This is a genomic window from Lysobacter tyrosinilyticus, from assembly GCF_054779815.1.
Genome location: NZ_BAAGXN010000003.1, coordinates 1 through 57,671, shown reverse-complemented (window position 1 = coordinate 57,671; position 57,671 = coordinate 1). Strand labels below are relative to the sequence as shown.

The window sequence follows — 57,671 nt, the reverse complement described above, 5'->3', positions numbered from 1 at the left end:
AACGTCGTGGTGCCCTTCCTGTCCGCCAGCGACTTCGAAGTGGAAGAGGCGCTCGAGACCGCATGCGTCGATGGCGTTTTCGAGTTTTCGAATGACGGCAGCAGCCGGTACGCGCACTGCGGCTATGGCCGGAGTCACCCGCTGCTCGATCGCCTGCGCGGCGAACCCAAGGAAGCCGGGCTGATCCTGTTCACTTCCGGGTCGTCCGGCAAGAGCAAGGCCTCGGTGCATCGTTTCTCACGGCTGATCGCTCATGTTCTGCAGAAGCCCGGAGCCGCCTACCGCACCCTGATTTTCCTGATGTTCGACCATATCGGCGGCGTCAACACGTTGCTGCATGTGCTGTTCAACGGCGGCACCGCAGTTTTTGTCGCGGATCGCTCAGTCGCCACGGTGTGCCATGCGATCGAGTCGCAACGCGTTCAGCTGCTGCCGACGACGCCGACCTTCCTCAACATGCTCCTCATTTCGGATCAGCGTCAGACCTACGATCTGTCATCGCTGGAGTTGATCACCTACGGCACCGAGCCGATGTCGCTGGCGACGCTCAAGGCATTGAACCAGGCCTTGCCCGGCGTGCGCTGCAAACAGACTTATGGACTCACCGAAGTCGGCATCCTGCCGACTCGATCAGAGGACGCGAGCTCGACCTGGATGAAGGTCGGTGGCCAGCACCATGAGACCCGCATCGTCGACGGCATCCTCTGGATCCGGACTGACGCAGCGATGATCGGCTATCTCAATGCGCCATCTCCCTTTGATCAGGACGGGTGGCTCAACACCGGCGACAAGGTCGAGGAGCGCGATGGCTACCTGCGCATACTCGGACGCGAGTCGGAGATCATCAACGTCGGTGGTGAGAAGGTCTACCCGAGCGAGATCGAGAACCTGATCCTGCAGGTGGAGAACATCAGCGATGTCGTCGTCAGTGGCAAGGCAAGCGCGCTTACCGGACATCTGGTTTTCGCGACGGTACAACTGATCGTACCCGAGCCGACGGCACAGGTTGAGCGACGCGTGCGCGCACATTGCCGGGAGCATCTGCCGGCGTTCAAGGTGCCAGTCGGGGTAGCGGTCAGCGAAGACCCCATGTTTGGCGCACGCTTCAAGAAGATTCGTCGCCCGACGCGCACAGCACAGGACGATGTCGTTAATGCCAAAAGGGAGCAAGTAAGTGCCGACTGACAAACGAGTGGTCATCATCAGCGGCGGCAGCCGCGGACTGGGGCAGGCATTGGTGCAAGAACGGCTCGACGCGGGCGACATCGTTGCCACGTTCAGCCGTTCCAGCAACAGCTTCATCGATCAGCTGCGTGGCGCCGATCCGGACGGCGCGCGCTTCCATTGGGAAGCGATCGACGGTACCGACCTCGACGGAGTCAGGGCCTTCGGTATGAACGTTTTGCGCCGCTACAAGCGCATCGATGCGTTGATCAACAATGCCGGCGTCGGCCTCGAGGGCCTGCTGACGATGACGTCGGAGCACGACATTAATCGGGCACTGACCTTGAATCTGGAGTCGGTGATCGTGCTGACGCGGGCTTGCCTCAAGGGCATGCTCGCGGAGCGGCGCGGAAGCATCATCAATATCTCCTCGGTCAATGCCCTGCGCGGTCATAAGGGCTTGGCGGTCTACAGCGCTACCAAGGCAGCGTTGCTGGGGCTCACACGCAGCCTCGCGAGCGAAGTCGGACCACAGGGGATCACCGTCAATGCGATCGCCCCCGGGTTTTTCGAAAGCGAGATGGTCGGGCACCTGACCGATGCTCAGCGTGCTCGCATCATTCGCCGGACACCGATGCGCGCCATGTGCACCACCCAGGATATCGTCGACACCGCCCGTTTCCTGCTGTCGACGCGCGCCATCACCGGTCAGACCCTGTCGGTCGATGGCGGATTCTCCTGCTAACGCCCAGCCCCGTCGCTGGTCCTTCTGTTCAACCCCATTTGAGGAACACCATGAGCGAACACAAGCAGGTCATCTACGACACCCTCCGTCGCGTTGCTGAGGAGGAGGGCGTGCAACTCGGCACGATCAGTGACTCCAGCGCGCTCATCGATTATCTCGGATTCCGCTCGCTGCATATCGCCCGAATTCTCGCGATACTGGAAATCGCGTTTTCCTATGATCCATTCGCGAGTGGCGATGTGCCGATAACCAGCCTGCGCACGGTTGGTGATCTCTGTTCTGCCTACGAGCGCTGATCAAGTAGTTTTCTCGAAAGCGATCAATTCGCGTGCCGGCCACGTTGCGTGGCGGGCTCGATGTTGTCCATTGCAGCAGGATGCGGAATGGAAAAGCAGCACAGCGACATTGCAATCATTGGAATGGCCGGGAGGTTTCCCGGCTCGTCCTCGACGCATGAATTCTGGACCAATCTGTGCGCCGGCCGCTCCGGCATCACCACACTTTCTGCCGAAGAACTGCTAGCCCATGGGGTATCGGCAAAAGCACTGGCCGATCCGAACTATGTGAAAGTAGCGCCACTGCTCGCGGACCACGACTGCTTCGATGCGGAGTTTTTCTGGGTTCCGCCGCGCGATGCGGAAATCATGGATCCACAGCATCGGTTGTTGCTCGAATGCGCGTGGTCGGCCATGGAGGATGCTGGCTATCCACCCGACACCCAACCCGGCCGGGTCGGCGTATTTGCCGGATCCGGCGGCGTCGTCTCCAGCCATCTGCTGTCGTGCACCGAACACTATGCAGATATCGTCGGCAAGACCGGGGGCAGTTGGCATCTCGGCAACGACAAGGACTTCGTTCCGACGCGCTTGTCCTACAAACTGAATTTGCGCGGCCCGAGCGTCGCGGTGCAGACCGCATGCTCGACCTCGCTGGTCGCGGTGCACATGGCATGCCAGAGCATCCGCTCGGGCGAGTGCGAAATGGCCCTGGCCGGTGCGGTCAGCGTGCGCACGCCGCACGTGGCGGGTTATCTGTACGAGGGCGGCAACATCCTGTCCGCCGACGGGCAGGTCCGCGCCTTCGATGCGGACGCGCGAGGCGTCGTGTTCGGCAGCGGCGTCGGCATGGTCTTGCTCAAGTCCCTGCAACAGGCGCTGGCCGACGGCGATTGCATTCATGCCGTGATCAAGGGATCGGCCATCAACAACGACGGTGGCCAGAAGATGAGTTTCATGGCTACCAAGGTCGACGGTCAGCTCGACTGCATGCGTGCTGCGCTGGACAGCGCCGGCGTATCCGCCGACAGCCTCGGCTATATCGAGGCGCATGGCACAGGTACGGCGATGGGCGATCCGATCGAGATCCTCGCGCTGAGCCGGTTGTTTCGCAGCGAGACCGAGCGTCGCCAGTTCTGCGCGATCGGATCGGTCAAGAACAACATCGGCCATCTGGATATCGCGGCCGGCATGGCGAGCCTGATAAAAGTCGCGATGTCTCTGAAATCCCAGCGCATTCCGCCTTGCGTTAATTTCGCCGCGCCGAATCCCAAGATAGATTTCGAGAGCAGTCCATTCCACGTCAACACCGATTCGATCGAATGGCCGCAAGCCGATACGCCGCGACGTGCCGCGATCAACTGCCTCGGCATAGGCGGCACCAATGCCTTCATGGTTCTGGAAGAACCGCCGCAGCGGCCGCTGCCACCGCGCGTGGCGGAAATGCCGCGGATCGTGGTGTTGTCGGCAAAGACCGAGGCCGCGCTTTGGCGCAAGGTCGCTGATCTCGCCACCTGGCTCGATGCCGGCAAGCGCGAACATCTCGACGATATTGCCTTTACGCTCGCCACGGGTCGTAGTGTGTTTGCGCATCGCTGCGTGCTGGTGGTGAGCGATGTCTGTGATCTGGTTGCCAAGCTCGAACGCTTGAACCGGCATCGGCGCGCGCCGGACTGCTTTGTCGGGAGCGACGTCGAGCATTCCGGCAATGCGACGCCGGGCCTCGACGAGTTCGCGCACTTTCTGGTGCAGCAGGTTCTCGGCGGTCTGACGACTGAAGAAGTGCGCAGCAAGCTGGTCGCGCTCGCAGATCTGTACTGCCGCGGGGCCACGCTGTCGCTTGATGCCTTGTTTGCAGGATCGGGAGCGCGGCGCATTGCCCTGCCCACTTATCCCTTCGAGAAAAGACGCTTCGCGATACCGGAGCGGCCCGAGGACGGCCGACGAGAACCAATCGCAGCGGCGGCACCGTCGATCTTGCATCCCTTGCTGCATGCCAACGTGTCCGATGTATCGGGTCTGATCTTCTCGTCCAAGTTCGACGGTGAGGAATTCTTCCTGCGCGACCATGTGGTGCTCGAACGCCGCGTGCTGCCCGGCGTGGCCTATGTCGAAATGGTGCGCGCCGCCGCGGCGCTTGCGCTGCCGGGCGACCGGACGCGAACGCTTGAATTCAAGGATCACGCCTGGATCCAGCCTGTGGTGGTCGACGATGCGTTCGCGCTGACGGTGGTGCTGCACGACAACGGCGAAGACGAGGACGGCGGACGCTGGCTCGAATATGAGATCCGCTCCGAAGGCGGGGGCGAAACGCCCCATGCCCGCGGAACGGTCCGCTGCAGTGCGGAGGCCATCGACTGCGAGCCGATGGATATCGCCGCGGTCGACGAGGCCATCGAGGGCGCGAATCGCGATCGCGATGCGCTGTACGCGCGTTTCGAGGCGCTGGGTTTGCGCTATGGGTCGACGATGCAGGGCATCACTGACCTGCGCAGCGACGGCGACGAAGTGATCGCGCGCCTGCGCCTGCCGGGCGCGGCGGATCCGCGCTTCGGCCTGCACCCCGCGATGATGGATTCGGCGATGCAGTGCACGATCGGCCTGCTCGCGGGCTTGGACGGCGAAGGCGGTGCTGCGGTGATGCCGTTCGCCTTCGACGACATGATCGTCCACGGCGGCACCACCGACGAAATGTGGGTCTGGGTCCGCCGCGCACCGGGCACGCCCATCGCGGGCTTGCCGTCGCTGGATATCGATCTGATTGACGACCAGGGCCTGCCGCGGGTGAGCATCCGCGGCCTGGTCTCGCGCACGGTCGCATCCGCGCCCGTCGTTGCGTCGTCGCGCGCCGTCGGGGCTGCGCCGGCGCCCGCGAAGCCGGCCGCGACCCCGGCGTCCAGACCCGCTCTGCACGCTCTGGTCCCGATCTGGAATCCGGTCCGCTTCGGAGGCGACGCGGTGACGCCGGCGCCGGCGCCGGGCGAACGCTGCCTGCTGCTCGGCGGAGACGAGGCGCTATTCGCCTGGCTGCGTGCGGCTCCGATCGAACTGCGACATCAGCCGATCGTTGCCGGCGATTCGGTCGAACAGATCGAGCGCCTGCTGTCCGATCGCGAATTCGAGCATCTGCTGTGGTTCGCCCCCGAGGCGGACGCCGGCGACGACGACGACGCGATCGTACCCAGCCAGGAGGCGGGGGTGCTCTCGTTGTTCCGCATCCTCAAGTCCCTGAGTCGGCTCGACTGGTTCGAGCGAGAACTTAAGTTCACGGTCGTCACGCGCCGCGCGATGCAGGTCTTCGACCACGAACGGGTGTCGCCGCATCATGCCAGCGTGCACGGAATGGTCGGCAGCGTCGCCAAGGAGCTGCCGCTGTGGCGCTTCCGGCTGCTCGACATCGAATCGACCGCCGATCTCGACCCGCGCGAAATCCTCGCCTTGCCCTGGGACGAGCAGGGCAGGGGGCTGGCGTTCCGCCGCGACGAATGGTTCCGCCAGGAATTCGCCGATGTCGGCCGCATTCCGTCCTCGCGCACGGGCTACCGCCAGAAGGGCGTGTATGTCGTGATCGGCGGCGCCGGCGGGCTAGGCGAAGTGTGGACGCGGCACATGGTCACGCACTACGACGCCGAGGTGATCTGGGTCGGCCGCCGGCCGCAGGATGCCGACATCGAAGCGAAGCTCGATGCGATCGCGGGCCTGGGTCGACGACCGCACTATTTCTCCGCAGACGCCACCGACGCGGCGGCGCTGGCGACAGCGGTCGCCGCCATCCGCGAACGCTTCCCACGGATCGATGGCGTGGTCCATTCCGCGCTGGTCCTGCAGGATCAGACAGTGCGCGCGATGGGCGAGGCCGCTTTTCGCCAGAGTCTCGCGGCCAAGGTCGACGTCAGCGTGAACATCGAGCGCGCCTTCGCCGGCCAGGATCTCGATTTCGTGCTGTTCTTCTCGTCGGTGGCATCGTTCCACCGCGACGCCGGCCAGTCGAACTACTGCGCCGGCTGCACTTTCAAGGACAGCTTTGCGCAGGCCATGCGCGCACGTCATTCGTACCCGGTCAAGATCGTCAACTGGGCCTATTGGGGCAGCGTCGGCGTCGTCACCGACGCGTTCTATCGCAAGCGCATGGAAAGCCTCGGGATCGGCTCGATCGAGCCGGAGGAGGCCATGCGGGACCTGGACGCCTTCGTCGCCTCGGACATGGATCAGCTGGCGCTGATCAAGGTGATCTCTCAACGCGCGCTCGACGACCTGTGGGTGTCGGAGGAGGTCCGCTATTACCAGGATCACGACGCATCGAGCGGGTACGGCGGCGAGGCGGTGATCGCACGATGAAGTCGGTGGCGATTTCCCTGCTGGCCCTCGGGGTAGCCTTCGGTGCCTGTGCGCAGACGCCGAAGACCGAGCCTGCGCCCGATCCGGACAGCGATTTCCTCAAAGGCGTCGTTATCGATCCGCCCGCCGAGACGCAGGCGGGCGCACCGGACGCGAGCGGCGACAAGGTCACCACTGCATCGCCGCCGGAGCAAGGCACCGACACGACCGTCAACCTTGACGACCTCGAAATCGACGTCGACTCGAACACGGACGACGATAAGGACAATATCCAGGGCACACCGGCGCCGAGCGCCGATGGCGAGCCTTCGCCCGATGGTCCGGATCTTATTGGTCAGGAGCCAAACGGACCGGTATCGACGACCGAGGACGGCGGGGACCTGACCGGGCTCACGGCGGCGGACGGCAGCAGGCTCGCGGCATGGCTGGATCCACTACGCATCAGCCTGAAGCACGAAATCTCGTACAAGTTCGCCTCGCCGAAGCGGCTGGTGAACAACCGGTCGTCTGTCCGGCTGGAATACTCGAAGCCCTTGACCAGCAATCTGTATCTCCGCCTGGATACGAAGCTCAATCTGCACTGGAGCAACGATCACCGCGCCAAGGCAAAGGACGAGGATCTTTTTCGCGAACTGGTCACGCGCGAAGCCTATCTGCAGAGCAGCTTCGGCAACACCAGTTTCCGGCTCGGCTACCAGATCCTGCCGTGGGGCGTTTCGGAGGGCGGCGCGATCACCGACGAAGTGAGTCCCCGCAACAGCGCCGAGTTCTTCTTCATCTCGCTGGAGGAGTCTCGCGTCGGCCAGCCGATGCTCGTCATGGACCACTTCGTCGACTCCGGCCAGTGGACCGCATTCTTCGTGCCACGGCCCGGTTACAACAAGTATCCGGACCGCGGGTCCGAGTACGACATCCCCGGCGCCTTCGACAAAAAGGCCCCGAACGACGACTGGGACAACGCCGGCACCTACGAATTCGGGGCGCGGTGGAAGCGCACGTTCGGCAAGAGCGACATCAGCCTGATGGCGGCGCGGCTGATAGACAACGATTACCTGGTGCGCCAGCAACGATTCCGCATGTACGGGCTGACCGCGAATGTCGCGATCGACAACCTGCTGCTGCGCGCGGAAGTCGCGCTGAAACAGCCGCGCGCGTTTTTCGCGCGTCCGGCCGGCAGCAGCGACCTGTCTATCGTCGAGAGCGACCAGTTCGACTCGAGCTTCGGCTTCGACTATTCGCCGGGTGGCCGGGCGCTTACCTATAGCGCCGAAGTCGTCTGGAGCCGTTTGCTCGACTGGCGCAGCGACATCGTGGGACGCGAGCGGGACGAACACTCGTTGGTGGGCTCGGTGAGCAACCGCTTCTTCAACGACGACCTGACCCTGAGTTGGCTCACCATCTATACCAAGCCGTACACCAGCTTCCAGCACAAGTTCCTCAGTTCCTACCTGATCGACGACAACTCCACGGTCTATTTCGAATTGTTCTTTCCTGACGAACGGGACGAACGTAGTGGGACCTGGCCGTATCGCGACCAGAAGCAGTTCGTCATCCGATATCAATATCAGTTCTAGCGACCGCGAGATGGATCACGCCATGCAGATACCCGTTGAAGACGTATCGAAGAAAATCCTGTCGAAGCAGATCGACAAGCAGGACGCCATGCGCCTGTTCCAGTCGCTGGACAAGGAGTCGCAGTTGCAGGTGCTGGCGATCGTCCGCCGTGCGGACGGCATCACGCTGGCGCACGACGGCAAGGGCGCTGCGCGGGCCCTGAAGACGATCGACCAGCGCGACCTCACCGACGAACACCGCGCCTGGATCGCCGCTCTCGTCGAGAAGTACGACCGCTTCGTGCCGAAGTCCAAGGCCAATGTTCTCGAACATCAGCTCCACTTCGTCGACCAGCGTCGCGCCTTCCACCTGATCAAGGATCTGAAGAAGCTCCACTTCCAGATCACCTACACCAAGGCCGAAGGCGCCTACGTCCACGACGCCGACGGCAACAGATACATCGACATTTCTGGCGACATGGGCGTGAACCTGTTCGGGCACCGCGCCCCCTTCTTGATCGACGCGGTCAAGCACAGCCTGGACCAGGGCATCCCGCTGGTCGGCTATTCCGACATGATCTTTCGGGCCTGCAAGTTGTTCTGCGAGATCACCGGCCACGAACGCGCGCTGTTCACGCAATCAGGAACCGAGGCGGTGATGTTCGCGGTACGCATCGCGCGCGCAGCGACCGGCCGCAAGAAGATCGTTCTTTTCGACGGCGCCTATCACGGCCTTTCGGATGCGGTGGCGGCCACGAGGGACCTCGCCGGCAACAGCTTCCCGATGGCGCCGGGCATCCTGCAGGACTTCGCCGACGAGGTCATCGTGCTGGACTACGGCGACATGGCGTCGCTTGACATGATCGAGCAGCGCGCCGGCGAGATCGCCACCGTGCTGGTCGAGCCGGTGCAATCGCGCCATCCGTACAAGAAGCCGGTCGAATTCCTCAAGGCGCTTCGCCAACTGACGATCGAGAAGGACATCCCGCTGATCTTCGACGAGATGATCACCGGTTTCCGCGTCTGCCCGCAGGGCGCGCAGGGCCGTTTCGGCATCCAAGCCGACATGGCCACCTACGGCAAGATTCCCGGCGGCGGCCTGCCCACGGGCGTCATCGCAGGTGCGGCGAAGTACATGGACCTGATCGATGGCGGCACTTGGCGATTCGACGACGACAGCATGCCGAGCTCCAAGCGCACAGGCATGGCCGGTACCCATTCGCAGAACCCGCTAAAGATCGCCGCCGCTCTGGCCGTCCTGGGAGAAATCAAAAAGCGCTGTGGCGATGGCGTGCAGTCGTGCGACGACTGCACCTGCTTCCAGCGCACCCTCAACGAAAAGACCACGCGGCTGGCCAACACGCTGAATGCGTTCTTCCGCGAAGAGCGCCTGCCGGTGCTCATCGACACCTTCGGTTCGTTGTTCCGCTTCCGCTTCGTCGACAGCTACTGGGGCGTGACCGAAGCGCTGTTTTTCATCCTGCTGCGCATGGAAGGCGTGGAGACCAACATCCAAGGCAACTGCTTCCTGACCACGGCCCACACCGACGACGACATCGAGGCAGTGACCGCCGGCGTGAAGGCGAGCATGTTGAACCTGAAGCGCAGCGGATTCTTCCGCGAACCCGATGAGGAACCGATGCAGGACACCGCACTGCTGGCCGAAACGACAGCATTCGCGCCTTCGCAGTCCGGCAACGCGCCGCCCCGCAACGAAATGGAGCGCCTGAGGGCGCTGCTCGCCGCCGACCTCGCGTTGGCAGAAGATCAGGGAGCTTGAAATGAGCGCTGTCGCGGAACTGCCATTGTTGGACACGATCGCGAGAACGGTCGCGTCCACGCTGAAAATCCCTGTCGATCGGCTGGACGTCGACGCTGACTTCGATTCGTTCGGCATGGACTCGATCATCGCGATCGAGCTGATGACGAATCTGAGCAAACAGCTCAAGGTGTCGATCACGCCGGCGCAGCTGACCTCGGTCAACTCGATCAGAGAGTTGGCCGGCTTCATCGGCGGTTCGATGAACGAGGCCCCGGCCGCGCCGGTGCCGAAGGCGCAGCCGGCCGCCGCCGCACAGCCTGCGCCCCCCGTCGCAGCCAAGGCATCGGCGGGACCGGCTGGTGGGGGCGCTGCCCCGCGTCGCCGTGCGGAGGTACGGCGGCAACCGCGCACCGACGGGGCAGGGGGCCTCGGACGCATGCTGGCCTTCGTCCGCGACGAATACGGCCTGGACCTGCACGGCGAGCGCTTCACATCCAAGCAAGCGTTGATCGACCATCTGCTGGAGTACCACGCCGACGTACTTTTGGATTACTACGGTCTGTCCGTCGACGAGCACAGCGCCGAGCCCGTCGAAGTGCAGGCGGTCGCGCTGCCGACCGGCAATCCCGGGATAGCAGTCGTCGGCATGGCCTGTACGTTCGCGGATGCCAAGACACCGGAAGCGCTGTGGCACAACCTGATCGAACAGCGCTCGTTGATCGCGCCGCTGAAGCGAAACCGTTGGGGCGCTACCGACGCCGACGCCGCGCCGCGCTGGGGCGCGCTGATCGAGGAGGTCGATCGGTTCGACCCCGCCTTCTTCGGCCTCAGCGAAGACGAAGCCCGCTTGTGCGACCCGCAGGAACGCCTGGTGACGCAGGCGCTTTACCACGCGCTGCAGAACGCAGGCTTGCGCGCGGACAAGTTGCGCGGTACGCGCACGGGACTTTTCCTCGGTTATGAGTACGCCGAATACGAGCATCACCTGCGTCGCAATCTGCACCGCATTCCGAGCGCTCCGGCGCTCAGCTCGTCCAGCCCGATCTACTACCTCGCCAACCGCATCTCGTTCCTGTACGACTTCAAGGGCCCGAGCGAAGTGGTCAACGCCAGTTGCGCCTCGTCCGGGCTTGCGATCCACCGCGCCTGTCAATCGTTGGCACAGGGCGAGTGCGACGTGGCCATCTGTGGCGGCGTGTCGCTCAATCTCTTCGAAGGCGACTACGCAGCGATCGCACGCTACGGCCTGCTGTCACCCGACGGCAGCTGCGGCGTGTTCGACGACGCTGCCAACGGCTTCACCCGCGGCGAAGGCGTCGGCCTGCTGGTGCTCACGCGGCTGGATGATGCCGAGCGCGACAATCGCCGTATCTTCGCCAAGGTCGTCGCGACCCACCAGAACAACCGCGGCCGTGCCAGCTTCATCTCCGAGATCAAGCACGAAGCCATCACTCAGGTGATCGCCGAATGCTACGAGAAGCACGGCATCGCGCCGAACTCGGTCCGCTACATCGAAGTCGACGGCTACGCCACAAAGTGGGGCGATTCGTTCGAGTTCGAAGGCATCAAGAATGCATTCGATGCGACCACGGGCGAGAAACACTGCGCGCTCGGCAGCATCAAGGGCAACATCGGCCATGTCGAGCCGGCCAGCGGCGTGGCCAGCGCGATCAAGGTCGCGCTGTCGCTGCACCACAAGCAGTTCCCCGCCACGATCACGAAGAAGACGCTCAACAGCTTCATCGACATCGAATCCAGGGCGCATCCGCTGTATATCGCCGACCACGCGCTGCCGTTCGACACGCTGCGCCGCGGCGACGAACCGATCCGCGCGGGCGTCAACTCCTTCTCCGACAGCGGCGTGAACGTGCACCTGCTGTTCGAGGAATACCGCACCGACCACGGCGTCACGCGCGCGCAGCAGGGCGGCCGCCAGTTGTTCGTCTTCTCGGCACGTACGCGCGAATCCCTGCAGGAATCGTTGGCCCTTACGCGCGAATCTCTGCAGGAATCGCTGACCCTCTACGCCAGCCGTCTGCCGCTGGAGGACTTGGCCTACACCATGCAGCTGGCGACCGTACCGATGGAGCATCGGCTCGCCATCGTCGCCGCCAGCCACAAGGAACTGCTCGAAGCTTTGGCGCGTGCAGCCAAACTTCTGGATAGCAACAAGCCGGTGGACAGCAATGGTCCGATCTTCATCGGCGGCCCGCAGGAGCGAGACAATGCACGCGTCTTCGACGTGATCAAGTCGCAGATCGGCGAGGACAAGCTGCTCGAGAACCTGCGCGAAGGCATGCTCAAGGATATCGCGCTGCTGTGGGTCGGCGGCATCGACATGCCCTGGGAGCGCCATTGGCGCGAAGTGGTCATGACTCGCCGCCGCAACGCGCAGGCGCTGCCGCAGTTGGTCGACATTCCGTCGTACCCGTTCGCCAAGAACCGCTACTGGCTGGATTTCGACGACGCCGATACTCCGTCGCGTGTGGAAATCCCCACCGTAGCAAGGCCGCAGAAAGCAAAGAGCGGGCCCGACGACGGTGGTGCGCCGGAAGTCGCGCGCGAATGGCGCTTCGTCGAGACGCTCGCCGACGGCGAACAGGCGAAAGTGCTCGATGCGGAGGACAAGATCGTGCTTTTCCTCGCACAGGAAACCGCGCGACTGCTGCAGATTCCGTACGCGGACGTCGATGTCGGCCAGAGCTTCCTTCAGATCGGCTTCGATTCGGTCGGAATGGCCTCGTTGATCCAGAAACTCATCGGGTTGCTCGGCGAGAACATCTCCCCGAGCGTCGTGTTCAATTACCCTGACATCCAGCAGCTCGGTCGTCATCTGACCGAAAACTACCGGACCAAGATTGATCGTATCCACGTCCTCGGCACGGCCGACGTGTCCGCCGCGGCCCCGCGCGCGCGCGCCGCGGCGGCCTCCGGTTCGAAGCTGCTGCGGGCGGCGGCCGCGGCGAAAACCGATCTCGAAACGTGGTTCGTGAGCCGGGACGCGGTCGCCGACGACCTTGTGCCGATGCAGACCAATGCGTCGGGAACGCCAGTCTTCGCCGTCCCGGGTGCCGACGGCAGCATCCTGTCGCTGCGGACTTTGAGCCGTGCGATGGACGGCGTGCGCCCGATGTTCGGGCTCCAGGCGGTTGGCCTGGATGGCAAGCGTGAACCTCTCGATTCCATACGCGCGATGGCCGAAGCCAACATCGCCACGCTTGCGGCATTGCGGGACTGCAGCAAGCTGAGCCTGATCGGCTATTCCAATGGCGCGGTCGTCGCTTTCGAGATGGCGCATCAACTGATGAAGAAGAACGTCGAAGTCGAACGTCTGGTGCTGGTGGATTGCCGCTGCCCGGGGCCGTCCGTCCGCAGTCTCCCGGATGAGATTTTCGAATCCTTCGTCAACCTGATCAATTCGCTCGGTGGCAAGTTCCAGATGGATGCCGATGAATTCCGCGAAGTCCCTGAGGACCGGTGGGCCGACTATCTCTTCGAACTCGTCCAGCGCAACGGCTTCTGGATGCCCAGAGAGAATTTCATGCTTGCTTATCGGCTTTCGCTCGCCAACGAGAAGGCTTGCCGCAGCTATCGTCCGAAAAAGCTGCCGAAAGCCTGCAAGACGGTGGTCGTCCGCGCGACGCGGGGCAACGGCGACCAGCCGCCGGAATTGGGGTGGAACAAGTTCCTGGCCAAGCCTGCCGCATGCATCGATGTCGACGCGGACCATCTGTCCGTCGTCGGCGCGGATGGCAGTGGAGTGATCGCGAGGATCTTCAAATAAGCCGCCGGCCTGGCGCGACCGATGACACGGGGTGGACCCGGAACGCATCGCCGCATTGAACCCCCAATCAGTCTGTCCCTGCAGGGGCGTCGAGCCTCCGCAGGGCAATCACCATGACCAACAGGAAGTGCATTCATGTCCGTTAGAGAGCGAATCGTAGGCCGATTGTCTGAGCACTTCGAAAACATTCCGGATGCGTTGCGCAAGAGGCGCCTGCTGGTCGGCATTGTTTTCCTTGCCTTGCTTGCCGCGAGCATCTTCGGCCTCGGCAAGCTGCGCACGGACATGACCATCGAGGGGTGGTTCGCCAAGGAAGACCCGACGCTGGTCGCGTTCAACCGCTACCACGCGCAGTTCGGCAGCGAGGACGGCGTCTACATCGTCTACAAGCCAAAGGACGGGAACGTGTTTTCGCCGGCTTCGCTGGAAGCCGCGCGCGGTATCCAGGACGAGCTGATCAACTTCCGCACCAGGCTCAAGGAGGGCGAGGAATCCGCGCTCGAACACATCGTCAAGGTCGACACCCTGGTGAATGCTCCGGTGCTGACGGTCGATGGGGACGTGCTGGCTTCCAGGCCGCTTGTGGGCGACACGGTGCCCACCTCGCCCGAAGCGATCGCCGAGATCAAGGCGATCGCGGAAGCCGAGAAGCAGCTGCCGCTCCAGTTCTTCTCGCGCGATCACAAGTACGGCGGAATCTATATCGAAACCGATTTCGGCACCGTCCCGGTCGACGCGGAGAAGGTCACCGACGAAACGATTCTGTCGCTTGATCAGACCGCCTCGCCAGATGAGGAAAAGCCGGTCGAGTTCAAGCCCACCGACCAGGCCGACTACCTGAAGCTGTTCGAGGAGCTCAAGAAGATCCTCAACAAGCCCGAGTACGCCAAGCAGTTCGACTTTTACGCGGTCGGCAACACTGCGGCCGCCGAGCACGACGTGAAGATGTCCGAAGAGATGGGCATTCTCTACCTGGCCGCGTTCGCGATCATCATGGTACTGCTGTGGTTCCTGTTCCGCTCCGCGTCGGCCGTAGTGTGGTCGATGCTGATCGTCATCCTGAGCACGGTTTTCACGCTTGGCGTCACCGGGTTGCTCGGACTCACCGTCACCGGTTTCCTGATCCTCACCATCCTGTTGATTCTGACCGTCGGTGTCGCTGATTCGGTACATACGCTGACCGGCTACACCCGCCTGCGCACATCCGGCATCGGCCATCAGGAAGCGCTGCGCCACACCTACAAGTTCGCCGGCGTGGCACTGCTCCTGACCGGCTTGACCAACGTGGCCGGCACGATGGCGCTGAACATCACGCCGGTCGTTCCGATCCAGACCTTCGCGTTCATGTCGACCCTCGGCATCCTGTTCGCTTTGCTGCTGACCTTCTACTTGCTGCCGGTGTTGATCGACCTTTGGCCGACGGTGTCGAAAAAGAAGGTGATCGTCGCTACGCCGGAGAAAAAGCAGTTTCTGGATGTGCTGCCGCGTCTCAAGTCGGCCTTGGACAAGGTCGTTCCGCTCGTGGAGAGGCGTCCGGTCGCGTTCATCATTCCCTTCATGCTGGTGCTCGTGGTCTCCATCTACGGCGCGACCCAGGTGAAGATCGACTCGCAGATCCTGGACCAGTACCCCAAGGACTCGACCTTCACGCAGAGCGTGAAGGTTGCCGACGAGCACATGATGGGCTCCTCCGCCATGGTGCTGTACCTCGATTTCGAGGAGGACTTCGCCCTGCAGGATCCGGCTGTACTGAAGGCGATGGACGAGCTGCAGAAGAAGTTCGAGACCAAGTACAAGAAGTACGTGGTGACGACCAACTCCATCGCCTATGTCGCGAAGGACGCCAACCGGAAACTCAACGGCAACGCTCCGGAGTACGAGCGGATCCCCGACACGCGCGAAACGCTGTCGCAGACGCTGTTCCTGTTCAACAACGCGAACCCGAGCGAGCGCCAGCGCCTGGTCGACGACAGCTACCGCAAGGCCAACATCAAGATCTCGCTGCACAACTACGGGTCGTACGAGTATTACGAGGTCTTTAAGCAGATGCGCGCCGACATCGACGAGACGATGTCGCAGCTGAAGACGAAGTACCCCAAGGCCGAAGTGTCCATCACCGGCATCTTCGCGCTGGCGATGCAGGCGGCACAGTACCTCACGGAAAACGAAGTCATCACTTTCGGGATCGCTCTCGTAGTGGTGAGCGTGATCCTGCTGCTGGTGTTCGGCTCGTTCAAGGTCGGAATGATCGCGTTGATTCCCAACCTGATCCCTGCGTTGCTCGCCCTGGGACTGCTCGGGATCACCGGAGTTCCCCTTGATTTCTTCACGATGATGCTCGCGCCGATCATCATCGGCATCTCGATCGACGACACCGTGCACTTCATTTCGAACTACCAGCTGCAACTCGCCGAGGACGGTGACGTCAACGCCGCGCTGCAGCGGACCATGGCCGACACCGGCCCGGGCGTGGTGTTCACCGCGCTAATCCTGGGCCTGGGCTTCGGCATCATGGCCATCGCCTCCGCGGCGGGCACGTCCAACATGGGCAAGTTCGGTGCGCTTGCGATCTTCATGGGTCTGCTCAACGACTTGTTCCTGCTGCCGGCGCTGCTGCTGAAGTTCAAACCGAAGTTCAAGAAGGAGCATGTTCCTGCTACCAGCCATGCTGTTGATATTCAAACCGAAGTTGAAGAAGGAGCCGTTGGATGAAAACCGCTTACCGTATTTTTCTCGCAGCCCTGTTCCTGGCCGCCCCGACGGCATGCCTTGCGCAGGACGCCCGCGAGATCATGATCAAGGTGGACGATGCGACGAATCATAGCTTTTCGTCTTCGGCCCGCCAGTTGAAGTATTCGACCTGCCGCTACAACGTAAGCGGCGGAAAGCTGTCCTGCGCCGAGAAGCCACGCATCGTGGTCGTCGAGTCGTTTAGCAAGACCCATAGCACCCCGGGCCTCCCGGGACAGCGCGACCTCGAATTCAAGGCGCTCGACGTCATCGTCCAACCGATCAGCGACAAGAACACGGCGATGCTTTCCTGGGGATACGCCGAAGACAAGGCTTCTGACTTCTGGGTCTATCTGCCTGTGTTGAGCAAGGTCAAACGCATCGTTTCCGTCGCCGACAGCGGCGAGAGCGGAGCCGTGTTCGGTTCGGAATTGTCAGCCGAAGACGCGGACGTCAGGAAGGTGAGGGATTACACGTACAAAATGCTTGGCGAGGACACCTATCGTGGCCGCCCGGTCTGGAAGATCGAGTTAACCCCGACGGCCAGCCGCCGCAAGCATTCCTTCTACGGTCGCATCGTCTCCTATGTCGACAAGGAGCGCTTCATCGTGCTGAAGGAGGATCTCTACGATCGTAGCGGCAGGAATTACAAGCAGTACACGGTGCTGGAGGTGAAGCAGTTCGGCAAGGTCTGGCTGGTCACGAACGCCGCGATGAACAACCTCACCAAGCGCCGGATCACCACCTGGGAGCATCCCCTCGTCGTGCTCAACGTCGACATCGACGAAGAGTTTCTGAGCGAGCGCTCGTTGACCGACTTCGCCTATCGCGAGCGTCATATGCAGCTCTACCGCAAGTACCTGACCCAGGGGACGGAAACCACACAACAGGGATCGACCAAGTCATGACCATGTCCAGAGACGCTGAAATCTACGATTGCATTGTGGTCGGCTCAGGCACCGCCGGTGCGGTGATCGCGCGCGAACTCAGTCGTAGCGGGCAAAAGGTGCTGATCCTGGAGCGGGGGCCGTATATCCCGCTCAAGGAGACGATCTGGACGCTCGGGTCGATGTTCAACGAGGTCCCTGTGGCCGACAAGCTCAAGGACGCCAGGGTGTACGCCGCGGGCGGCTCGAGCGCGATGTTCATGGCGGTCATGGACGAACCGCCGATCGATGCCTATCGCGCGCTCGGGATCGATCTGCAGCCCGCCTACGACACGATGCGTCTACAGGTCCCGCTCGCCGAGATGGCCGACGCGCTCATGAGCCCGCAGGCGCACAGAGTGCGCGAAGCGGCCCTCGCGCTCGGTTACGACTGGAAGAAGAAGCTGATGCTGATCGACCAGTCGAAATGTAGCGGCGTCTACTCGTACGAGGCCAAGTGGAAGGCGCTGACCTTCGTCGACGAAGCCGTGCGCCAGGGCGCGGTGCTCAAGTGCGGGGCCCTCACGGAACGCGTACTGATCGAGAACGGGCGCGCGGTCGGCGTGGAATGCAAGACCAAGGAAGGAGTGGTCCAGTTTCGGGCGGAGCGGGTGGTTGTCTGCGCGGGTTCGCTGGCGACGCCGCAGCTGCTGCGCGGCAGCGGGCTGCAGCATGTCGCAGCCGGCGGCTATTACATCGATCCCGCCTTTACCATGTTCGGCCGCGTCCCGGGCCTTCGCGGCGTCGACAGTTTCTGCGGCACCATGGAAACCACGCTCGAAGAGGGCATCGTCCTCAAGGACGCGAACGTGCACAAGCTGCCGTTCCGCATGTTCATGCTGCAGTACATGCAAATTTCGCGGATGTTCGCGTATCCCGAGAGCATCGGAGTCACGGTGATGGCCCACGACGAAGTCGGCGGCGGGCTCTCCGCCGATGGTCGCTACCACAAGACGCTCGATGCCGCGGTTTTCGACAAGCTCGCGCGCGGCGAGCAGGCGGCGCGGGCGATCCTCGAACGCGCCGGCGCCCGTGACATATTCAAGGCACCAATGTTTTCCGGCGGCGCCCTCGGTACGTTGCGCGTAGGCAGCGATGTCGACGCGAGACTCGAAACCAGCGTGCGCGATCTCTACGTCTGCGACGGTTCGCTCATCCCGGAGAACGGACGGGTCGCGCCGACACTAACCCTGCTTTGCCTGGCGAAGTATCTCGCCGACATCTTGACCAAAACCCGGAACGTGAACATGCCCGCCGAAGCGGAGGTCGTGTCGGCCTGACCGCCGCCACCCCGCGAGCGGCGCTCGTGTTCCATCACCCAACCCATTGCAAGACAAGGAAGACGACATGACCGAAGTATCGAATACCGCGACCACGGACAAGGCCGCCAAGAAGATCAAAGATCCACTCTGGAAGAGACTCTATTTCGCTTTCAGCTTGTTTGTGATGGCCGTACTCGTCGCGCATTTCGCGTGGGTGGCCTGCGGTTCGGCTCAATGGAAGCTCGCCAAGGACGAGGATGGCATCAAGGTCTACACGATGAAGGCCCCGGGCGACGCGATGCTGAAGATGCGAACGGTGATGGAGGGCGACTACACGCTGACCCAGTTGACCTCGCAGCATATCGGCGTCGGCGACACTCTGCAGGTTTGCATAGAGTGGATACCCGGATGCAAGAAAATGACCCGTATCAAGAACTTCGACCTGACGCCAGGAGACAACGACAGGTTCGACAGGGATATGTGGCAAGTGGAGCTCCCCGGACCGTTCGCCGATCGAGAGCTACTGATCTCGACAATCTTCCATCAGGACAAGAAGACCAAGCAGGTCACGCTCGATGTGGTGGGCATGCCCAACAGCTTGCCGCCCACGCCCGGCGTAGTACGGCTGGAGCGGATTCACAACCAATGGAAGTACACGCCGAAAGCCAACGGCAAGGTGGAAGTGGCACTGATCCAGGACGTTGGTTTCTCTGACGTCGGCTTTTTTCCGTACTTCCTCCTGAACCTGTTCAACGTCGACGATAGCCACAAGTTCTTCGCGACCACGTTGCGGACGAGCTTGAAGGAACCCAAGTACGTCAACGCCAAGCTGGATTTCATTGACGACATCGGCGACCGGATGCCCGTAGCTACTTCGGCACACGGCCCCTAACCGCCGAATTCGAACAGTCGGGTAGGGCGCCTGTTGGACTCTCGAACCTCCGGCGCCCTATGGGCTCGCACATCTGCCAGCACGAACGGCCGAAACAAATTGCAGCCAGTCTTCTTGTGAACCGAACCAGACCATTACCGAGAACGGAAGGAACCAGAGCATGACCGAGACGATCGAGGAAGCCGAAACGACGATCCAGGAAACCGGGACGACGACCCCGGAACTGTTCAACCCGTTCAAGCCGGGATTTGATGAAAACCCGTACGAGCACTACCGGACGCTGCGCGACACCAACCCGGTGCAGGAGCATCCGATGGGGTTCTGGTTCGTTTCGCGTCACGCCGACGTCTCCGCGCTGTTGCGCGACGCTCGGCTTTCCGTGGCGGACAGCAACCTCGCCGCCGGCCCGATGCGCGACCAGTACGAGAAACTCATCGCCAACGCACCCGTCAAGCTGGTGACTCTGTTGGACAGTGACCCGCCGGACCACACCCGGCTGCGGTCGCTGGTCGGCAAGGTGTTCACACCTCGCTCGATCGCTGCGCTGGAGCCGATGGTGACCGAACTGGTCGACGAGTCACTCGACCGCATCGCCGATGCCGGCTCGGTCAACCTGATCGACGCACTCGCGTTCCCGTTGCCGTTCGCGGTGATCTCCACGATGCTCGGCATGCCGGACATCGCCGATCACAAGCGGCTGCTCGAGTTGACCGAGACGCTGGTCATCGCGCTGGAACCGGTCGCCGATCCCGACGTGATGACATCCATCGTCGACGCCGAGGTCGAGCTCTCCGGCATGATGCGAGAGGTCATCGCGTGGAAGCGGAACAATCCGGCCGACGACCTGCTGACCGCGCTCATCCAGGCAGACCATAACGGCGACTTTCTCTCCAACGACGAGCTGGTGGCCCAGATCCTGCTGCTCTTCATCGCCGGCCACCATACGACCGTCAACCTGATCGGCAATGGTGTCACCGCGCTGTTGCGCCACCCCGACCAATTAGCGCTGCTGCGATCGAACCCGGACCTCATCGGCAACGCCGTCGAGGAGTTCCTCCGCTACGACAGCCCCACCCACCAGACCCGTCGGATCACCCTCACTCCGTACCAGGTCGGTGGCCGGGAGATCCCGGCCGGCGCGATGATGATCGCCTGCCTCGGCGCGGCCAACCGGGACGAGCGGGCGTTCGGCCCGGATGCCGACGTACTGCGAATCGACCGCGAACAGGCCCGCCATCACGTGTCTTTCAGCGTCGGCGCGCACCACTGTCTCGGCTCCGCGCTCGCCAGGCTGGAGGGCAGGGTGGCGATCAGCCGGCTGGTGAACAGGTTCCCCGGACTGGCGTTGTCCGGTCGGGTGCGCTGGAACGGCCGCATCAACCTGCGCGGCGCGACGGATGTTCCCGTCAGCGTGTAGGCACGTGCCCGACTGTAGGCGCGAGGACTCAGTCATACCTGCAGGGGCGTTTGCACCGCTCCTGCGTCGCGCGTTGGTGTGAACTCCTCACGCTGAAAATCCTGCCAACCGAGGCATCACATGAACCTCCGCAGAGTTAGATATCTGCTCCGGCTGATGAAGACGTCGAGCCTGGCCGAAGTCGAGGTCAGGGAAAATGGAGTGGACGTTCGTGTTACACGATCACCCAGAAACGAGGCGTCCCTGGCTCAGCAACAGCCACTGACCATCTGCAGCCCCGGTCAGGCCGAAGGACGCCTGCCAGACAAGCACATCGTCCGTTCGCCGATGGTGGGCATTTCCTATGCCTCTCCCGGTCCCGTCCAGCCTCCGTTCGTCAGCATCGGAGGAAGTGTCAAACGTGGCGATACGCTGGGAATCGTAGCGGCATTGAGTACGGCCAGCTCGATCGAAGCAAGCGCGTCCGGGACGATTCTTAGAATCCTGGTTGAGAATGGCCAGCCAGTGGAGTTCGATCAGCCCTTATTTGTTATTGGATAGTCCGGTTGTCATGCGTCTAACATTCGGACGTACTATTCTGAAATTGATGGCCGGGTTGCAGAGTGGTTATGCAGCGGACTGCAAATCCGCGCACGCCGGTTCGATTCCGGCCTCGGCCTCCAATGTGCAAGCCCTGAGCCGCTGTCAGGATCAGGCACCGACGAAACTCTCGACAACGCGATCGTCGAAGTCGTCAATCTGTACAACAAACTCGAATTGCCCGGCTATTGGGGCAGTGACAAGAGCGCGTCTGCCGGCGGCACCAAATGGAGCGTGTACGAGCAGAACGGAATACCACCACCACCAAAAGGATTTGAAGCTATGCCCCAAAATCGACTCCGCCCGAACCTGGTTGCGGCAGGCCTCACCACTGCTATCGCGGCGCTTATGTGGGCGCCTTCGGCGCTCGCTCAGAGTAGTGACGCCAGCGACGGTCATGGCCAGTGGTCTGCTGGCTTGGCAGCGGAAGGCCTCGACAAGCCCTATGCCGACTACGACACCGAGACATACGTCCTTCCGTTCGTATCGTACGAGAGCAGGTGGATCAGCGCCTCACTGCCTAAGTTCGACATCAAGTTGAACTCGAGCGAGACACTGTCCTTCCGCCTTCGTGCCAGCGTGGCCGGCGACGGCTACGATGCGAAGGACTCGCCGGCACTCACCGGAATGAAAGATCGCAAGTTCAGCCTGTGGGCAGGCGGCGCCGTCGTCTGGAACACAGATTTCGCGAACTTCACTGGTGAGGTTCTTACCGATGCCGGCGGCAAGAGCAAAGGAACCAGTGCCAAGCTCCAAATGGACCGACGCTTCGCTGCGGGCAGCTTTGGGTTTACCCCTCGATTGGTTGCCGAATGGATCGATGACAAGTACGTCGACTACTACTACGGCGTGGAGCAGAGCGAAGTGCTGGTCGATCGTCCCTTCTATGAAGGCAAGGCGACCACCAACGCGCAGGTCGGACTGACCTTGGACTACAACCCCGCCGAACACCACACAGTGTTCTTGGATGCGGGGTTCACGCGTTACGGCAGCGCCGTCGAAGACAGCCCCCTGGTGGATAAACCCAATCTGACGACGCTTGGACTTGGCTACTCCTACCGCTTTTGATCTTTGAGTCGCCGTAGGCACTGGCTGCCTACGGCGTAAGGGTAGACGCCATACCCGAAGTATCCGTAGCCATCCTGGCGATTCGCGTGCCTCAAACGGCCGCTTTGTCTGCGTACTGCTGTAGGGAGCGCAGGCCCGACGCATCAGCGGCTTCGCTGACCGCTCTTCGGTTGAGAAATTTTCCGGCAACTGTTCGTGGCAAACCCTTATAGACGCGGGGCAGGGCATAGAGATGCTGCGTTGAGCCCGGTGTCATTTAGAGCGGCCGCTGTAAAACCACACAAGGACAGGGGATATGGAATTCCGTGAGGAAGAACAAAAGCAGCTCGACCGTTTGACATTGGCCGCCCATCTGGGTGCAATTGATCGCCGCAGTTTTCTGAAGACTTTGCTTGCCGCGGGTGTCTCCGCAGTCTTCGCTGCCGAGCTAGCGGATCAGGCGGCGATGGCGGCCGAAAATCAGCGTGCGCGTCGCGCTCATTTGCTCGCCAGTTACGACTACATCGTGGTTGGCGCAGGTGCCGCTGGCTGTGTGCTGGCGAACCGGCTCTCCGCCAATCCCGCCGTGAATGTTCTGCTGCTGGAACCCGGATCGGCCAATCTGGATCAGCCGAAATTGTACGACCCGACGTTGTGGCCACTGAATTTGGGCAGCGAAACGGACTGGGCATACGTCAGCGCGCCGCAGGCCGGCTTGAACGGCAGAGAACTGCCGCTTGCGGCAGGCCGCGTGATTGGCGGTTCGGCCAGCATCAATGGATGCGCTTGGGTGCGTGGCGACGCCCGCGATTATCTCGCCTGGGAGCGGGCGGCGGGCCCGGAGTGGGGCGCATTGCGGATGTTTTCGAATTTTCGCCGGGTCGAATCGTATTCCGGTGCGCCCGATCCACGCCGCGGTCGCAATGGGCCGATTGCGACCACAACGCTCGCAGCCGACCACCCGTTGACCCGACCATTGATCGAAGCAGGACGTGAGTTCGGTTTGGGCGAAGTCGCGTTCAATGGCGCCCCTCTGATCGATGGTGTCGGCTCGAGCGATGTGAATATCCATGATGGCCGTCGATCTGGCCCCGCACAGGGTTATCTGCTTCCGGTATTGTCGCGCCCGAATCTGACCTTGTTGACCGGGGTCGAGGTGTTGTCGCTGATCATCGAAGGCGGGGTTTGCCGCGGCGTGAATGCCGTCGCCGGGAACGCGCCAGTGAGATTCCGCGCCGATGCTGAAGTCGTGGTGTCGGCCGGGACGCTTCGCAGCCCGAAGATCCTGCTCCATTCGGGCGTCGGACCGGCCGACGATCTGCGTGCGCTCGGCATTGCGGTGCATGCCGACTCGCCTCGTGTCGGTCGCAATTTGCAGGATGGTGTGTCGGTCACCGGTGTCGAATTCCAGACCCGACAATCGCTTGCCCCCCCAGTCGGCAATGGGCTGGGTTGCTTCTATTACGCGCGGACCAACCCTGCCGGGGAAGGGCCTAATCTCCAGATCATCAGCACTCAGTTCGGGACGGGAAGTGATCCAAGCGCATCCTTCCTGCTGATTCCGTCCCTGATCAAACCGCACAGTCGCGGCCAACTCCGACTGACAAGCGCCGATCCGCGTTCGCCGGCAAGGATTGATCCGCGTTGTTTGTCGGCACCCGAGGATCTGGAAGCTCTGTCCAGAGGCTTGGAGCTGGCCACCGAAATCGGTTTGTCGCGGCGATTGTCGTCGATCACGACCGGAGTTGCGTTTCCGGGCCGTCTTTCGCGCGAGCAGCGCATCGCCTATATCCGCAACGCGGCGTTTACTTCCGATCACCCGAGTTCGACCTGCGCGATGGGGTCCGATCATCGCAGCGCACTCGATCCCAAGCTGCGAGTGCGTGGTGTACGCGGCTTGCGGGTGGTCGACGCATCGGCGATGCCGGAACTGCCGGCAAGCAATATCCACGCACCGACGCTGATGCTTGCTGAAAATGCGGCGCGACTGATGGGCTTCGGCTGAACCCAACTACCCAACTAGTTGTCCGCTGCTGCCGCTGCCCGGATACCTTCGGGCAGCGGTGTTGGCCGACCGCTGGTGATATCGATCCACACCAGGACAGATGCGGGCCTATGGGTCCAGTTGTTCCGAAAATTCGGCTGTGGCGATACAGCCACCGATCTAGCAAATCGGGGCTGATCCAGTCGCGATCCAATTGCGCACGGACGCGGCGGTGCCGCCGTCAGCCCGCAAGCGCGGCAGCCGGTCGGGCGCGCGGCCTGCGAAGGGCACGCGCTCGCGCACTACGGAAGCTTAGTCATGCCCGTGGAGCCGTCCTGCCCCGGTAAGATCGCAGCGGACGTGTGCACATTATCGGAACGAGGCGATGGACCACCCCCTACTTGCCGCCATTGACCGGATGCGAGCCGCCAAGGACGCCTACGAAGACGCCTGCCGAAATGCTTGGCCGGTCCTGCTGGCGGCGCATCCCCAGATTCGGAATGTACTCAAGGAATGGGACATGGACGAAACGCTCGCTGCGAAATGGTTCTGCACGGCCCACTTCGACGATGGCCGGAAGACGGCGCAGGAACTGTTTGCTGAAGTGCGTGGTGAGGAAGTATTCGCCCGCATCAATCAGATTGCGCACGGCGTGTACCGGTAACCGCCATTACCTCGCGGCGTCTTCACCCCAGCCCATCTAGGTTTGGTTGCGCTGGAGGGCCAATGCCGCCAGCCACTGCCGTTGAGCACGAGACTGGGACGATGGGCAATGAGCGGTGCATCGCGTACACCGTGCGACCTGCTAGTCGAGGATGACGTGCGACCTGCTAGTCGAGGATGAGATTGCCCTGGCGCAGATGGTGGAAGACGCCTTAGTTGATGCGGGTTACGGCGTAGCGCGTGCATCGCGTGTGACGGATGCATTGGAGATCATCCAGGCAGGGCCCATTCCAAGGCGTTAAAATTAGTCGAGCGTCCTACAGCTGCCTGGCCGTATAGGCTCCGAGGCCTTAAATCGGCGTCTATGCAATCGCTCCCAATTTCGGAGGCAATGGATCATGCCCATCATCAACGACCTCCTAAGCCTCCCTGACAATCTTCCGGTGCCGATAGACGACGGTGCCTGTGATCACCTGGAGGGCATGCGCTTTCCCAGCCTCGCCCTGCCTGCGACAGACGGTACCAGCATTGATCTGTCGGTAATGCCAGGGCTGAGCGTGGTGTTCGTCTATCCGAGGACAGGGCAACCGGGGATTCCGCCGCTGATTCCCAACTGGAATGAAGTGCCAGGTGCGCGTGGCTGCACGCCGCAGACGTGCGGATATCGAGACCTGGCAGACGAGTACGCGGCCATGGGATGCAGGATCTTTGGGCTCAGCACCCAGACCACCGAATATCAACGCGAACTGGTCGCCAGACTAGGCCTCCCGTTCCCGGTACTCAGCGATGCCAAGCTCGAACTGGTGCGTACGCTGTCGTTGCCTACGTTCGACGCAGCCGGGGAGGCGCTAATCAAACGCATGGCCTGGATCATTGAGGACGGTCGCATCGTGAAGCTGTGGTACCCCGTTTTTCCGCCTGACGAAAACGCCGCGCAGGTGCTGAACTGGCTGAGAGAGCACCACGGGCGCAGCTGATTAGAGGAGATCCTTGTCACTCCGCAGGGGCTGCTAGCGAAAAGCAGATCCCTCTCGCTGCGCTCGGACTTATGGGTAAAAGCGAGTTGGTGCAGCGTTACGAGGCGATTACGCCTCCACGATCAGCGACAGCTCGTCGAAGATCGCGCGAAACGCGGCAGCGGCTCCGCGGGCACCGCGCATCGCCGAACGAATGCCCTCGTCATCCGGGCATCCGCGCGTGCGCACAAGCCGTTCGAGCGCAATTTCTGCGTGCCCCAGTTTGTAGTCGAGTCGCGCATGCTGGCATACCGACTCAAAAGCGGGCGCTGCGAAGGGGTACAACTTTGCGAAATACTCAAACTGGCGAATAAGTTGTTCTTCGCCGCGAATGGTCGACGGAGTGTGGAAGATCGCGTAACAGCCCAGGTACGCCATGGTGTCCGAGGAAATGTCGACCATGTAATCGATCAGGCGTTGCGTGGAATCAAGCGGGCCATGCACCACTGCGCCATCGCGTGCGAGTCCACATTTGGCGAAGCCGTGGAGCAGGATCGCCGCGTGACCGAACTCTTCGCGGTAGTGCCGATCGAGCAAGTCGCGTGCGTCTGGATCATTGCAGCGCTTCACCGCGATGAGATTGTGGCGGTCTGCGCCGACGGTGCGATGATAGAGCTGGGCCAGGAACTGCATGACCTGCGTCTGGGATGCTTCACCCCGATGAAACGCATCCCAAAATGGCGAACGGAAGATGTCCTCCACCCAGGAGTCGCAGATGGCGAAGAGTCTGGCCAGAAAGGTATCGGCTGTCCGTGGGCTTGGATCCAGCGTCACCAACAGATCTTCCGCGGCGAGCGTCTCCAAGACTCTCGTGTGCGGCGATGACATAGCTTCGCTCTGTAATACGCCACGCTCCAGGGCGGCAAGCAGGGCGGGCAACGTCGGCAGCTGCGGGCCGCTCAGGTCGATGACACACCCCGGCGCTTCCAAGCGCAACCGGTTGTTTGCGTGAGCCCACCGCACATGCGGTGAGAGCATCAGTACCGCCGTCCCGCTCACAAAGCGTTTCCAGTCCCCATGCGAGGAAGCGACATGCCAGAAACTCGGACGTTGATCGTCTTGATCTCTGTGTACTGCTCCAAGCTCCACCTTCCTCCGACACGGCCGATGCCGCTCTCACGGCGTCCTCCGAACGGTGCGCGGATGTCCCGGATCACCGGCGCGTTTACCCCTACGACGCCGCATCTGAGGTGGCGTGCCAAGGCGAGACCGCGAGAACTGTCTGCAGACCAGACGGTGGCCGACAGTCCGTAGTTCGTGTCGTTCGCGAGGGCTACGGCTTCTGCGTCGTCGCGGAAGGAGAATACTGCCGCTACTGGCCCGAAGACTTCCTCTTGTGCAATTTCCATCCCAGCCTGCACGTCGGTCAGCACGACGGGGGTCATGTAGTGGCCTAGAGGAAGTGAGGCAGGTCGATGCCCACCGCAGACCACGGTCGCGCCTTCGCCAACGGCGCGTTCAACGGTGGCAAGCACGTTCTGCAAGTGCGCGCCGTCGATCAGGGGCCCCATCTCGGTGTGCGGATCGCGCGGATCACCCACGCGAATCGCGCGCACTCGCTCGGCAAAGCGATTGAGGAAATCGTGCTGAAGACTCTCGTGAATCAGGATGCGCGAACCCGCCGTGCAGACCTCGCCGTTGCTCGAGAACGCCGACAGCAAGGCGCCATCGATTGCAGCGTCGAGATCGGCATCTGCAAGTACGATCGTGGGCGACTTCCCGCCCAGTTCGAAAATATTGCGCCGATGGATCGGGGCCCACTTCGAAATGGTCTTGGCGGTTTCCGTGCCGCCCACAAAGCACAGGCCATCCACGCCTCCGGCAAGCGCCAGCGCTTCTCCTGTGGGTTGCCCGCGGCCATGGATCACATTGATCACGCCAGGCGGAAACTCGGCTGCCGCGAACAGTTTGGCAAGCAGCGCCAAAGTCACTGGGGCGCGCTCAGAACTCTTCAGAACCACCGTATTGCCTACGGCGAGGGCAGCGGCCACGTTCATTGTCGCCACCGCCAGGGGCGCATTCCATGGGGCGAGCACGGCTATCACGCCCAGGGGTTCGCGCTGTACGAGATGAAAGTAAGCCCCGTCCATGGGGATGCATTCCCCGGACATCCGCACTGCTTCGTCGGCGAAGAAGCGCAGGTGCGCGATGGCTCGCGGGAGATGTCCCTGCGAGGTCATCTTCAAGGTCATGCCGGTGTCGGCCGACTCCGCCTGCGCGAAGGCGTCGAGATTTTCTTCGAGAAGATCGGCAACGAGCTGGAGCTTGGATGCCCTCGCTTGCACCGGGAGCATCGACCAGCTTCCATCATCGAAGGCGCGACGTGCTGCAGCCACGGCCTTGGCTACTACTCCGGCGTCGGCCTCGGGTGCGAGTGCCAGCAGTCTCTCGGTGGAGGGATCGTAGGATGGAATCTCGTTGGCCCGGCTCGGGCAATCAAGCACTCCGTCCACGAGTTGAACAAGATGACCGTTCGAGCTCACGGTGCGCCCCCATCGTTTTCCGCCTCTTGCAACTGGCCCACGGGGGCAGAGCAACCCGCAACCAGCCGGAAACGGCTTGGGCAGGTTGGATCGGGGCATGTCTCTCCGCAGTGCCCGGACAACACGGATGTGGGCAATTTCGCGGGTGCACGGAAGGAGGGAAGCTCGCGCACATGAGCGAAGGCTCTTTCAAAGCCCTGAATCGTCTCGTCGATAAGATGCGCGTCGTGCGCGGCCGATAACCACCCGTGACTCATATGGCAGTCGACGCCCTCCAGTAATAGCGTGCGGCGCAAGGTGGCATAGTCCGACGAGCGTTCGCGCGCCAAACGCACGACAGCGGGACCGGGAGAGATCGGGTCTCCTGCGTCCAGCGCACCGATCAGCAGATGAAAGATGGAACTTTGGTGAGTCGCACGAACGTCTATGTCCGCAGCGTGGGCGGCAGCGTTGATCCCTGCAACCAGGTTGCAAGTGGCAGCCTCGGCTTTGGCTTGTGCTGTTCCATCGGCAACGAGATCGAGCGTGACAAGCGCCGCGGCGGCACTGAGCGGGAATCCGTTGAAGGTGCCTGCATGCACTACATGAGCGGGCTCGTTCGTTGCGGAAAGCCCGCCCGAAATGACCGAAAGAACATCCTTCCGGCCGCCAATGAGACCGCCGGGCATGCCGCCAGCCGCAATCTTGGCCAGCACCGTAATATCCGGACGCACATCGGCAAGTGCTTGGACGCCGCCAGGTGCATAACGAAAGCCGCTGATCACCTCATCGAAGATCAGCAACGCGCCATGGAGATCCGCGATGCGTCGAAGCGATGCGAGGTACTCCGGAGACCACGACAGAGAACCGGCACTGCCTCCACCCGGTTCGAGAATGATCGCGGCTACGTCGCCTTCGCGGAGCTCATCCAGCACGGCTCCGGTATCCAACGGCGGTACGACGGCGACATGTTGATCGACACCGGGATTCAATCCGCCTTGCTTGCTCGGCAGCGCATGCGCCAAGGCCTCGTCGTGCCACCCGTGATAGTGGCCATCGACCCGCACGATCCGAGGGTGACCCGTCCATGCGCGGGCGACGCGCAGCGCCAGCAGTGTGGCTTCCGTACCCGACGCAGTGAAGCGAACGTACTCGCAGGAGGGCATCAATTCTCGGATGCGCTCTGCCCACGCGTACTGCAATACGTGAGCGCCCCCGAGGTGCTGCCCCAGCCGCATCTGCTTCGCGACGGCATCGACGACGGCGGGATGCGCATTGCCCAGCAGCAAAGAACCATGCCCCATCCAGAGGTCGACGTAGCGCACTCCGGACACATCCCACTTCTCGGCGCCATTGGCGCGCGCAAACACGATAGGGAAGGGCGACATGCGCCAGCTTTGGTGCGCCGCACCGCCTGCCAGGACGGGCTCGGCTGTCAGGCTTGGACCGGAAGCTCTAAGCCGCGCGGTATAAGCCGCTTCGATACTCGCCTCGATCTCGGTCTGGCACGTCACGCAGGCACTCCGGCAACCATCGGGCGGCGGAGCGAAAAGTCCCCCTGTTTCCCATACCAGTCCTGGATTCCTTCAAAGAACAGGACGAAGTTCTCGGCGACGGTCTGCATCGCCAGACTTGCCCGTCCCCGCTCCTTGGGTGTGATGCCCGCTTGGCACAGCAAGGTGAACGTCGTCTCCTCGTGGTGCAGCTCGACGTCGATGCGCGCGTGCCGGCGAAACGCATCGAACATGGGCGCCGCGAATGGATACAGGCTACTCAGCGTTCCATAGAACTCGTCCAGAGCCTTGACCGAAGGCTCGGTGATGCCTGGTTGCATCACCGCGAATGCGGCGGTGTAGGGCAATTCTCCCTCGATTGCGAGTTCCGCCAGACCATTGATCAGCGCCTGGGTGTGAGGCAGCGGCGGCGCTATCAGAATCGACGAGCGATCGAGCCCGGAGCGCGCGAGGCCTTCGAGGAAGATCGCGCCATGATCCATTTCCTGGATGTAATGTCGTGTAATCGCTTCACGCAGATGCCGCGCATGGCGTGTGTTCGCGACGCCGAGGGGCATATAGAAGTTGGCCGCATCCACGAAGTGATAGAACTCGACGCCCCATCCCAGTACTTGCGCGCGAGTGAAACGGCCGGCGAGCAAATCTTCCCAGAACGATTGATCGAAGACGGTGCGAGCCCAGAAGCGGGCTTCGCGCAGCATGGCTTGAGCGGCATCCACATCGTTTTGACTCTCTTGCGCCGCGTTTATGTCTAGAAGCACGGCATCATTTGCCAGAGCCTCCAACAGCGGCTCAAGTACTGATCCATCCACATTCTGCTTCGCTGCGATTTCGGCCAGCGATTGCGGCTCGCGCAGTCCTTTCAAGACATGGGCAAACGCCTCGGGGTCGGAAACTGGAAGCCGGTACTGGTCCTCCCGAGTCGTCATCACAAGCGTGTTCGGCTCTATGGAGACTCTGCAATGAGGCGATAGCAGTGTGCGCCGGTGCATTAGCGACATGATCAGAACTCCGCTCCGCGGTAGATCCGCGGCGATGTGAGCGGTAGAGAGGAGGGTGCGGCGTAGTGGCGGAGGATGTCGCTCGACCACATCTCCAGGGTTTCTAGCAAGCCGTAAGCGCTCTGCAGCGCCTGCTGGGCGCGATCACGCGAGATGCTGGAGAAGCAGTTGGCTGCGTTCTCCACCACGGTGTTATGGCCATAGTCCTCGTCGAGTGTCACGTGCTCGGCCATCGGCGTCACGGCTACCCGAGCTGGCGTGTCGTAGTGCTCCGCGACATGATCGAAGAAGGACCTCGCGGCGGTCCGATCTGCACCCGTGGATTCAAGGAACCCAGAGCAAGCGGCATAGCGCAGAGGATCTCGCCTGGCCGCATTGCGCATCCAGTGGAGAATTGCGCGCGTGCTCGGCAGTGGTTGTCCGACCTGCCGCTGCTCGGCGGTCACGCCCAGGACATCCAGCGTGCGGGTGAAGAAGTGGAAGTGATCCCACTCTTCGGAAAAGTGGTGGGCGAAGACGGAGCGCAGCTTTTGGTTCTCGCTGTATGCGGTTGCCATTGGCAGTCGATCGAGCACGCCTTCGATAAACCAATAGCTTTCGACCGCCCAGCCGACGAAGATGCGTCGATCCAGCGTCCCGTCGACCAAGCCTCGCCATAGCTCATGGCCGAAGAGCCGCGCCTTCCATGGCCGATACAACGACCTGCAGAGATGGGCGAACTCGGATGGCTCCATCAAGGCATCGGCACTGGGCTCACTGCTGACTACGCCAGCGGCCGAGAGATGCGTAATGACGATATTGAGGCCGTCCAATGGCACGGCGACTAGCTTGCTCACCTCGGCAAGCGGGCGCACACCGTTCAGAAGATTGAGTGCTTGCGCCAGCGGGCGCGGCGCCAAGCCGGATAGCGTGAAGATATCGTCATCGATCTCGATCTCCACACTGTGTTCATCAGCGATACGCACGATGGCGTCCGCGCGCAAGACAGGGTGATCAGATAAGGCGACGTGCGAATGCGACTGCATGAGTATCCCTTCCTTAGGAAGCCGCAGACAACATGCTCCGCTGCCCGCACAACGTGCGGGCAGGGAGGACACAAAGCGCTACGTTCGATTCTTTACTTGACGATGACGCCCAGAACCGGAATCACGCCGGGGCGGCGGTTCTTGCTTACTTGAACCGTAATCTCGGTGTTAAGCGAGGGCGCATCAGCTTCGACGACGCGTACGTTGCCAGCGGTCCCCTTCGGGACGTGAATGACTACTTCGTTCTCTTTCAAGGGCTTCCGGATGGTTTCGGCTTTCGTTTCCATAAGCTTGGACTCCTTCCTTGAGGGCACCCAGCAGTCGCAGACTGCATGTGCCCATGCAGCTGAGTGGATGAGAGGAACTACCCTTCGAGACTCTGAAGCAAGTCTCGCGTCGTATATATCGGCGGGTATCTGCTAAGTCAAGCTTGAAGAAAACGCAGAAACGTCGTGGTTTAAGGCAACTTGTATTGAAACGTTCACGCGGTGATTACGGGGCTTGTGGGTGAGGCTATCGACGGCGTGAGCGGTCTCATTCGAGATTGTCGAGCCGGCGCTGTAAGCGTCAATTCCAGTTTCGCATTTCAACTTCGGGGCGATTTGTCGGCCGTTTACTAATGGGAGGCGGATGGCTCCGTGAGTCCCAGCATCCGATCGAGCAGGGCATAGACCTGGTCGATCCGGTACGGCTTGTGCACCAGTGGGACGTCTTTGAACGCCGGAACGATCTGGTACGCCTCGGCCCCCGAAGCGAAGAAGAACGGAATGCCTTTCGCGCGCAGGCGTTCCGCCACGGGATAGACGTTGGCCTCCGCCAGCGTGATATCGAGAATTGCCGCCGCAATGGGCGTTTCAACTACGTCCAGCGCCTGCCGCAGGTTCTGCGCGTGGATCACGAGTAAACCGCGATCCAGCAACAGCACACGCAACATCGAGGCCTGCAGCGCTTCATCTTCAACCAGTAGGACCCGCGGCAATGGATCGCGCCGGCGTTCGCTTGCAGGGGTATCGGTGGCCATCCTGGCGCTCCTTGAAAGTCTTGATCACGTGGCGCTTTGAGCATCTGACGCAAGTAGTGGCGCTTTGCCCCATGAGGAACGGTTACTTGTGGTCCGGAACAAATGGCGTCGGGCTTTCTCCGGAACGCATCATCTGGCGGCGGGTCATCATGGTCCGCATCTAGAGGCGTGGTTGGCCCGCCTTCTCCAAGGTCCTGGTGACGTGGCGCCTGCGGCACTGGGGCAGTCGGTGCGTCAGCTAAGCGGCAGTTTCTTGGTGCATCCGTGAAGCGAGGGTGGTTTGTGTTGCTGTGCCTGCAGGACCAGTAGCGACCACCAACCGAGTTCGCCGGCGGCCAGATGGCGGCCTTCTGGCGTAATCAGCGTAGATCCGCGAACGATGAAGTCCTTCCAGTGCGGATGTGCCAGGTAGCGGACCACCGCGCAGCCGATTCCCAGCCGCGCACGGTGCGCTCGCTGACGTGCAGCAGATTCGCGCAGGCCTCGACGGACAGGGCGAGGGTGAGGCGGGTCTCCCGGAACCGCCACGCGGTGACCGGGAAGTGCGGCAATTTCTTCCGGGACGAGCGCCTACTCGGCACTCGTCGCACTTCGCATAATGTATATTATGTAAAATAATCCACCAGCTGACTCAAGGCGGCTTTTGCTGCCACTTCCGGTGTCTTTCCGATATCACGCCCCGTCAGACAAAGCCGGACAGCGTGGGATGCCACCGAAGGAAAGACTAAAGACTCCTGTCTCTCGCTTGCTGCTTTCAGCCGCGCCGTTTAGCCTGCGTCTCGATCCCACGCCGGCTTCAAAAGTCGCCGCTGTTGTTACGACGCCAAATGGATTGTTCGATCAGCCCCGTGGCCCAGGAATCAGAGGCGACCCATCTGCGCGGTCCTTGGCCCGATCATCTGCATTTCGCAGCGCTCCACTACGCCTACAGCGAGGAAACGCTGCGGAAGCTGGAGTGCGAAGGCATCGCGCTGCCGGATGAAATCCGCAGGGCCGTCCTCAAGCGCAGGATCGATTTCGCTGCCGGTCGTCTATGTGCCCGACAGGCGCTGCAGGCCGCAGGATGCAGTCTGCCGATCGACGTGCCAATCGATGCCAACCGGGCGCCGGTGTGGCCGGGCGGATACATAGCCTCGATTACTCATTGCGATGGATTGGCCATGGCGCTTGCAGCCTCCCGCGACGAAGTCGGGGGGCTGGGCCTGGATCTGGAGCGGCTGATTTCGTCCGAGGTTTCTAAGGAGATCCAGGCACACGTGGCGAGCCCTAGCGAAGTTGCCCTGGGGCGAATGCACGGGATGCCAATCGAAACCTGGATGACGCTGCTGTTCTCGGCGAAAGAGTCCCTATACAAGGCGTTGCACCCGAGCGTGGGCAGGTTCTTCGACTTCTCGGAGGCGGAAGCGGACGATCTCGACGTCGATGCGGGTGCCTTGCACCTTCGACTGCTGACCGCGTTGTCGTCCGAATGCAGGGAAGGGATGCGCTACAGGATTAGCTTCCAATTTCCGGAAGGCAGGGTACTTACCTGCTGCGTGGTTCCCACCCTGCCCCGGCCGACACCCTGATCTGGCTTCAGGGGCTGCCGCCGATCAGCCCGCCGCTCTCAGCGCTTCGCTCGCATCCGCGCCCTGACTGGAATGCGGATCGAGCAGACTGGCTACGACCTTGCGACTACCGGTAAACGGCTTGCGCCCGTGTGCCATCTGCATGTTGTCCAGGAGCATGACGTCACCGACTTGCCACGAAAAACGGATTTCGGAGGACTTGAATGCCTGGCGAACCGCTTCCAGATCCTCGGCGGCGATTTCGCTTCCGTCGCCATAGAACGAATTCCGCGGCACCCGGTCGCCGTACATGTTGCGCAGCGACTTCGCGACTTCCGCATGAAGATTGGAAACGTGGAACAGGTGGGCCTGATTGAAGAACACGCGCTCACCGGTAACCGGATGGGTCGCGATGCCATGGTTGATCTGCGACGTCCGCAGCGTGTTTTCATCCAGCCATTCGTGTTCGATGCCGTTGCGTTCGCAGAACGCCGCGACTTCGCCCCGGTCCGACGTCTGGAAAACCACTTCCCACGGAATGTCGATGTACGGACGGTAGTGGCGGGTGTAGCGCACGCCCAGCCGCTCGAAGCGCTCGAGCACATCCGCACCAACGGCCGCCGTTACCCGGCGCATGTCGGCGATGTGAGTCTCACCACCGGTTTCCGGGGCAATCAGGCAACAAAAGGCGATCTTCAGCGGCCAGGCACGCTGGTACGCGTTTTCGCAGTGCAGGGCGATTTCCTGATCCGGCGGATATTCGGTCGCGGTAAAAACGCCCTTCCCCACCGCCGTTCGCGGCGTCGAGCGGTAGGTGTATTCAAGGGAACGAGGCGAAATGGTGGTGTTGAAGCGTTCGAAGTCCTCGACGCGAGTCACGTCGAAGCCACGAAAGAGCAATGCGCCGTGCGTCAGCAGGCGATCCTCTAGCAGCTTGGCATTTCGCTCCACAAACGAAGCAAGATCGCGGTCGCTGGACGTGGGCTGAAACATCTGGGGACCGCGGTGCTCCGGGAGCAGCGTGGTTTCCGTGAAAGTCTGCATGGATTCGTTCCTTTGAAATTTGGCACCGCATGCGACTACATGCGGCGCGAATGCCAGAGCTGTCGTGCCCTACCCCAACAACGATCAGAATCTGTAGCGGATCTTGGCGAGCAACTGATCGGAATCGCGCAGATCCAGTGCTTCGTCGAGCATGTCGATCGTATCGATACGGTCGCGGTTCTGCCGGAGCTCGCCGCCACGCGAATACGCCAGGAAAATATCGGACTGCGGGCCGAGCAGATAGCGATAACGCAGCTGCAGGCCAAAGCTGTTCACGTCGAAATCCGGTCGCGGCATACCTGTCGCCAACATGCGACCCGATGCATCCAACTGATAAGCCCTGCCGTCGGTCGCGCGCATCGAAACCCACTCCGACTTCAGGCGAAGTTCGTGCTTCAGGCTGGGGAACCAGCTGATGTTGGTCTGGATGAAGTCGCCCCGGCGCTGGTAACGACCGAAGTTCGTTCCACCTTCCCAGATCAGCCAGTCGGTGGTGTGATCCGGACCGAGCTGGAAGGACATGTTGAAGTCGTCGCTCGGATACCAGTTGGCGGAGAGCTCCAGCTCCTGTCCAGGCTTGGCAGAAAGACCCAGAGCCGCCGCGGTCAAGCCAGCGCTGTAGGTCCAATTGCCATAGCGGCGACTGATGAATTCGAATTCGCTGCGCGTACGCTGCGATTTCCACCAAAGACCGTTGCCGCGGGAAATCAGATCCTCCCAGCCGCGGGTGAAGAAGGTGGCGTTCGCATTGAAGCGATTACCGTTGCGGAAATTGTAGTTGTTGACGAACGCGATCGCGGTCGGCAGGCGATCGCCGCGATCATTTGAACGCGCCTGCAACTGCAACAACCAGCGTGTGCTGCGAAGGATCGAGTCCTCATTCTTGACACGGTGGGTATAGGCCGCCGAACTCTTGAACTCGTTGAGGCTGGTACGCCGCTGGTAGCCGAAATCGTTGAAGTTCAGGAACCGTCCGAAGTGGGTCGTTTCGAACCGGTAGTTCCAGACGTTCGACGGCGTCCAATTGACGCGCACCCAAGCCCCGGTGTCGTCGGTGCTCGTACCGGCGCGATCGATCGAACTGCCTAAGACCTGGCCATTGACGACCACGGCGTCGTTCGGCCGCCACAGCATGTCCACCTGTTGGACAAGCGCGGTGCGATCCAGGAACGGACGATCCACGTAGGTCCCGAGCCAACCGATGTTCAAGCGGTCGCTCACGGGATAGAGCAGACGCGTGGCGTAGAAGTCGCGGCCCGAGTCGCCGCCCTCGGAGGCCGCCAGTAGCCCGTACGTGAGTCGATCCAGCGATCCGTTGAGCTTCAACGCCGCCTTGATATCGGCCACTCCAGATCCGTCGTCTGACTCGGCGCCGATGCGTCGGGTGTTGATCAGGCGACTGTTGTCCGCCGTGCCGACATCGAACAGGCTCTGGTTCTCGGTGAAGAACGGACGCCGGTCGCTGAAGAAGGTCTCGATCGCGTCGAAGTTGATGACGAGATCGTCGGCCTCGACCTGACCGAAGTCGGGATTGACTGTTGCGCTCAACTGGAAGTTGGGCGATGGCTTCCAGAACACGTCCATACCCGTCTTGAACTTGGTATGGCCGTCGATCATGTCGTGATTGGCCGTCAGGTACGGCCAGTAATGGAACAGCGCCTTTCGGTACTGCGGAATCTCGACCTTCTCGAACCCTGACAGGTAACGTCCGCGTTCCGTCGAAACCGCCGGAAACGCCATGCGCTCCCCGCTGCCACCGAGTTGGCGGCTGAAGTACACATTGACTGCGCGAGTCGGGGTATCCGTACCCCGCATCGGTGCCACGGTCCACGGGATCAGCATTTCGACCTGCCAACCCTCTTCGGTTTCGCTTACCGCCCAGCTCCAGTCCGTATCCCAGTCGTAGTTGACGACGTTCTCGTTCGAGACCACACCATCAAGGATCGAGCCGGACAGTCCGACGGTGAAGCTGTATCCGGCATTGCTGTCGCCATCGAAATCGATGATGAAGTTGACGCTGTCGGCCGGATCCTCCTGATCGCGCTCCAGCCGCGGCTTCACGCGCTGGATGTCATGCGCCTGCTGCAGGACGAAGCTGACGACGATCCCCTCGGGAGTCGACAACATGCGCGCCTGGGTGCCCGTACCCGGGTCCGGCGGAGTCATCCGATAGGGTTCGGTGATCTTGAAGTCGTCATACAGCGTGGCTTGCGCCCAGTCCGGCTCATCCACCCTGCCATCCACGACGATGGCGGCAAAAGCAGGCTGACAAACGCCGGCGAAGAGGATCGCCGCAATGCTGACACTCAAGCGGGAAAGCGACTGCGCACTCATTACATGCCTTTATGGAAATCGCAAGCGAACGCACGCCCAGCCGCGCCGCAACGCGGTGGGCGCAATTCCGAAAATCAGTTGGCGGAGAGATAGGCCAGCGTCTTGCGCTCGCCCTTGAACGGCTCCCGGCCATGCATCATCAGCAGGTTGTCGATCATCAGCAGATCGCCTCGCTGCCAGTCGAACAGGAGCTTGTTGTCGTCGAGAGCACGACGAACCGTCGCCATCTCCTCATCCGTGAGCGGCTCGCCGTCGCCGTATTCGCATTCGTGGGGCAGATTTCCCTTGCCCACCATCTTTTCGAACATCCCGCGCATGGCCGGATTCATGGCCGACGGATGCCACTGTTCGGCCTGGTTGAACCACACTTCCTCACCCGTCTGCGGATGACTCGTGAATGCATCGCACACGGTGGATACGCGCAGTCCGCCCTTGGCCGTCCACTCGCAAGTGGAGCCCTGCCCCGCCACGATCGCCTCCACATCCGCACGGTTCTCGGTCTGGTACGTCGCCTGCCAGCTCTTGCCCAGCGGGATGTCCGGCTGGAAATTGCGGATGTACTTGATCTTCTTGTCGCGCAGCTTGCGCACGGTTTCTTCGGGGACCGCGCGAAGCACGTCGACGCTGTGCGCGAGCGAGGTCTGGCCACCGGAAGACGCCGGAATCAGGCTGAAGAAGAAGAGCCTGGTCGGCCAGCTCGGGAGGTAGGACATCTCGTTGTGCAACGAAATCGTTTCGGTCGCCGGGTATTCGGTCGACGTGTACACGTCGGGCGAAACACGCGTGCGCGGCGAATTGCCTCCCACGTAATCGAAGCTTCGCGCACCCAGACGCTCTGAGCATGCACGGAAGTCTTCGGCGCTCCCGAGTTCGAAGCCACGGAACAGGATGCCGCCATGGCGCAACAGCTGCTGTTGCAGCAGCTCCCGATTGTCTTGCAGGTACTGTCCGAGTGTCTCCAGACTCGCTCCTGCAGCGGGAGTGATGACGATGGGATGGTGTTCCTTCGGGGAGAACAACGGGTTCACTTTCATACGGATTCCTTGTGAATGATGTCCGGACACACGCCGCCGTACGCTGCGGCATCCGTCGCAACTAGAGGGCGGCTTGTAATGAGTGCTGCGCGGTCAGTTCATCGTTGATCTGCCTGACCACTGCGTCGCGCTGGCTATTGAGGAAGAAATGTCCTCCCTCGAACCAGGTAATCCTGCAGGGCTGATTCGTCTCCTTCTGCCAGCCATCCACCTGGCCCAGTCCTTTGTTGTTGTCGTGGGTCCCGGCAAACACGCTGACCCGCATCGGCAGCAGCGGAGCGTGCCGGTAACGGTAGTTTTCCGCAAGGGCGAAATCCGCGCGGATAGTCGGCAACAGCAGACTCATCAATGGCTGACTTTCCAGCACTTCCGGTGGAGTACCTTCGTACTGACGCAACACCTCGATGAACTCTTCGTCCGAGAACGAATGAAGCTGCTGCGGCATGCTGCGAAACTGTGGCGCCTGGCACCCGGATACGAACAGGTGCATGGGCAGCTGCATGCCATGCAGCCGCAGATAGCGCGCGAGTTCGAACGCGATCAGCGCCCCGACGCTATGCCCGAAGAAGACCGTGGGCAGATCGTCGAGTCTGGCGACCTCCGGTGCCAGCGCCCGCAGCAGGTTCGGCAGCGAGGAAATCGGCGTTTCCGCGATGCGCGTTCCGCGTCCGGGCAATTGCACCGCGCAGATCTCGATCGACGGGTCGATCGCCTCCTGCCAACGCAGGTAATTGAAGGCGCTTCCGCCGGCATAGGAGAAGCAGAACATCCGCATCCTGCGCTGGGGCGAAGGCGTGCGGATCAGCCACGGTGTCGAATGCTTCATGCCGTGACCTCGACTGCCTGGGATGCAACGACCGCCAATGGCACGTCGTCGTCCTCCATATCGCTCTGAAGGAAGTCGGCGATCGCGCTCGCTACTTCGCGCGCATGCGGATCCTTGAGCATCGCGTGATGACCAGCGGCGATTGTGCGAGCGGCTTCGCGCTTCGTGGTCGAAACGAACGGCGCGCGGGATGCGGACTCGGGACCGGCGGCCCATATGCGTTGCACCGGAACCTCCAATGCGAGGGGCTGCAGTTCCGTCAGACGCTCGAGGTGGTCGATCGTGATCGGCAATTGCGCCTGAAGATGCTCGAGCAACGCGGGCTCCATGCCCTGCAACCCGGTCAGATCGGCATAGATCTGCGCCTCACGCATCGGCATGCGGATCAGCGCCGCGACCGACTTGCCCTCTGCCAGGAAGGCATCTACCCACTCGCGTCCAACCGACAGACCGCGAGCGCCCATTTCCGCGCGCAATGCGATGCCGGCCCGCACCTCCGGGTTGCGTGCGGCCACTGGCGAAATCGGATGCGTGTCGAGCAGGCCGAGATATTCGACGCCCTCGCCCTCTGCCGTCAGTCGCTCGGCGACCGCTGCGGCGAACAGACCGCCGGTGGACCAGCCCAGCAAGCGGTAAGGACCGCGCGGCTGCCTGGCACGGATCGCCTCGGTTTGCAGCGTCGTTATGGCCTCGAGCGAATCGGGAGAAACGCCTCCGACAAGTTCGACCGCTTGGACGCCGTACACGGGACAGGTGTCGGCCAGCTGCAGCGCGAGCGCGTGGTAGACCGTCGCCTGACCTCCGATCGGATGCAGGCAGAACAACGGATGCCCCGGGGCTTCGGTCTGCAGCGGCAACAGCAGTGCCGAAGGGTCGGCGTGCGGCGACTTCTCCTGCGATACGACGCTGGCCAGCGCAGCCACGCTCGGCGCGGCGAAGATGGCGCTCAACGGCAAACGCACGCCCAATCGCTGCTCAAGCGCATGGGCCATGCGAATGGCCAGCAAGGAATGCCCGCCGAGTTCGAAGAAGCGATCATGGCGACCGACACGCTCCAAGCCGAGGAGCGATTGCCAGACTTCCGCGATGGCCGATTCCGTGACGCCGTCGGGAGCTTCGTAACTGCGCAATGCGGCCGCAGCCTCGTCGGGCGCGGGCAACGCCGCGCGGTCGAGTTTTCCGTTCGCCGTAAGCGGCCATGCATCGAGCATCACGAATGCGCCCGGCACCATGTAATCCGCCAGGTCGCGCGCAAGCGCTTCGCGCAGTTCGGCGGCACCCAGCGCCGCACCAGCCTGCGGGATGATGTAGGCCACCAGGTGTTTGCCTTTCGCATCGTCCTCGCGTGCCAGCACCACGGCTTCGCGTACGCCAGGGCAAGTCGCGAGCCGTGCTTCGATCTCGCCCAGCTCGATGCGGAAGCCGCGGATTTTCACCTGGAAGTCGTTGCGTCCCAGGTACTCGATGACGCCATCCGAGCGCCAACGGCCCAGATCGCCGGTGCGGTACATCCGTGCATCGGGTGCAGCGGTGAACGGATCACGCAGGAAGCGCTCAGCGGTGAGCTCGGGACGATTGAGGTAACCGCGAGCCACGCCGTCGCCACCGATATACACCTCACCGGTTACGCCGATTGGCACCGGCTGTCCCAGCGGGTCCAGCAGGTAGATCTGCGTATTCGCGATCGGCCGGCCAATCGGAATGCCATGTGCGGATTCCGATACCGAATCGATCTGGTGCGTGACCGCAAACGTGGTGGTTTCGGTCGGGCCATAACCGTTGACCAGTCGCGCCGGCCGTTCGGCTCGACTCAATGCACGCGCGATCTTGCGAGGATCAAGCGCATCGCCACCGACCAGCAAGTGCTTGAGGCGTGCAAAGGCAGGCGCAAGAGTGTCGGCGTATTCGTTGAACAACCCCACGGTCAGCCAGAGCGCGGTGACACCGCTCGCAATCAGTTCATGTGCGAATGCTTCGGCTTCGAGCACCACCGACGGAGCAACCACATGCACGCGTGCACCGTTCAACAACGCCCCCCAAACTTCCCAGGTCGACGCATCGAACGCCGGATTGGCGCAATGGCCAATGCAATCGCCCACGCCTACCGGTGCGAACGGATTGTTGAGGACCAGGCGCAGCACGTTACGGTGCTCGACCATCACGCCCTTGGGCTGACCGGTCGAGCCGGAGGTGTAGATCACGTAGGCCAGGTGACGCGGCCCCAGACCTGCAACCACTGGGTTGGTATCGGCTTGCGACGCCAACTGCGCGTCATCCAACAGGCACAGCGGGACGCCGGGAGCGATCGGCTCCAGCATCGTTCGCAAATCGGCTTGGGTCAGCAGGACCGCAGGCGCGCTGTCTTCCAACATGAAACGCAGTCGCGCTGCCGGATACGTCGGATCCAGGGGCACGTAACCGCCACCGGCTTTGAGGATACCCAGGAAGGCAACCAGAAGTTCGGGACTGCGTTCGGCGCACACCGCCACGCGATCGTCAGGTTTGACACCCAGTGCGATCAGATGATGCGCGAGCCGGTTGGCCTGGCGGTTCAATTCGGCGTAACTCAGGGTCATGCCGTCACCGGATAGTGCCGGCGCATCCGGAGCATTTCGCGCCAGGGCTTCGAATGCCTGGGAGATGGTGCTGTCGCGAGCGTAGTCAGCCTGCGTGGCGTTGAACGCAACAAGTACCTGGTCGCGCTCGCGTGCCGACAACAGGTCGATCCGGTTGGCCGGTTGTTGCTGGTCGGCCACCATCGCTTCGAGCGTGCGAAGGAAGTACTCGCCTACCCGCTCGATCCGGTCGCGATCGAACAGCGCGGTGGCAAAGCTCAGCGCGCCGGAGATGCGTTCGCCGTTGTCGGTGAGCGACAGCTCGAGATCGAAGTGCGAGGTATGGCGCTCGCCAGGAACCGGACCGAGGGTCAGGCCCGGGACCACGAGTTCACCGCCTTCCGGCGTGTTGTTGAGAGCCAGCACGGTCTGGAAGAGCGGACTGTGGCTCAGGCTACGCGCGGGCTGCACCGCTTCGACCACCTGCTCGAACGGTACGTCCTGATTGGCATAGGCCTCCAGCGTGCTGGCCTTGATCTGGGCCAGCAGTCCGGCCACGGTCGGCTTGTCGGCCAGCGATACACGCAATGCCAAGGTGTTGACGAAGAAGCCGATCAGCGGCTCGAGTTCCAGACGCTGGCGGTTCGCCACGGGAGTGCCGATGACGACCTCCTGCTGACCGCTGAGTCGCGTCAGCACGCTGGCCCATGCCGCCATGAGCGTCATGAACAATGTCGCCCCATGCCGCTTCGAAAGGTCGTGCAACTGGCGTGCAAGTTCCGCCGGAATCGTCACCGGCACGTGCGCGCCGGCGTGGCTCTGTACCGCAGGCCGCGGTCGATCGGTGGGCAGTTCCAGCAGCGCCGGCGCGCCCTTCAGATGCGCGCGCCAGAAATCCAGCTGCTTCGAAGCGGTCGCCTGCAGCCAGTCGCGCTGCCAGACAGCGTAGTCCGCGTATTGGATGGGCAACGCAGGCAGTGGGTCTTCGCGCCCTTCGACGAACACGGTGTACAGCGTGGTGACTTCGCGGATCAGAACGCCCAGCGACCAGCCGTCGGAAATGATGTGATGCTGAGTAAGCAGCAGCACGTGTTCGCTATCCGACAAGCGCAGAAGACGGCCGCGGATCAGCGGTCCACGCGAAAGATCGAACGGCTCGCGCGCTTCCCGCCTGCCCTGCTCCGCCACCGCCGCTTCGCGCGACGGCACATCCAATGCGGTCAGGTCGATTTCCGCCAGCGCAAAACCCGTCCGCGCAGGAGCGATTACCTGGACGGGCTCGCCTTCGACACTGGCGAAGCTGGTGCGCAGCGCTTCGTGCCGGGCGACGATGCGATCCAGCGTCGTCTTGAGCGCATCTCGATTGAGCGTTCCACGCAACCGCAACGCCGCCGGCAGGTGGTAAGCCGCGCCTGCGGCCGCATCGAGCTGATCGATGAACCACAACCGCTGCTGCGCCCAGGACAACGGCAAGGGAGCGTTGCGGTCCGCAAGCGGGATCTTCGCGACGGCGACACGTTCGTGCTGTACGAGCGATTGCGCAAGCCCGGCGACGGTGGGCTGCGCGAAGATCTCACGCAATGCCACTTCGACGTGCAGGCGTTCGCGCAGATGCGTCACGAGCTGGACAGCCATCAACGAATGGCCGCCGAGTTCGAAGAAGTGGTCCCAGCGCCCTACCCGCTCCAGGCCCAGCAGCTGGCGCCAGATATCGGCGATGGTCGACTCGAACTCCCCCTCCGGCGCTTCATAGGCGCGGGCAGCAATCGCGGATTGGTCGGGAGCCGGGAGCGCCCGTCGATCCAGCTTGCCGTTGGGCGTGAGTGGCCAGGTGTCGAGAGTGACGAAGGCGCTCGGCACCATGTATTCGGCCAGCTGATGCGACAAGGCTTCGCGCAGTTCCGCGGCCGTCGGCGACATGCCGGCTTGCGGCAACACGTAGGCCACCAGACGCTTGCCACCGGTGCCGTCCTCGCGTGCCATGACGACGGCTTCGCGCACGCCCGCGCAACTGGAAAGTTTGGCTTCGATTTCGCCCAGCTCGACGCGGAAGCCGCGGATCTTCACCTGGAAGTCGTTGCGACCCAGATATTCCAGCTCGCCGTTGGGCAACCAGCGTGCGAGGTCGCCAGTCTTGTACATCCGCGCATCAGCACGCGACGCGAAGGGATCGCGCAGGAAGCGCTCGGCGGTCAATTCGGCACGATTGAGATAGCCGCGCGCCACGCAGGTGCCGGCAAGAAAGAGCTCGCCGGTGACGCCGATCGGAACCGGCTGGCCCTTCGCATCGAGCACATAGGCCTGACTGTTGGCGATGGGACGCCCGATCGGTGGCGTCGTGCCCCACGTTTCCGGCGCAGCGGGCAACGTATGTGCGGTGGCCACATGGGTTTCGGTCGGTCCGTATTGGTTGTGCAGGAGGCGACCGGGCACGCGAGCGAAGAAGGCGCGGATCGCAGGTGTTACGAACAACTGCTCGCCGGCCGTGACCACATGCATCAGCGTAGGCAGCGACTCGCCCGATTGCTCGGCCGCCGCGACCAGCCCCTGGAACGCGACGAAGGGCAGGAAGATACGTTGGACTTCCGCCTGCTTGATGTGCTGCACCAGCGCGAAAGGATCCTGCCGGACCGTTTCACGGATGAGCATCAGGCAACCGCCCGAGCTCAGGGTGTAGAAGATTTCCTGGAATGCCACGTCGAAGCCGAGCGCGGAGAACTGAAGCACGCGCTCGTTCGCCGGCGCTTTTTCCAGGCCGCGCTGCCACTCGAGCAGGTTGAGCAGCGGCCCTTGCGGCATCGCCACGCCCTTCGGCAGGCCGGTGGAACCCGAGGTGTAGATCACATAGGCCAGATGATTCGGCGTAACACCCACGACTGCGGGATCGCGCTCGGATTGCGCGCTTAGCTGCGCGTCGTCCATGCGCAGCACACGGGCATGCTCCGCCAGCACCGGCACCGATTCCAGCAACGCGGCCTGGCTCAGCAAGGCCTTGGCGTCGCTGTCATCCAGCATGTAGCGCAAGCGCTCCTGCGGATACGCCGGATCCAACGGAACATAACCGGCACCGGCCTTCACGATGCCCAGCACACCGACGACCAACTCGAGGCTGCGCTCAACACAGATAGCCACACGGTCGTTGGGTTTGACACCCAGCGCGATCAATCGATGCGCAACCTGGTTCGCCCGGCGGTTCAGTTCGGCATAGCTGAGAGTTGCGCCTTCGAACGACACCGCCGGCGCATCCGGCTGGCGCTGCACCTGCGCCTCGACCAGCGCCTGCAGACTAGAGGCATCGCTTTGCGCTTGCGTGTCTGTCGCATTGAAGTCCACCAGCACGCGCTGACGCTCGGCACCGGGCAGCAATGGCAGCCGGCTCACGGGCAGCGAGACGTCGACCACCATCGCTTCCAGCAGGCGGACGAAATAGCCGGCATATCGTTCGACGGTCGCGTGATCGAACAGATCGCTGGCGTAGCCGATGTTGCCGCGGACGACGTCGCCCGTTTCGCGCATCGCCAGTTCGAGATCGAAATGCGCGGTGTGGCGTGTCGCGCCCACGGTGCTCAGCTGCAAGCCAGGAATGCGCAACTCGCCGCTTTCGGGCGTGTTGTTGAAGGCGAACATAGTCTGGAAAACCGGGCTGTAGCTCAGGCTGCGCGCCGGCTGCAGCGCTTCCACGACTTGTTCGAACGGCACGTCTTGGTGTGCGTAGGCCTCCAGCGTCATCGCTCGGATTCGGGCGAGCAGCGCGGCGATGCTGGGGTCGTCATCCATCCGCACGCGCAACGCCAGGGTATTCACGAAGAAACCGATCAGCGGTTCCACCTGGGCGCGTTGGCGATTCGCCACCGGTGTACCGATGACCACTTCGTCCTGGCCGGTCAGTCGCGCGAGCAGCATCGACCACGCACCGAGCAACGTCATGAACAGGGTCGTGCCGTGACGCTGCGAGAGCTGTTGCAGGGCGCGGGTCAGTTCGGGCGTCAGGTTCAGGTCGACGCGATTGCCGGTGAAGCTTTGCACCGGTGGACGCGGACGATCGGTAGGCAGTTCGAGCAGTGCCGGCGCGCCCTGCAGGTGCGTGCGCCAGAAATCCACCTGGCGTTGCAAGGTAGAGCCCTGCAACCACTCGCGTTGCCAGACCGCGTAGTCGGCGTACTGGATCGGCAGTTCCGACAACGGATCGTCGCGACCTTCGACGAAAGCCGCGTACAGCATGGTCATTTCACGTACCAGCACGCCGAGCGACCACCCATCGGAAATGATGTGGTGCTGGGTCATCAGCAGTACGTGTTCCCGCTCCGATAAACGCAGCAGCCGCCCGCGAATCAGCGGCCCGCGGTCGAGATCGAACGGCGCGCGTGCTTCGGTCAACGCGCGTTCGGCAAGCGCGGCTTCCTGCGCCGATGATTCCAGCGCGCCCAGATCCTCCTCATCGAGCGCGAAGCCGCTGTGCGCCGGTGCGATCACCTGTACCGGCGCGCCGTCCTGATTGGCGAAGGTCGTGCGCAGGTTTTCGTGACGCGCGACGATCCGGTCCAGCGTCTTCTTCAACGCCGCCTTGTCGAGCTGGCCGCTGAGCCTCAACGCGGCCGGCATGTGATAGGCCGCGCCGGCGGCATGATCGAGCTGGTCGAGGAACCACAAGCGTTGCTGCGCCCATGACAAAGGCAGGCGTCCGTTGCGCTCGGCCAGCGGGATCGTCGACGACGGAGTTTGCAGCGGCTGTGTCTCCATCCGCTTCTTCAATCGCTGGCCGAGGATCGCCTTCTTGAGATCCTCGAGCGCGGCAGGGGACTGCTTACTCATCCACGGCTTCCTTTTCCAACAGCTGACGCAGTTCCTCTTCGGACAGCGAATCCAGCTCGTCCTGCATTCCGCCCAGTTCTTCGCCCATGAATGCTTCCAGCTGCATCACACGGATCGCGTCGGCGACGTTGCTGAGCACGGGCTGCTCGAACAGATCGCGCAACGGCAGTTCGACCTGGAACTGATCGCGCACGCGGATCACCAGCTGCATCACCAGCAGCGAGTGGCCACCCAGTTCGAAGAAGTGGTCGTGACGACCGACGCGCTCCAGACCCAGCAGCTCCTGCCAGATCCCGGCCAGGACCTGCTCCACCTCGCCCACCGGCGCTTCGTACGCGCGGCTCGCGACCGCACTCTGGTCCGGTGCCGGCAGCGCCTTGCGGTCCAGCTTGCCGTTCGGTGTCAGCGGCAGTTTCTCCAACTGCACGAAGGCGCTCGGGACCATGAACTCCGCCAGCTCGCGCGACAGCTGTTCGCGTAGCTCGCTGACTGACAACGTCGTGTTTGTGTCTTCGGCCACCACATACGCCACCAGGCGCTTCTCGCTGCCGTTGTCCTCGCGTGCCAGTACCGCGGCTTCGCGTACGCCGTTGCATTCGCGCAAACGCGCTTCGATCTCGCCCAGCTCGATGCGGAAGCCGCGGATCTTCACCTGGAAGTCGTTGCGGCCCAGGTATTCCAGCGTGCCGTCCGGCAACCAGCGACCCAGGTCGCCGGTCTTGTACATCCGGGCATTGGGGACGTTCGAGAACGGATCGCGAACGAAGCGCTCAGCCGTCAGTTCCGGACGATCCAGATAGCCGCGGGCCACCTGCACGCCGCCGAGGAACAGTTCGCCGGCAACACCCACCGGCACCGGTTCACCGTGCGTATCCAGCACGTACATCGGGGTGTTCGCGATCGGACGGCCGATCACCGGACCACCCGCGGACTCGCGGATGCTGCCGATGGTGGCGTCGACCGTGCACTCGGTTGGACCGTACATGTTGTGGAAGTGGATGACAGCCGACGCCTTCAAGCGTTCCCACAACACGCGGCCTACCGGTTCGCCACCGAGGTACACACTCACCGGACGCGGGCCGGTCGGTTCCAGCAGGCCGGCCGACAGCAGCACTTCCAGCTGCGACGGGGTGCTGTCCAGAGCGGCGATGCGTTCGGCTTCGAGGAAGCTGACCATCGCCGGGCCGTTCGCACGCAGTTCCTGCGGGATCAGCACCAGGCAGTGGCCCGAGAGCAATTGCAGGATGCCCTTGAGCGACATGTCGAACGAGAACGCGGCGTTCAACGCCACGCGCGAGTGCGGGGCCAGTTCGCGATGCGTGGTCTGGCCCATCACGCGCCAGAAGTTCACTGCCGAACGGTGTTCGACCATCACGCCCTTGGGCTGACCGGTCGAGCCGGAGGTGTAGATCACGTAAGCGAGATGACGCGAGGTCAGGCCGGCGACGCTCGGGTTGTCGCTGGCCTCGCCTTCCAAGGCGTTGCCATCAATCACCAGCACCGGCGCATCACTACCCGGCAACGTCGGGACCAATGCGGCCTGCGTCAGCACCGCCTTCGGACGACTGTCGGACAGCATGTAAGCGATGCGATCGCTGGGATAACTCGGATCCACCGGCACGTAGGCCGCGCCAGCCTTGAGCACGCCCAGCACACCCACGATCATTGCCAGGCTGCGTTCGGTGCAGACCGCGACGCGCTCGTCGGGCTGCACACCCAACGCCAGCAACTTGTGCGCAACCTGGTTGGCGCGACGGTTAAGTTCGGCGTAGCTGAGCGAGGCGCCTTCGTAACGCAGCGCTTCGGCGTCCGGGTTCGCCGTTACCTGGGCCTCGAACAGGCTGTGGATGGTGCGGTCGTGCGCGTCGTTGGTGCGATTGCCGTTGAAGCCGATCAGGACCTGCTCGCGTTCTTCCAGCGGCAGCACCGACAGGCGCTGCAGCGGCGTCGTGCCACCGGCTTCCAAGGCCGCGACCAGCGCTTCCACCGCCGTGGCCATGTAACGCACCACGCGCGGACCATCGATGCCGGCCACCGAAAGCAGCGTCAGACCGAAGCCATGCCCGCGGTCCTCCACCGACATCGTCAGCGGATAGTTGTTGCGTGCGTCGCCGCCCACCAGACGCATGCCTTCCCACGCCGCTTCCTGCTCGACGATCGAAGACTCCTCCACGTTCCGCAATTCGCGCCGGTTGCGATAGTTGAGCAGCGCGGTGAACAACGGCAACGGCGGTTGGATCGCGCTGCAGCGCTGCGCCAAGGCGAGCGACGCCTGTTCGTGTTCGAGTAGCGCGCTCAAACGACGGTAGGTGTCCTGCACCGCATCGCTGATGCTGGCCTGGGCGACCGGCACACGGATGGGCAGCGTGTTGATGAACATGCCGACCACCTGATCGGCGCCTTCCGAGCCCTGCAGGCGACCGGACAACACGGTGCCGAACACCACGTCGTCGCGTCCGCTGCACTGCGCCAGCACCTGCGCCCAGGCCACATGGAACAGCACGGACGGCGTCACGCCGCAGCGACGCGCCATCTCGCGGATGCGCTTGGCCGACGACTCGCTGAACTCCATCCGGTTCTCGTCGACCTGCAGACCGTCGACCTGCACCTCCAGTACGCCGAAGGGAGCTGTCGGCTCGTCGATGTCGCCCAGCTGTTCGCGGAAGTAGGCCTCGTGTTCGGTGTCCTGCACGCCATGGGTACGCGCGATGAAGTTGCGATACGGCATTGGCGCCGGCAGGCGATCGCCCTGCCCCTGCAACAGCAGGCCGGCTTCCTTCAGCATCAGCTGCTTGGAGTAGTTGTCCTCGACGATGTGGTGAATCAGCACCGACATCAGCCACTCGCCGCTGGCCGCATCGAAGCCGACATAGGCGGCAATGATCGGCGCACGGGTCAGATCCAGGCGGATGTGGCGCGGATCGGTGAGCTCCATCATCTGGTCCAGCGCCACCTTGTCGGGCGACAGGCTGAGCTCATGCACCGGCAACGGCGCGCGACGCTGCACCACCTGCACCGGTTGCGGCAGTCCCTTCCAATGCATGGCACTGCGCAGGATGTCGTGGCGATCGATCACGGCCTGCAGTGCCTGAACGAAGGCGTCCACGCGCTCGCGGCTGTCGAAGGACACTACCGAGCGCAACAGATAGGTATCTCCGACGCTGCCGCTTTCCAGCAGGTGATGGAACAGGATGCCTTCCTGCAGCGGTCCCAGCGGGTAGATGTCCTGGATGTTGGACACGCCCTCCGGCACTTCGGCCACGATCGCGTCGATCTCGTGTTGCGCGAGCTTCACCAGCGGCAGCAGCTCGGGCGTGATTGCCGCAGTATCGGGCGTGATCAGGTTCGGCGGGACTTCGCTCGAAGCATCGCCCGCACGCACGCCGTCCAGTTGCGCGGCCAATGCACTGAGCGTCGGCGCCGCGAAAACGGTACGCACGTCGGCACTGAGTCCGCGCTGGCGCAGTCGTTCGATCAGGGCGATGACCAGCAGCGAGTGGCCCCCCAGTTCGAAGAAGTGGTCCTGCCGTCCGACACGTTCGAGGCCCAGCAGTTCCTGCCAGATCGCCGCGATGGTGTGTTCGGTCTCGCTCTCCGGCGCCACATAGGCGCGGCTGAGCACTGCCGACTGGTCCGGTGCCGGCAACGCCTTGCGATCGAGCTTGCCGTTCGGGGTGAGCGGCAGGCTGTCCAGGGACACGAATGCGCTGGGCACCATGTACTCGGCCAGTTCGCGCGCCAGCGCCTCGCGCAGTCCGGCAATCGAAAGCTCGACGCCGTCGTGTGCAACCACGTAGGCCACGAGGCGCTTGTCGCCCGGATGGTCCTCGCGCGCGATGACCACGGCTTCACGAACGCCCTCGCACATCGAGAGCTTGGCCTCGATCTCGCCCAGCTCGATGCGGAAGCCGCGAATCTTGACCTGGAAGTCGTTGCGACCGAGGTATTCGAGACTGCCGTCGGGTAGCCAGCGCCCCAGGTCGCCGGTCTTGTACAGACGCGCGCCCTGTTCGTTCGAGAACGGATCCGGAATGAACCGTTCGGCGGTCAGCTCCGGACGATTCAGATAGCCGCGCGCCACGCCATGACCGCCCACGTACAGCTCGCCAGTCACGCCAGCGGGCAGCGGCTCGCGCTGTTCGTCCAGCACGTAAAGCTGCAAGTCCGGAATCGCACATCCGATCAGGCTGCCGCGAGCTTCGCGTACGTCGGCTGCAGTGATGCGCCGATACGTGGCATGCACCGTGATTTCGGTGATGCCGTACATGTTGATCAGCTGGGTGCGCTCCGGATCGTTTCGCTCGATCCACGGCGCCAGCGTGTGCAGTTCCAGGGCCTCGCCGCCGAAGATCACCGCGCGCAGCGCGTGCGGCATCGTGCTTTCGCGCTGTGCCGCAATCAGCGAACGGAACGCGCTCGGCGTCTGGTTCAGTACGGTCACGCCTTCGCGCGACAGCAGCTCATAGAAGTCCGACGGCGTGCGAGCGCACAGTTCGGGCACCACCACCAGGCGACCGCCGTAGAGCAAGGCACCCCAGATCTCCCACACCGAGAAATCGAACGCGAAGGAGTGGAACAGCGTCCACACATCGCGCTGATCGAAGTGGAACCAGTGTTCGGTCGCGTCGAACAGGCGCGTGACGTGCGCATGTTCGATCATCACGCCCTTGGGCTTTCCGGTGGAACCGGAGGTGTAGATCACATACGCCAGGTGCTGCGGGGTGAGGCCAGCCACAACCGGGTTGTGCTCGGGTTGCGCCGCCAACGCCGCATCGTCGAGAAGAACCGTCGGTGCGTTACCGCTGGCGAGCACCGTGCGTTCGGCCCGCAACGAAGCCTGCGTCACCACCGCTACCGGCGCGCAGTCTTCCAGCATGTAGGCCAACCGGTCGTCCGGATACACCGGATCCAGCGGCACATAACCGGCACCGGCCTTCAGGATGCCGATCAGGCCAACCAGCATCTCCACGCTGCGTTCGACGCACAGCGCGACGCGGTCGCCGGGGCGGACGCCCTGCGCGATCAGGCGATGCGCAACCTGATTGGCGCGACGATTCAGTTCGCCGTAGCTCGCGGTACGGCCTTCGCACACCAGCGCGATCGCATCCGGGTTGCGGGCTGCCTGGGCTTCGAACAGCGAATGCAGGGTCTGCACCTGCGGATGCCGGGCCTGGACCGCACCAAAGCCGCCCAGCAACTGCGCACGCTCATCGGACGGAAGGACCGTGAGCTGGCGCATGGCGCGCGTGGGTTGGTTCGCCAGCGCGTCCACCAGCGACTGCGTGGCGACTTCGAGGTAGCGCATCATCCGCTTACCGTCGATGCCCGGCACGGCGAGTGCGGCGAAGCTGAAGCCTTCGCCCAGATCGTCGACCGACATCGTCAGCGGATAGTTGGTCCGCTCCATGCCGCGGATTTCGCGCATGCCCATCAGCGCCTCGGACGTCGAGGCCGCCTCGTCGGCTTCCGTATGGCTGTGGCGATAGTTGAGCAGCGTGGTGAACAACGGCAGCGGCGGCGGAATGCGGGTGCACCGCTGTGCCAGCGACAGCGGGGCCTGCTCGTGTTCGAGCAGCTCGCCCAGTCGGCGGTAGGTGTCGCGAACAGCGTCGCCCACCGCCAGCTGCGCCAGCGGCACGCGGATCGGCAAGGTATTGATGAACATGCCGACCACCTGACCGGCGTTCTCCGAGCCCTGCAGGCGTCCCGACACGACGGTGCCGAACACCACGTCATCGCGACCGCTGCATTGCGCCAGCACCTGTGCCCAGGCCACGTGGAACAGCACGGCCGGCGTCACGCCATGCTGGCGCGAGCACTCGCGAATGGCCTGCGCGAGCGAAGCGCCCAGCGGCAGGCGCACTTCGTCCAGTTGTGCGCCTGCATCCTGCACATCGAGCACGCCGAACGGTGCGGTCGGCTCCTCGATATCGCCCAGCTGTTCGCGGAAATAGGCCTCGTGCGCCGATTCCGGCGTTGCCTGCATGTGCGCGATGAAGTTGCGGTACGGGACCGGCGCGCTCAGCTCTTGCCCGCGTCCCATCAGCAGCAGCTGGATCTCGGAGAGGATCAGCTCCATCGTGATGTGGTCGCAGACCACGTGATGGCGCGACAGCGCGAGCAGCCATTCATTCGCAGCTGCGTCGAATGCCGCATGCGCGGCCAGGATCGGCGCCTGCTGCAGATCCAGGCGGGTGTGGTTCGGATCGGTGCGCTTCAGCAACTGGGGCAGCGCCGGTTCATCCGGCGATACGGTGAGCTCGTGCACCGGCAGCGGTGCATGGCGATACACCACCTGCACCGGTGCGGCCAGCCCCTGCCAACGCATCGCGGTGCGCAGGATGTCGTGGCGGCCGATCACGGTCTGCAGCGCTTCGACGAACGCGTCCATGCGCTGCCGCGAATCGAAGGTCACCACCGAGCGCAGCAGGTAAGTGTCGCCACCTCCCTCTTCCAACAGGTGATGGAACAGGATGCCCTGCTGCAGCGGCGCCAGCGGATAGATGTCCTGCACGTTGGCCACGCCACCCGGCACGGTCGTTACGACCGCGTCGATTTCGTCCTGGCTGAGGTTTACCAGCGGCAGCAGGTCCGGCGTGATCGCCGTGGTCTGCGCGGTGATCAGATTGGCCGGAATGTTGGGGCCATCAGCAGCGGCTTCGCTGGTCAGCAGTGCGGCCAGTCCTTCCAGCGTCGGCGCGCTGAACACCGTACGCACCTCGGCCACCAATCCGCGACGGCGCAGGCGCTCGATCAGCTCGATCACCAACAGCGAATGTCCGCCCAGTTCGAAGAAGTGATCGCGACGCCCTGCCCGCTCGACGCCGAGCAATTCCTGCCAAACCTCCGCGACGGCCGCTTCGACCTCGCCCACCGGCGCTTCGTACTCGCGCACAGAGCGCGCGGACTGATCGGGCGCCGGCAAGGCTTTGCGATCGACCTTGCCATTGGGGGTAACCGGCAATGCATCCAGGCTGACGAAGGCGCTGGGAATCATGTACTCGGCGACTTCGCGCGCTAGTGCTTCGCGCAGGTCATTCGCCGTCGGCTGTGCACCGTCGCGGCCGACGATATAGGCCACCAGGCGCTTGTCGCCCGGCGTGTCCTCGCGCACCGTCACCGCGGCTTCGCGCACTCCCGCGCAGGTGAGCAGACGCGACTCGATCTCGCCCAGCTCGATGCGGAAGCCGCGCAGCTTGACCTGGAAGTCGTTGCGTCCGAGGTACTCGACCTCGCCATTGGGCAACCAGCGGCCGAGGTCGCCGGTGCGGTACATGCGCGCGCCTTCCGCGCCGAAGGGATTGGTGACGAAGCGTTCTGCGGTCAGCTCCGGGCGCTTCAGATAGCCACGCGCCAGGCCGGCGCCGGCGAGATAGATCTCGCCGGTCACGCCCATCGGCACCGGGTTGCGGTTGGCGTCCAGCAGATAGACCTGCGTGTTCGCGATCGGACGACCGATCGGCACCTGGGTCTCGTCGGTAGTGCACGGATGCACCGTCGCCCATACCGTGGTTTCGGTCGGACCGTAGGCGTTGTACAGCTTCGCCTGGCGCGACCATTGACGCGCCAGCGTCGGCGGCAGCGCTTCGCCGGCCGCAATGATGGTCAGGTTCGGCAAGCCCAGGTCGTGATCCGCCAGCGTGGCCAAAACCGACGGCGGCAAGGTGACGTGGGTGATCTGCGCGTTACGCAGCGTGTTGATCAGCGGCTCGACCGGACGCAGTGCATCGCGCGAAGCCAGGTGCAGCGCAGCACCCGAGCACAACGCCATGACGATCTCGAAGATGCTCGCGTCGAAACTGAACGATGCGAACTGCAGCACCTGGCTGTCCGACCGTACGGCGAAAGTCGCGCCCTGCGCCGCCACCAGGTTGCAGGCGCCGTGGTGTTCGACCATGACGCCCTTGGGGACGCCGGTCGAACCGGAGGTGTAGATGATGTACGCCAGGTTGCTTGGCGCCAGATCGAGCGCCGGATTGGCGTCGAACTGCGGACGCGATGCGAGGTCATCGAGCGTCACGATGGGTACGCCCGCATCGCCCAGCTCGGGCATGGCATCCCACACCATGGATTCGGTCAGCAATACCACCGGCGCGCTATCGCTCAGCATGAACGCTAGGCGATCGGCCGGGTATTCGGGATCGAGCGGCACGTAGGCACCGCCGGCTTTGAGGATGCCGAGCAGCCCGATCACCATCTCCGGGCCGCGCTCGGTGCAGATCGCGACGCGATCGTCCGGCTTCACGCCCATCGCGATCAGACGGTGCGCGACTTGGTTCGCGCGACGGTTGAGCTCGGCGTAGCTCAGGCTGGTTCTGCCGAAGACCAGTGCGGTCGCGTCCGGCTGTTGCTGCGTCCACTGCTCGAAGAGTGCATGGATGGTGCTGGTGCGTTCGAAGTCCGCGCCGGTCGCATTGAAGTGCGTGAGGACCTGCTCGCGCTCATCCGCTGGCATCAACGGCAGGCGCGCGATCGCGCCCTGGTCGTTCGCGACCATGCCTTCGAGCAGCTGGGTGAAGTACGCGGCGAAGCGTTCGATCGTTGGATGCAGGAACAGATCGGTCGCATACCCGAGGCTGCCGCTCACCACGCCGTCTTCCTCGCTCAGTGCGAGTTCGAGGGCGAAGTTCGCGGTGTGGCGCGGGGCCACGATACCTTCGAGCTCCAACCCCGGCAGCTTCAGCGCACGCCCGCCCGGGGTGTTGTTGAACGCGAACATCGCCTGGAACACCGGGCTGTAGCTCATGTCGCGGGCTGGCTGCAGAACCTCGACCACCTGGTCGAACGGCACGTCCTGGTTCGCGTAGGCGTCGAGCGTGTTTGCGCGCACTTGCGCCAGCAGTTCGGCGACAGTCGCAGCGCTGTCCAGGTCGATGCGCAGCGCGAGCGTGTTGACGAAGAAACCAATTAGCGACTCGACCTGCGACCGCTGGCGGCCAGCTACCGGCGTGCCCACGACGACGTGGTTCTGGCCGCTCAGTCGCGACAGCAACGCGCCCCAGGCAGCCATCAGCGTCATGAACAGCGTGGTGCCGTGCGCTTGAGACAGAGCATGGAGCCGCTGCGTCAGCTCGCGCGACAGGTTCACCGCGACGCGATTGCCCGCATAGCTCTGCATCGGCGGACGCGGAAGATCGATCGGCAGTTCAAGCATCGCTGGCGCACCGCCGAGATGCGAACGCCAGAAATCCAGCTGCGACTGCAGCACATCGCCTTCCAGCCATTCGCGCTGCCACGCCGCATAGTCGGCGTACTGGATTTCCAGTTCTGGCAATGGGTTGGGCTGGCCTTGGCTGAAGGCCGTGTACAGCGCGGTGACTTCCTTCACAAGCACGTTCAACGACCAGCCGTCGGACACGATGTGATGCTGGGTCACCAGCAAGATGTATTCGTTGTCGGCCAGTTGCAGCAGGCGTCCGCGAATCAGCGGCCCGCGGGCCAGATCGAAAGGCGCGCGGAACTCGGTGACCTGCAGTTCGGCGATGGACGATTCGCGCGCTTCGGCATCCAGGCCGCGCAGGTCGTGTTCCAGCAAGGTGAAGCCGATGTCCGCCGGACCGATCACCTGGTCCGGTGCGCCCTTGGTGCTGACGAAGGTCGTCCGCAAGTTCTCGTGACGCGCGACGATCTGGTCGAGCGTGGCCTTCAGCGCCTTGCGATCCAGCGTACCGGTCAGTCGCAACGCAGCCGACATGTGATAGGCCGCGCCAGCCGCATGATCGAGCTGGTCGAGAAACCACAGACGCTGCTGCGCCCACGACAACGGCAAGCGACCATTGCGGTCGGCGCGCTCGATCGGCGGCGCCAGACTGTTCGCGGCGATCGCGGTACCGCGCTTTTGCAGACGCTGTAGGGCGACGGCGCGTCGCAGTTGTTCCAGTGCCTGAGTCCTGTCAGCGTTCATTTTGCAACTTCTCCTTCCGAAAGTAGGGCGAGCAGTTCTTCTTCCGACAGATCGCCTAGTTCTTGTTCCATATCCGCCAGATCGTCTTCCGCGAACATGCTCAGGCGCGCCGCCACGACCATCTCGGCCAGGACGGACAGCACCGGTTGTTCAAACAGCGAGCGCAGCTGGATGTCGACGTCGAATCGTTCGCGCACGCGGATCACCAGCTGCATCACCAGCAGCGAGTGGCCACCCAGTTCGAAGAAGTGGTCGTGACGACCGACGCGCTCCAGACCCAGCAGCTCCTGCCAGATCCCGGCCAGGACCTGCTCCACTTCGCCTACCGGGGCTTCGTACGTACGACTGGCCACGGCGCTCTGGTCCGGGGCCGGCAAGGCCTTGCGATCCAGCTTGCCGTTCGGTGTCAGCGGCAGTTTCTCCAACTGCACGAAGGCGCTCGGGACCATGAACTC

33 protein-coding genes, 1 tRNA gene and 1 pseudogene (1 of these 35 running past the window's edge) are annotated in these 57,671 nt (G+C 62.9%); 19 read left to right on the top strand and 16 right to left on the bottom strand.

Translation table 11 applies throughout. The features are described from left to right. The 17 genes and pseudogenes from ACYVGK_RS07285 to ACYVGK_RS07205 form a co-directional block, all read left to right on the top strand. Positions 1-1,185: the 3' portion of a class I adenylate-forming enzyme family protein gene (locus ACYVGK_RS07285; RefSeq protein ID WP_460732696.1), read on the top strand. It extends 225 nt beyond the left edge of the window; the window shows 1,185 of its 1,410 coding nt (coding positions 226-1,410); its start codon lies off the left edge, out of view; it ends in the stop codon at positions 1,183-1,185. A 7-nt stretch (positions 1,186-1,192) separates the two neighbouring features. After that, complete coding sequence (locus tag ACYVGK_RS07280; RefSeq protein WP_460732694.1) at positions 1,193-1,909, top strand: SDR family NAD(P)-dependent oxidoreductase; 717 nt, start codon at positions 1,193-1,195, stop codon at positions 1,907-1,909. A gap of 50 nt (positions 1,910-1,959) precedes the next feature. Continuing rightward, positions 1,960-2,205 (top strand): hypothetical protein, encoded by a 246-nt coding sequence (locus ACYVGK_RS07275; RefSeq protein WP_460732693.1) that lies wholly within the window; start codon positions 1,960-1,962, stop codon positions 2,203-2,205. Between the two features lie 87 nt (positions 2,206-2,292). Next, on the top strand, positions 2,293-6,522 hold the full coding sequence (locus tag ACYVGK_RS07270) for an SDR family NAD(P)-dependent oxidoreductase (protein ID WP_460732692.1): 4,230 nt from the start codon (positions 2,293-2,295) through the stop codon (positions 6,520-6,522). 5 nt (positions 6,523-6,527) lie between these two features. Beyond that, positions 6,528-8,096, top strand: coding sequence for a hypothetical protein (locus ACYVGK_RS07265; protein WP_460732690.1), 1,569 nt, complete (start codon positions 6,528-6,530; stop codon positions 8,094-8,096). Positions 8,097-8,118: 22 nt separating this feature from the next. After that, positions 8,119-9,855, top strand: coding sequence for an aminotransferase class III-fold pyridoxal phosphate-dependent enzyme (locus ACYVGK_RS07260; protein ID WP_460732689.1), 1,737 nt, complete (start codon positions 8,119-8,121; stop codon positions 9,853-9,855). 1 nt (position 9,856) lies between these two features. Next, positions 9,857-13,621 carry a beta-ketoacyl synthase N-terminal-like domain-containing protein gene (locus ACYVGK_RS07255; RefSeq protein WP_460732688.1) on the top strand — a complete coding sequence of 1,255 codons (3,765 nt, stop codon included), beginning with the start codon at positions 9,857-9,859 and terminating at the stop codon, positions 13,619-13,621. Between the two features lie 165 nt (positions 13,622-13,786). Further along, positions 13,787-16,333, top strand: a complete 2,547-nt coding sequence (locus ACYVGK_RS07250; RefSeq protein ID WP_460732686.1) for an efflux RND transporter permease subunit — start codon at positions 13,787-13,789, stop codon at positions 16,331-16,333. After that, entirely contained in the window at positions 16,330-17,259 is a 930-nt protein-coding gene (locus tag ACYVGK_RS07245; RefSeq protein ID WP_460732684.1) for an outer membrane lipoprotein-sorting protein, read from the top strand. Before ACYVGK_RS07250 ends, ACYVGK_RS07245 begins: the two co-directional genes overlap by 4 nt. Continuing rightward, the gene (locus tag ACYVGK_RS07240; RefSeq protein WP_460732682.1) at positions 17,256-18,557 is read left to right on the top strand and encodes an FAD-dependent oxidoreductase; all 1,302 of its coding nucleotides are present in this window, start codon (positions 17,256-17,258) and stop codon (positions 18,555-18,557) included. The genes ACYVGK_RS07245 and ACYVGK_RS07240 overlap by 4 nt, the downstream gene beginning before the upstream one ends. A gap of 67 nt (positions 18,558-18,624) precedes the next feature. Further along, positions 18,625-19,431, top strand: a complete 807-nt coding sequence (locus ACYVGK_RS07235; protein ID WP_460732681.1) for an SRPBCC family protein — start codon at positions 18,625-18,627, stop codon at positions 19,429-19,431. A 160-nt stretch (positions 19,432-19,591) separates the two neighbouring features. Further along, positions 19,592-20,848 carry a cytochrome P450 gene (locus ACYVGK_RS07230; protein ID WP_460732680.1) on the top strand — a complete coding sequence of 419 codons (1,257 nt, stop codon included), beginning with the start codon at positions 19,592-19,594 and terminating at the stop codon, positions 20,846-20,848. A gap of 120 nt (positions 20,849-20,968) precedes the next feature. Continuing rightward, positions 20,969-21,388 (top strand): acetyl-CoA carboxylase biotin carboxyl carrier protein, encoded by a 420-nt coding sequence (locus tag ACYVGK_RS07225; RefSeq protein WP_460732678.1) that lies wholly within the window; start codon positions 20,969-20,971, stop codon positions 21,386-21,388. A gap of 48 nt (positions 21,389-21,436) precedes the next feature. Beyond that, a tRNA-Cys gene (locus tag ACYVGK_RS07220) sits at positions 21,437-21,510 on the top strand. Between the two features lie 34 nt (positions 21,511-21,544). Beyond that, positions 21,545-21,676: pseudogene (locus tag ACYVGK_RS07215) on the top strand (Tn3 family transposase); the annotation flags it as partial. Positions 21,677-21,709: 33 nt separating this feature from the next. Further along, the gene (locus ACYVGK_RS07210; protein WP_460733433.1) at positions 21,710-22,495 is read left to right on the top strand and encodes a MipA/OmpV family protein; all 786 of its coding nucleotides are present in this window, start codon (positions 21,710-21,712) and stop codon (positions 22,493-22,495) included. Positions 22,496-22,940: 445 nt separating this feature from the next. Further along, on the top strand, positions 22,941-24,479 hold the full coding sequence (locus ACYVGK_RS07205; RefSeq protein ID WP_460733431.1) for a GMC family oxidoreductase: 1,539 nt from the start codon (positions 22,941-22,943) through the stop codon (positions 24,477-24,479). 376 nt (positions 24,480-24,855) lie between these two features. On the opposite strand, the gene ACYVGK_RS07200 is transcribed toward ACYVGK_RS07205, so the two are convergent. Further along, entirely contained in the window at positions 24,856-25,107 is a 252-nt protein-coding gene (locus ACYVGK_RS07200) for a hypothetical protein (RefSeq protein ID WP_460732676.1), read from the bottom strand. Between the two features lie 412 nt (positions 25,108-25,519). Between ACYVGK_RS07200 and ACYVGK_RS07195 the strand changes: the two genes are divergently transcribed. Further along, complete coding sequence (locus ACYVGK_RS07195) at positions 25,520-26,098, top strand: peroxiredoxin (RefSeq protein ID WP_460732675.1); 579 nt, start codon at positions 25,520-25,522, stop codon at positions 26,096-26,098. Positions 26,099-26,206: 108 nt separating this feature from the next. Here ACYVGK_RS07195 and ACYVGK_RS07190 read toward each other — a convergent pair whose 3' ends face one another. From ACYVGK_RS07190 to ACYVGK_RS07155, 8 genes are all read right to left on the bottom strand, one after another. Further along, positions 26,207-27,115 carry a hypothetical protein gene (locus ACYVGK_RS07190; RefSeq protein WP_460732674.1) on the bottom strand — a complete coding sequence of 303 codons (909 nt, stop codon included), beginning with the start codon at positions 27,113-27,115 and terminating at the stop codon, positions 26,207-26,209. A 17-nt stretch (positions 27,116-27,132) separates the two neighbouring features. After that, positions 27,133-28,620, bottom strand: a complete 1,488-nt coding sequence (locus ACYVGK_RS07185) for an aldehyde dehydrogenase family protein (RefSeq protein ID WP_460732672.1) — start codon at positions 28,618-28,620, stop codon at positions 27,133-27,135. Further along, entirely contained in the window at positions 28,617-30,113 is a 1,497-nt protein-coding gene (locus tag ACYVGK_RS07180; protein ID WP_460732670.1) for an aspartate aminotransferase family protein, read from the bottom strand. Before ACYVGK_RS07180 ends, ACYVGK_RS07185 begins: the two co-directional genes overlap by 4 nt. Next, positions 30,110-31,042: an iron-containing redox enzyme family protein gene (locus ACYVGK_RS07175; protein WP_460732668.1), complete on the bottom strand. Its 933-nt coding sequence runs from the start codon at positions 31,040-31,042 to the stop codon at positions 30,110-30,112. Before ACYVGK_RS07175 ends, ACYVGK_RS07180 begins: the two co-directional genes overlap by 4 nt. Positions 31,043-31,116: 74 nt before the next feature. Continuing rightward, complete coding sequence (locus ACYVGK_RS07170; RefSeq protein WP_460732666.1) at positions 31,117-32,139, bottom strand: thiaminase II/PqqC family protein; 1,023 nt, start codon at positions 32,137-32,139, stop codon at positions 31,117-31,119. A gap of 92 nt (positions 32,140-32,231) precedes the next feature. Next, a complete protein-coding gene (locus tag ACYVGK_RS07165) occupies positions 32,232-32,426 on the bottom strand; it encodes a hypothetical protein (protein WP_460732664.1) in 195 nt (64 codons plus the stop codon). Between the two features lie 329 nt (positions 32,427-32,755). After that, positions 32,756-33,160 carry a response regulator gene (locus ACYVGK_RS07160; protein WP_460732662.1) on the bottom strand — a complete coding sequence of 135 codons (405 nt, stop codon included), beginning with the start codon at positions 33,158-33,160 and terminating at the stop codon, positions 32,756-32,758. A gap of 234 nt (positions 33,161-33,394) precedes the next feature. After that, positions 33,395-33,580, bottom strand: coding sequence for a DUF3653 domain-containing protein (locus tag ACYVGK_RS07155; protein ID WP_460732660.1), 186 nt, complete (start codon positions 33,578-33,580; stop codon positions 33,395-33,397). Between the two features lie 407 nt (positions 33,581-33,987). On the opposite strand from ACYVGK_RS07155, the gene ACYVGK_RS07150 reads away from it, so the two are divergent. After that, positions 33,988-34,728 carry a 4'-phosphopantetheinyl transferase family protein gene (locus ACYVGK_RS07150; RefSeq protein ID WP_460732659.1) on the top strand — a complete coding sequence of 247 codons (741 nt, stop codon included), beginning with the start codon at positions 33,988-33,990 and terminating at the stop codon, positions 34,726-34,728. A 24-nt stretch (positions 34,729-34,752) separates the two neighbouring features. Here ACYVGK_RS07150 and ACYVGK_RS07145 read toward each other — a convergent pair whose 3' ends face one another. The 7 genes from ACYVGK_RS07145 to ACYVGK_RS07115 form a co-directional block, all read right to left on the bottom strand. Continuing rightward, positions 34,753-35,751 carry a TauD/TfdA family dioxygenase gene (locus ACYVGK_RS07145; RefSeq protein WP_460732657.1) on the bottom strand — a complete coding sequence of 333 codons (999 nt, stop codon included), beginning with the start codon at positions 35,749-35,751 and terminating at the stop codon, positions 34,753-34,755. 84 nt (positions 35,752-35,835) lie between these two features. Beyond that, positions 35,836-38,061, bottom strand: a complete 2,226-nt coding sequence (locus ACYVGK_RS07140; RefSeq protein WP_460732656.1) for a DUF5916 domain-containing protein — start codon at positions 38,059-38,061, stop codon at positions 35,836-35,838. Positions 38,062-38,159: 98 nt separating this feature from the next. Continuing rightward, positions 38,160-39,119 (bottom strand): TauD/TfdA family dioxygenase, encoded by a 960-nt coding sequence (locus ACYVGK_RS07135; protein ID WP_460732654.1) that lies wholly within the window; start codon positions 39,117-39,119, stop codon positions 38,160-38,162. 61 nt (positions 39,120-39,180) lie between these two features. Continuing rightward, positions 39,181-39,945, bottom strand: coding sequence for a thioesterase II family protein (locus tag ACYVGK_RS07130; RefSeq protein ID WP_460732652.1), 765 nt, complete (start codon positions 39,943-39,945; stop codon positions 39,181-39,183). Further along, the gene (locus ACYVGK_RS07125; protein WP_460732650.1) at positions 39,942-47,312 is read right to left on the bottom strand and encodes an amino acid adenylation domain-containing protein; all 7,371 of its coding nucleotides are present in this window, start codon (positions 47,310-47,312) and stop codon (positions 39,942-39,944) included. Before ACYVGK_RS07125 ends, ACYVGK_RS07130 begins: the two co-directional genes overlap by 4 nt. Next, positions 47,305-57,216, bottom strand: coding sequence for a non-ribosomal peptide synthetase (locus tag ACYVGK_RS07120; RefSeq protein ID WP_460732648.1), 9,912 nt, complete (start codon positions 57,214-57,216; stop codon positions 47,305-47,307). Before ACYVGK_RS07120 ends, ACYVGK_RS07125 begins: the two co-directional genes overlap by 8 nt. Further along, positions 57,213-57,671 (bottom strand): phosphopantetheine-binding protein (locus tag ACYVGK_RS07115; RefSeq protein WP_460732647.1); only part of this gene is annotated, 459 nt, incomplete at its 5' end. The genes ACYVGK_RS07115 and ACYVGK_RS07120, both read right to left, overlap by 4 nt.

Bases quoted from the DNA above. Each gene is read 5' to 3' on its own strand.
- ACYVGK_RS07275 (WP_460732693.1), top strand. From the start codon at position 1,960: ATGAGCGAACACAAGCAGGTCATCTACGACACCCTCCGTCGCGTTGCT.
- ACYVGK_RS07270 (WP_460732692.1), top strand. From the start codon at position 2,293: ATGGAAAAGCAGCACAGCGACATTGCAATCATTGGAATGGCCGGGAGG.
- ACYVGK_RS07260 (WP_460732689.1), top strand. From the start codon at position 8,119: ATGCAGATACCCGTTGAAGACGTATCGAAGAAAATCCTGTCGAAGCAG.
- ACYVGK_RS07255 (WP_460732688.1), top strand. From the start codon at position 9,857: ATGAGCGCTGTCGCGGAACTGCCATTGTTGGACACGATCGCGAGAACG.
- ACYVGK_RS07245 (WP_460732684.1), top strand. From the start codon at position 16,330: ATGAAAACCGCTTACCGTATTTTTCTCGCAGCCCTGTTCCTGGCCGCC.
- ACYVGK_RS07240 (WP_460732682.1), top strand. From the start codon at position 17,256: ATGACCATGTCCAGAGACGCTGAAATCTACGATTGCATTGTGGTCGGC.
- ACYVGK_RS07235 (WP_460732681.1), top strand. From the start codon at position 18,625: ATGACCGAAGTATCGAATACCGCGACCACGGACAAGGCCGCCAAGAAG.
- ACYVGK_RS07230 (WP_460732680.1), top strand. From the start codon at position 19,592: ATGACCGAGACGATCGAGGAAGCCGAAACGACGATCCAGGAAACCGGG.
- ACYVGK_RS07225 (WP_460732678.1), top strand. From the start codon at position 20,969: ATGAACCTCCGCAGAGTTAGATATCTGCTCCGGCTGATGAAGACGTCG.
- ACYVGK_RS07210 (WP_460733433.1), top strand. From the start codon at position 21,710: ATGCCCCAAAATCGACTCCGCCCGAACCTGGTTGCGGCAGGCCTCACC.
- ACYVGK_RS07205 (WP_460733431.1), top strand. From the start codon at position 22,941: ATGGCGGCCGAAAATCAGCGTGCGCGTCGCGCTCATTTGCTCGCCAGT.
- ACYVGK_RS07195 (WP_460732675.1), top strand. From the start codon at position 25,520: ATGCCCATCATCAACGACCTCCTAAGCCTCCCTGACAATCTTCCGGTG.
- ACYVGK_RS07190 (WP_460732674.1), bottom strand. From the start codon at position 27,115: ATGCTCTCACCGCATGTGCGGTGGGCTCACGCAAACAACCGGTTGCGC.
- ACYVGK_RS07175 (WP_460732668.1), bottom strand. From the start codon at position 31,042: ATGACGACTCGGGAGGACCAGTACCGGCTTCCAGTTTCCGACCCCGAG.
- ACYVGK_RS07170 (WP_460732666.1), bottom strand. From the start codon at position 32,139: ATGCAGTCGCATTCGCACGTCGCCTTATCTGATCACCCTGTCTTGCGC.
- ACYVGK_RS07165 (WP_460732664.1), bottom strand. From the start codon at position 32,426: ATGGAAACGAAAGCCGAAACCATCCGGAAGCCCTTGAAAGAGAACGAA.
- ACYVGK_RS07160 (WP_460732662.1), bottom strand. From the start codon at position 33,160: ATGGCCACCGATACCCCTGCAAGCGAACGCCGGCGCGATCCATTGCCG.
- ACYVGK_RS07150 (WP_460732659.1), top strand. From the start codon at position 33,988: ATGGATTGTTCGATCAGCCCCGTGGCCCAGGAATCAGAGGCGACCCAT.
- ACYVGK_RS07145 (WP_460732657.1), bottom strand. From the start codon at position 35,751: ATGCAGACTTTCACGGAAACCACGCTGCTCCCGGAGCACCGCGGTCCC.
- ACYVGK_RS07135 (WP_460732654.1), bottom strand. From the start codon at position 39,119: ATGAAAGTGAACCCGTTGTTCTCCCCGAAGGAACACCATCCCATCGTC.
- ACYVGK_RS07130 (WP_460732652.1), bottom strand. From the start codon at position 39,945: ATGAAGCATTCGACACCGTGGCTGATCCGCACGCCTTCGCCCCAGCGC.
- ACYVGK_RS07125 (WP_460732650.1), bottom strand. From the start codon at position 47,312: ATGAGTAAGCAGTCCCCTGCCGCGCTCGAGGATCTCAAGAAGGCGATC.
- ACYVGK_RS07120 (WP_460732648.1), bottom strand. From the start codon at position 57,216: ATGAACGCTGACAGGACTCAGGCACTGGAACAACTGCGACGCGCCGTC.